Here is a 56415-nt window from a genome sequence, read left to right on the forward strand (position 1 = left end):
GAGGGCCTTTCGGACCCTGGGTCACAGTGAACTGGACCTGCTGACCTTCCGTCAGGGTGCGGAAACCGGAACCGTTGATTGCACTGTAGTGAACGAACACGTCACTGCCGCTGTCCTGGGCGATGAAGCCAAAGCCCTTGGATTCGTTGAACCACTTCACGTGGCCGGTTTTGGTGTCGGACATTGATCTTTCCTGTACTTTCCAAAAGTTTGCCCTCACGGGACCTTGTGTTCCTTTTGGGAACCTTTGCTGAGAAATCCAGAGAATACTGAGGAAGGGGCAACGAAACGCACGGAGGCAGGACGTTGTAACGCTTTCACAGAATACCGCTGTACTTTCACAGCATTTTCAGTATAGACCGACTTTTTAGGGCGTCAACGGTTTTTTTGGTGCCGTTGACGCCCATTTTATTCCTTATAAAACAAGTGGTTATTGACGGATTTGGGGCGGTTAGCCACGGAACTTTTCGCTGATCTCCTCCAGGATTGCCGGGTCGTCGATGGTGCTGGGAACCGAGTAATCCTCCCCGTCCGCAATCTGCCGGATGATCCGGCGCAGAATCTTGCCTGAGCGGGTCTTCGGTAGGCGGTCCACGACCATGGCCCGTCGGAAACAGGCGATGGCCCCGATCCTGTCCCGCACCATTTCCACCAGTTCCTCTTCCAGCTCATCGTGGTCGATGGTGGCGCCGTCCTTGATCAGTACCAGACCGATTGGCACCTGGCCCTTAAGGTCGTCGTGGGCGCCCACCACGCAGCACTCGGCGACGGCCGGGTGCGACGCCACCACCTCCTCCATTTCCCCGGTGGACAGTCGATGGCCGGCGACGTTGATAACGTCGTCGGTGCGGCCCATGATGAATACGTAGCCGTCGTCATCGATGTAACCGCCGTCACCGGAGCTGTAATAGCCGGGAATTGGATCCAGATAGGTCTTCCGGAACCGGTCGTCGTCGCCCCATACGGTGGTCATGCAGCCGGGGGGCAGAGGCAACTTGACCGCGATCTGGCCCTGTTCGCCCGCCGCGACCTGGGCGCCGTTGATGTCGATTACCTGAACGTTGAACCCGGGGGAGGGTACGGTGGCCGAACCAGGCTTGGTTTCCATCATCTCGATGCCGACCGGGTTGCAGCAGATGGCCCAGCCGGTTTCCGTCTGCCACCAGTGGTCGAGCACCGGCAGGCCCGTGTGCTCCTTCAGCCACTCATACGTGGGCGGGTCCAGCCGCTCCCCCGCAAGGAAAATCCGCTTCAGGGAGGAAATGTCGTACCGCTGCAGGTGGTCGGCTTCGGGATCTTCCTTGCGCACCGCACGAAACGCGGTGGGGGCGGTAAACAGCAGATTGACGCCGTGATCCTGAACCACGCGCCAGAAGGCGCCGGCGTCCGGTGTCTTCACCGGTTTGCCTTCATACAGAACGGTGGTGCAACCGGCGAACAGTGGGCCGTACACGATGTAGCTGTGACCGACCACCCAGCCGACATCGGACGCGGCCCAGAAGACATCCCCGGGGTTGGCGTCGTATACGAGTTTCATGCTGTAACGGAGGGCCACGGCGTGGCCGCCGTTGTCCCGAACCACGCCTTTAGGCTTGCCGGTGGTGCCGGAGGTGTACAGGATGTAGAGCGGGTCGGTGGCCTGGACCGGCTCCGGCTCGGCGGGCGTGGCGCCGGCCATCAGTGCTTCCCAGTCCAGGTCCCGCCCGGCCTCAAGGTCGGCATGCGCCTGCGGTCGCTGGAGTACCACACAGAACTCCGGTTTGTGTTGAGACTGGGCGATGGCCTTGTCCACCAAGGGCTTGTACTCGATCACCCGTGACACTTCGATGCCGCAGGACGCAGTGATCAGAGCCTTGGGTCGGGCGTCCTCTATACGGACCGCCAGCTCGTGTGGGGCAAAACCTCCGAACACTACGGAGTGAACCGCGCCGAGGCGGGCGCAGGCCAGCATGGCAACGGCGGCCTGGGGCACCATGGGCATGTAGATGACCACCCGGTCGCCCTTCCGGATGCCCTGGGATTTCAGAGCGCCGGCGAAACGGGCCACTGCGTCCCGGAGCTGGTTGTAGGTGTAGCTCTGCTGAGTTTGGCTGACGGGGGAGTCGTAGATCAGGGCGACCTGGTCGCCGCGGCCGGCCCGGATATTGGCGTCAAGGGCAACATCGCAGGTGTTGAGGACGCCGTCGGGGAACCATTCGCCATGGCCGTTGGCCTTGGCTCGCCAGATGGTGTCGGGCGGAGTGATCCAGTCAATTGCCGCGGCCTGCTCGCGCCAAAACTCGTCACGCTGGTCTATGGAACGCCGGAATTCGGAGTTATAGCCCATAAGCTTCACCTCATTGTGCCTGTTGTTGTTTTGTTATCCGTGTCAACAACTGTATGCGCTTTGGGCGTCCGGGCTAGTAGACCAATGGCGTAGTTGCCGGCTATTCCTCCCCGGTTTTGACCGAGGTCACCTCGGCCTGGATTTCACCTCGGCCGACGCGTGCCGAGATCGGGTCGCCGGGGGTGAGTACACCGGCGTTGCGGACAATGGTGCCGCTCGGGCCCCGGACGATGGCGTAGCCCCGGCCCAGGGTGGCGAGCGGGCTGACCAGATGCAGGGTCTGACCGAGATGATCGGCGCGGTCCCGTTGCCGGCGTAACCGGTGGCCGATGGCGGCCAGCAGGCGGTCCCGGGCCTGTTTCAGGCGCTCGCTGGCGGCGTCGATTCGTCGGGCCGGCGTTTGCATGTCCAGCCGCTGGTGCAGGTGGCGGGTCAGCAGCCACCGGTGTTCGATCGCCTGCGTCATGGCTTTGCCCAGTCTCAGGTCCAGGTCGTCCAGTCGCTGGGCTTTGTCCTGGAGCTCCCGGCGGGGGTCTCGCAACCGGCGGGCCAGCTGGACCAGTCGTTCCTCCTGCCGCTGGATCCGGCGCCGGGCGGCGTGGCCGAGGCGCTGCTCCAGCTCGGCGAGTCGTCGCAGCCACTGGCTTTGGTCCGGAGAGACCTTTTCGGCGGCGGCTGAAGGGGTGGGGGCCCGCAGGTCCGCCACGAAATCGGCAATGGTGACATCCACCTCGTGCCCGACCGCGCTCACTGTGGGGAGGGTGCAGGCGGCGATGGCCCGGGCCACCGCTTCCTCGTTGAAGCACCAGAGGTCTTCCAGCGAGCCACCGCCCCGGCCGATGATCAGCAGGTCGGCGACGCCATGGGCCTGGGCCCGTTCGATCGCCTGGACGATTTCCGCAGTAGCGGTCTTACCCTGCACGGACGTTGGATACAGCGTCACCGGAATGGCGGGGCAGCGCCGGGCCAGCACGGTCAGGATATCGTGAATGGCCGCGCCGGTGGGTGAGGTGACGACCCCGATGTGCCGGGGCAGGGTCGGCACCGGTTTTTTCCGGGCGGTGTCGAACAGCCCCTCCGCCTGCAGCTTCCGTTTCAATTCCTCGAAGGCCTGCTGCAGGGCGCCCAGTCCCGCCGGTTCCAGATGCTCCACGACAATCTGGAAGTCGCCCCGGTTCTCGTACAGCGTCACCTTGCCCCGGATCCGGACCTGGTCGCCCTCCCGGGGTGGTGAGGAGAGCCGCTGGTTGAACCCCCGGAACATCGCGCATCGGACTTGGCATTTCGAGTCCTTCAGCGAGAAGTACCAGTGCCCGGACGAGGGGCGGGAGAATCCGGACAGTTCCCCCTCGACCCAGACCTGCATGAAACTGGTTTCCAGCAGGTGCCGGGCCTGGTGGTTCAGTTCGCTGACGGTCAGCGCGCGCGACGGGCGCATCGGTTCGGGCGAGCCCGCAGGGGCTTGGAATGGCGAGGGCAAGGTGGTCTCCGTGGTCGGGTTATACGCATTAGCCGAAAAATATGGCGCAAAAAGGCTTTTGATTCAAACGGATGCGATCGGGGGGCTGGAAAGGCGCGGTTTACTGTCCAGAGGTGCCCCTTTATAATGGATCGATTAAGGATTTTGCTTTGCCGCGCCGCTCGTTGCGTGGTACCCAAACTTCCAAGTTAGCACGTTCAAAAGGCGGATCCCAATGCTGCGAATTGCTGAAGAAGCCCTCACGTTTGATGACGTTCTGCTGGTTCCCGGATACTCGGAGGTCCTGCCGCATCAGGTCGACCTGAAAACCCGGCTGACGCGCAACATTACGCTGAACATCCCCCTGGTGTCCGCGGCCATGGACACGGTGACCGAAGCCGAGCTGGCCATCGCCATGGCCCAGGAGGGTGGGATCGGGATCATCCACAAGAACATGACCGTCGAGCAACAGGCCGCGGCGGTGCGCAAGGTCAAGAAATTCGAGAGCGGCGTGGTGAAGGATCCGATCACTGTGACTCCGGACACCACCGTGCGGGAACTGGTCGACATCACCACCGCCAACAGCATCTCCGGCCTGCCGGTGGTGGACGGCAATGATCTGGTGGGTATCGTCACCGGCCGCGACATCCGTTTCGAAAGCCGCATGGACACCCCGGTCCGGGACATCATGACGCCAAAGGATAAACTGGTCACGGTCAAGGAAGGGGCAAGCCTGGACGAAGTCAAGGAGCTGCTGCACCGGCACCGGATCGAAAAAGTGCTGGTGGTCAACGACGACTTCGAGCTGCGCGGCCTGATCACCGTCAAGGACATCCAGAAGGCCAACGACTATCCGCTGGCCTGTAAGGATGAGCTGGGCCGCCTGCGGGTCGGGGCTGCCGTCAGCACGGGCGGCGATACCGAAACCCGTATCGCCGCCCTGGCCGAGGCCGGTGTCGACGTGATCGTGGTGGATACCGCCCATGGCCACTCCCGGGGCGTGATCGAGCGGGTCCGTTGGGTCAAGGCCAACTTCCCGGAAGTGCAGGTGATTGGCGGCAACATTGCCACCGCCGAGGCCGCCATTGCCCTGGCCGACGCGGGCGCAGATGCGGTCAAGGTCGGTATCGGGCCGGGCTCCATCTGTACCACCCGCATCGTGGCCGGTATCGGCGTTCCCCAGATCTCCGCAGTATCCAACGTTGCCGCCGCGTTGCGTGATCGTGATGTTCCGCTGATTGCCGACGGGGGCATTCGCTTCTCTGGTGACATCGCCAAGGCCATTGCCGCCGGCGCCCACAGCGTGATGATCGGCAGCCTGCTGGCCGGCACCGACGAGGCGCCGGGCGAAGTCGAGCTGTATCAGGGCCGAAGCTACAAAGCCTACCGTGGCATGGGGTCGCTCGGCGCCATGGGGCAGGGCTCCAGTGACCGCTACTTCCAGGATGCCAGCAAGGGCATCGAAAAGCTGGTTCCGGAAGGCATCGAGGGCCGCGTGGCCTGTAAGGGGCCGATGCGCAACATCGTGCACCAGTTGGTGGGTGGCTTGCGGGCCGCGATGGGCTATACCGGCAGCGTCAACATGGAAGAAATGCGTACCCGGCCGGAGTTCGTGCGCATCACCAACGCCGGCATGCGCGAGAGTCACGTGCACGACGTGACCATTACCAAGGAAGCGCCCAACTACCGAATCGGCTGAGCATTGCAAACAGAACGCGGCCCGGGACCGGGCCGCGTTGTTTATTTTCGATCCGAGGACCCCATGGCCCAGAACATTCACGACCACCGTATCCTGATTCTCGACTTTGGTTCCCAGTACACCCAGCTGATCGCCCGCCGGGTCCGGGAAATTGGCGTGTACTGTGAAATCAAGGCGTACGACATTTCCGATGAAGAGCTCGAGGCCTTCAGACCCAAGGGCATCATTCTCGCGGGGGGGCCGGAATCCGTCACCAAGCTGGATGGCCCGCGCGCGCCGGACGGGCTGTTCGATCGCGGCATCCCCATTCTCGGTATCTGCTATGGCATGCAGACCATGGCCGAGCAGCTGGGTGGTCGGGTGGCCAGTTCGGACAAGCGGGAGTTCGGCTATGCACAGGTGAAAGTCCGTGCTCGCAGCCCGCTGTTGCAGGACATCACCGATCACCTGACCGCCACCGGCGAATCGTTGCTGGATGTCTGGATGAGTCATGGCGACAAGGTGGTGGCGATGCCCGAGGGCTTCGAACTGCTGGCTTCCACCGAAAGCGCTCCGATCGCCGCCATGCAGGATCTCAAACGCCATCTGTACGGTGTCCAGTTCCACCCGGAGGTCACCCACACCCTGCAGGGCAAACGCATCCTCGAGCACTTCGTACTGGGCATCTGCCAGTGCGAGGCGCTGTGGACGCCGGCCAAGATCGTGGACGACGCGGTCCAGCAGATCCGTGATCTGGTGGGGGGCGAGAAAGTCCTGCTGGGCCTGTCCGGCGGTGTCGACTCCTCGGTCACCGCGGCGCTGCTGCACAAGGCCATCGGCGATCAGCTGACCTGCGTGTTCGTGGACAACGGCCTCCTGCGTCTGCATGAGGGCGACCAGGTCATGGACATGTTCTCCCGCAACATGGGGGTCAAGGTGATTCGGGTGGATGCCGAAGACCTATTCCTGGAACGGCTGAAAGGTGTTCAGGATCCGGAGCAGAAGCGCAAGATCATTGGCAATACCTTCATTGAGGTCTTCGACGCCGAAGCGGCGAAGATTCAGGATGTGAACTGGCTGGCCCAGGGCACCATCTACCCGGACGTCATCGAGTCCGCCGCGTCCAAGACTGGCAAGGCGCATGTGATCAAGTCGCACCACAATGTGGGTGGCCTGCCGGAAACCATGAAGCTGAAGCTGGTCGAACCGCTGCGCGAGCTGTTCAAGGACGAGGTTCGGCGCATTGGCTTGGAGCTTGGCCTGCCGTATGACATGGTGTACCGCCACCCATTCCCGGGGCCTGGCCTTGGCGTACGCATCCTGGGCGAGGTGAAGAAGGAATACGCCGATATTCTCCGGCGCGCGGATGCCATCTTCCTGGAGGAGCTGCACCGTGCCGACCTGTACCACAAGACCAGCCAAGCCTTCGCGGTGTTCTTGCCGGTCAAGTCCGTGGGCGTGGTGGGCGATGCCCGCCGCTACGAGTATGTGATCGCTCTGCGAGCCGTTGAAACCGTGGACTTCATGACGGCGCGCTGGGCTCACTTACCGTACGAGCTGCTGGAGAAGGTGTCCAACCGCATCATCAACGAGATCACCGGCGTTTCCCGGGTGACCTACGACATCTCCTCGAAACCGCCGGCAACCATCGAGTGGGAGTGATCCGGCCGTTGGCCTAGCCCATGACGGACATCCTTAGCGAAGACGAAAAGTGGATGGCGCGGGCTCTGGAGCTGGCCCGCCAGGCCGAACGCCAGGGCGAAGTGCCCGTGGGGGCGGTGGTGGTGCTCGACGGGCGCGAAGTCGGGGCCGGCTACAACACCCCGATCACCGCCTGCGACCCAACCGCCCACGCGGAAATCCGGGCGCTGCGCGACGCCGCTGCCCGGATCGGCAACTACCGGTTGGCCGGGGCGACACTTTACGTGACGCTGGAGCCCTGTACTATGTGTGTCGGCGCCATCGTCCACAGCCGTATCAGTCGCCTGGTCTATGGTGCCACCGAACCCAAGGCGGGCGCGGTGGAGTCTGCCCGCCGGACCCTGGAAGAGCCTTATCTGAACTGGTCGGTTGAGACCGTAGGTGGGGTGCTCCGGGACGCATGCAGCGAGATCATCAGCCACTTTTTCAGCCGCCGCCGGCAGGAGATTCGCCGGCGGCGGCAGTCATCTTCAGGGAAGGAGTAGCCTTTACCCATGAAAGTGCTCGTTACCGGCGGTGCCGGATACATTGGCAGTCACGTGGTGCGGCAGCTGAGTGCCGCCGGCCATGACGTGGTGGTGTTCGACAACCTCTCGACCGGCTATCGCTGGGCGGTCACCTCCGGCGAGTTGGTGGTGGGGGACTTGGCGGATGAGTCCGCCATCGAGGCGGTGTTCGCCGCCCACCGCTTCGAGGCGGTGCTGCATTTCGCCGCCAGCATCGTGGTGCCCGAGTCGGTGGCCAATCCTCTCAAGTACTACAGCAACAACACCCGCAACACGCTTAACCTGCTGCGTGCCATCGAGCGTCATCGGGTGCCTTACCTGGTGTTTTCCTCAACGGCGGCGGTCTATGGCATGCCGGATCGGGAGGTGCTGACCGAGGACCTGCCCCTAGCTCCGATCAACCCCTACGGCGCCTCCAAGATGATGAGCGAACGCATGATCATGGACTTGGCCGCCGCCAGCTCGCTGCGGTATGTCATTCTGCGCTACTTCAACGTCGCAGGCGCCAACCCCGACGGGGTCATTGGCCAAGCGACGCCGGAAGCCACCCACCTGATCAAGGTGGCGTGCGAGTGTGTGACCGGTCAGAGGGACGGCATGAAGGTCTTCGGTACCGACTATGAGACCCGGGACGGCACCTGCGTCCGTGACTATATCCACGTGGAAGACCTGGCCAAGGCTCACGTTATGGCGCTCGACTACATGACCCGGGACGGTGAGTCCCGGGTGCTCAACTGCGGGTATGGTCGGGGCTTTACCGTGCGGGAGGTCATTGATGTCGTCAAGGCGGTGTCCGGGGTGGATTTCCCGGTGACGGAGACCGGCCGGCGGCCCGGCGACCCGGCGGCCCTGATGGCGGACAATACGCGGATCCGGGAGACACTGGGGTGGCAGCCGGATTTCGATGATCTGGAAACCATCGTGCGCACGGCACTGAACTGGGAGGCCATCTGGCAGCGGCGTAAGGCCTCCTCCGGCGGATTTTCCGCTTAACATGATGGCTTTAATTCTATTGGGAATCTGCACATGAAGATTACGATATTTGGCACGGGGTATGTCGGCCTGGTCACGGGCGCCTGTCTGGCGGATGTGGGGCACCATGTCCTGTGCATGGACGTGGATCAGGCCAAGATCGACACACTCAAGAACGGCCAAATCCCGATCTATGAGCCGGGCCTCGAGGATATCGTCAAGCACACGGTAGCCGCCGGCCGGCTGGCGTTCACCACGGACACCGAGGAAGCCGTCAGGCACGGCCAGCTCCAGTTCATCGCGGTCGGTACGCCGCCGGACGAAGACGGTTCCGCAGACCTCCAGTACGTGCTGGCGGTGGCCAAGTCCATCGGCCAGTACATGGACGACTACAAGGTGGTGGTTGACAAGTCCACCGTGCCTGTCGGCACGGGGGATAAGGTCCGGGCGATGGTGCAGGCCCAGCTCGATCATCGCGGCGTGGACCTGGAGTTCGACGTGGTGTCCAACCCCGAGTTTCTGAAGGAAGGCGCGGCGATCAACGATTTTATGAAACCGGACCGGATCGTGGTGGGCACCGACAGCGAGCGTGCTGCCGAGCTGCTGCGGGAAGTGTACTATCCGTTCAACCGGAACCACGACCGGATGATCTTCATGGACATCCGCTCCGCGGAGCTGACCAAGTACGCCGCCAACTCCATGCTGGCCACGAAAATCAGCTTCATGAACGAGATGGCGAACCTGGCCGAGCGGCTGGGCGCCGATATCGAGGCGGTGCGTCGTGGCATCGGCTCCGATCCCCGCATCGGTTACCACTTCATCTACCCTGGTTGCGGTTATGGCGGCTCCTGCTTTCCTAAGGACGTGCAGGCCCTGGCCCGGACGGCCAGGGACTGTGGTTACGAGGCGCGCTTGTTGAACGCGGTGGAAGCGGTGAATTACGCGCAGAAGCATGTCCTGTTCGACAAGATCAGCCATTACTTCAAGGGGGAGCTCGAAGGTCGGGTGATTGCCCTGTGGGGGTTGGCCTTCAAGCCCAATACCGACGACATGCGCGAGGCCTCGTCCCGGACCCTGATGGAGGATCTCTGGAAAGCCGGCGCCTCGGTACAGGCGTTCGATCCGGAGGCCATGGAAGAGACCCAGCGCATCTATGGTGATCAGCCGGGGCTGACCCTGTGCGGTACCAAGGAGCAGGCGCTCAAGGGGGCGGATGTGCTGGTCATCTGCACCGAGTGGAAGGAATTCCGGTCGCCGGATTTCGATGTGATTGCTCAGGCGCTGCGTGAGCCGGTGATCTTCGACGGCCGCAACCTGTATGAGCCCGAAATGGTGGAGCGTCATGGGTTGGTCTACTACGCCATCGGGCGTGGTCGTAACCAGTTCCACTCGGCGGTATGAGCCATGGCCGGTTCCGCTTTCGTGTGTCATGAGCGCCTGGCGGCCGACACCGTGCTGCTGGGGCTCAGTCGGCTGTGCCAGGTGCGGTTGATGAACGACCGCACCTGGCCGTGGGTACTGCTGGTGCCGGCGGTGCCCGGCATTCGGGAGATCTACGAGCTGGCACCGGATCAGCGCCAGCGGCTGATGGAGGAGTCCTGTCTTCTCGGCGAGGCCATGATGACGGCTTTCGGCGGCGACAAACTGAATGTCGCCGCGCTCGGCAACATGGTACCCCAGCTGCATTTACACCACATTGTCCGCCACCAGGGGGACCCGGCCTGGCCGGGGCCGGTCTGGGGACGGCAGGCGCCTGTGCCTTACGACGAACCGGAGCTGGCCCGGGTGCGCCAGTTGCTGGCGCCCGCCATCGAACGGCTGGCCTGATCCGGGTCAGCCGGTTTTTTTGGCCAGGGTCTGGGACCCGACCAGGATCATCCTCAGCTCAGTCTTGAGCTTGTCCTTCAGTTCCTCCCGCTCCCTGGGCGTGGCGTCCAGGGCCTCCGCACCCTGGTTGAACACCAGGGTGACCATGGCCTCGGCCACCAGTCGGGCATCCGACAGGGGTTTGTCCTGCTCTTCGGCGAAGCGCCGGAGATCGTCGGCCAGCTCCGTGACGAAGTGGTCGATCTCTGCCTTGATGGCGGTGCGGAAGGGTTTGGAAACCCCCGTGCGCTCCCGCAGCATCAACCGGAACAGGTTGGCGTTGTTACCAAGGTATTCCATGAAGGTGTCCACCGATGTGGCGATCGCGCTGCCATCCCGGGCAATGCGCTTGCGGGCTTGGCGCATCAGCTGGCGCAGGGCGACGCCGCCTTCGTCGACCAGCGCCAAGCCAAGCTCGTCAAGATCGGAGAAATGACGGTAGAACGAGGTGGGGGCGATGCCGGCCTCGCGGGCAACCTCGCGGAGGCTGAGGCTGCCAAATCCCCGGTCCGCACTCAGTTGGGACAGCGCCGCATCCATCAGGGCCCGTCGCGTTCGCAGTTTCTGTTCCGCCCTGGTTGACAAGGTATGACTCCGTTCGCAGAGGAAATTCGGCATTCTAGCGGGCCGCCCGGTCAGCGTCACGCGGCACCGGATTCGCGCGCAATCACGCCTGATTTTCAGGGGCATTGTGTTTATAATGGGCGGCTTTTCGAGAACGCATTACATTGCACATTTCAGACACTACGGGAACCGGTATGCGCAGTCATTATTGCGGTGGGATCAACGAAGCCCACATCGATCAGGAAGTCACACTTTGCGGATGGGTACACCGCCGCCGTGATCATGGCGGGGTCATATTCCTGGATCTGCGGGATCGGGACGGCATGGCCCAAGTGGTGGTCGATCCTGACACGCCTGAGAGCTTTGCGCTGGCGGAAAAGGTACGCAGCGAGTATGTCGTCAAGGTCACGGGCCGTGTTCGCCGCCGTCCGGCCGGGACCGAGAACAGCAACATGCCGACGGGTCAGGTTGAGCTCCTGTGCAAGGAGCTGGCCATCCTGAACGCCTCCGCCACCCCGCCGTTCCCGCTGGACGAGTACGTTGACGTGGGTGAGGATGTCCGCCTGCGCTACCGTTTCGTGGACCTGCGCCGCCCGGAGATGATCAACCGGCTGCGGTTCCGCTCCCGGGTCACCAGCTATATCCGCAACTTCCTCGACAGCCGCGGTTTCATGGACGTGGAGACCCCGATCCTGACCCGTGCCACGCCCGAAGGGGCCCGGGACTACCTGGTGCCGAGCCGGACCCACGAGGGCGCCTTCTTTGCCTTGCCGCAGTCCCCGCAGCTGTTCAAGCAGCTGCTGATGGTGGCCGGCGTCGACCGCTACTACCAGATCGCCAAGTGCTTCCGGGACGAGGACCTGCGTGCCGATCGCCAGCCGGAATTTACCCAGGTGGACATCGAGGCGTCGTTCATCGACGAGCAGACGCTGATGCAGCTCAACGAGGACATGATCCGATCCCTGTTCCGTGATGTGCTGTCGGTGGAGTTGCCCGAGTTCCCGCGCATGCCTTACGCCGAGGCCATGCGGCGCTATGGCAGCGACAAACCGGACCTGCGTATTCCGCTGGAGCTGGTGGATGTCAATGATCTGGTCGAGGGTGTGGAGTTCAAAGTGTTCTCCGGTCCCGCCAAGGACCCGAAAGGCCGGGTGGCGGCCCTGCGCGTGCCCAAGGGCGGCGAGCTGACCCGCAAACAGATCGATGACTACACCCGGTTCGTGGGTATCTACGGCGCCAAAGGTCTGGCCTACATCAAGGTGAACGAGCTGGCCAAAGGCGCCGAGGGGCTGCAATCGCCCATCGTCAAGTTCCTTGGTGACGACGTGGCCCTGGCAATCATGGAACGGGTGGGCGCCGAGGATGGCGACATCGTGTTCTTCGGCGCCGATAAGGCGACCGTGGTAAACGAGGCGCTGGGCGCGTTGCGGGTGAAGCTTGGCCACGACCTGAAGCTGCTGACCTGCGAGTGGGCGCCACTGTGGGTGGTGGATTTCCCGATGTTCGAGGAAACCCCGGACGGTGGGCTGACCGCCATTCATCACCCGTTCACGGCACCTTCCTGCAGTCCGGAGGAGCTGGAAGCCAACCCCGCAGCGGCCCTGTCTCGCGCTTATGACATGGTGCTTAACGGCACCGAGCTGGGTGGAGGCTCCATTCGTATCCATGATGAAACCATGCAGGAAACGGTGTTCCGGATCCTGGGGATCGACCAAGCGGAGGCCCGGGCCAAGTTTGGCTTCCTACTGGATGCCCTCAAGTTTGGTTGCCCGCCCCACGGTGGCCTTGCCTTCGGGCTCGACCGCCTGGTCATGCTGATGACCGGCGCCTCGTCGATCCGTGACGTGATCGCATTCCCGAAAACCCAGAGCGCCACCTGCCTCATGACCCAGGCGCCGGGCGAAGTGGATGAAAAGCAGCTGCGCGAGCTGCATATTCGTCTGCGGCGTTCCGCCAAGGCTGCCGAGGGCAACAAGGCGGAAGGCGACAAACCGTAAGTGGCAATGGCGGGAGTGGGGCGTGGCCCCACTCCCGGACGATGGATGGAGTGTTGATATGGCGGGTCATAGCAAGTGGGCCAACATCAAGCACCGCAAGGCGGCCCAGGATGCCAAACGTGGCAAGATCTTCACCAAAATCATCCGGGAACTGACGGTGGCGGCGCGCCTTGGTGGCCCCAATCCCGAGGACAATCCGCGCCTGCGCGCCGTCGTCGACAAGGCCCTGACGGCCAATATGAAAAAAGACACCATCGAGCGGGCCATTGAGCGGGGGGCCGGTGGGGGTGACGATGGTAACTACGAGGAGCTGACCTACGAGGGCTACGGCCCTGGCGGGGTGGCCATCTATGTCGAGGCCATGACCGATAACCGCAACCGTACCGTGGCCGAGGTCCGGCATGCGTTTTCCAAACATGGGGGCAACCTCGGCACCGACGGCTCCGTGGCTTACCTGTTCACCAAGCAGGGGGTTATCAGTTACGGCCCCGGAGTGGACGAGGACAAACTGATGGAAGCGGCCCTGGAAGCCGGGACCGAGGACCTGGCCGCGCAGGATGACGGCTCCTTTGAAATCGTGACCGCGCCCGAGCAATTTCTGGATGTCAAGGAAGCGCTGGTCAATGCCGGCCTGACGCCGGACAATGCGGAAGTCACCATGGTGCCGTCCACCCGGGTCGAGCTGGACCGGGACGGTGCGGAAACGATCCTCAAGCTGATCGACATGCTGGAGGATCTGGACGATGTCCAGAATGTGTATCACAACGCGGAGATTTCCGCTGAAATCATGGACTCCCTCTGAATGGCTGGAGGCTGACCGTGCCGATCATTCTCGGGGTTGATCCCGGTTCCCGTATTACCGGGTACGGGGTCATACGCGCCGAGGGGCGGCTGATCGAATACCTCGACAGCGGCTGTATCCGAGTGGGTGAGAAGCCCATGGCGGAGCGGCTTCGGGTCATTTTCCAGAGCCTGGCGACCCTGATCGGCGAGTATCGTCCCGAGGAGTTCGCCATCGAGCAGGTGTTTATGGCGCGCAATCCGGATTCCGCCCTCAAGCTGGGGCAGGCCCGGGGCGCGGCCATTGTCAGTGCCGCCACCAGCGGCCTGGCCGTTCACGAGTACTCCGCCCGTCAGGTCAAGCAAGCCGTGGTTGGCACGGGCGGTGCCGACAAGACTCAGGTTCAGCACATGGTGCAGGCCCTGCTTTCCCTTTCCCGACCTCCCCAGGCGGACGCGGCGGATGCGCTCGCGGTCGCCCTGTGTCATGCCCACATGAGTCAGAGCGTCAGACGCCTGTCGGGTGCCGGCCGGGTGCGTGGTGGCCGGGTGCGCGGGTGATGCGGTCACCCTGGGGCAACAAGGAGAAATCGTTTGATTGGTCGAATCCGAGGTGTATTGGTCGAAAAGGCCCCCGGACGGGCGCTGGTGGAGTGCGCCGGGCTGGGTTACGAAGTTGATATCCCCTATACCACCTTTTTCCACCTCCCGGAGGTGGGGCAGGAGGTCACCCTGCACACCCACTTTGCGGTGCGGGAGGATGCGCAGAGCCTCTACGGATTTGCCTCGAAACTGGATCGGGATCTGTTCCGCCTTCTGATCAAGGTCAGTGGTGTCGGGCCAAAACTGGCGGTTGGCCTGCTGTCCGGCCTGGAGGCCCGGCAGTTCATTCGCTGTGTCGAGGCGCGGGACACCAATGCCCTGGTCAAGCTGCCGGGGGTTGGGAAAAAGACGGCGGAGCGCTTACTGATTGAAATGGCGGACCGGATCGGGCAACTTGAAGGCGGGTTCCAGCACCTGTCGCAGGCAGCGACTGGTCATTCCGAGCCTGGTCCGGCGGTCGTGGCCCTGGGGCCGGACCCCCGTGAGGAGGCGGAAGCGGCGCTGATCGCGCTGGGCTACAAGCCTCAGGAAGCCGCCAAGGCCATCAGTAAGGTGGCGGAGGAGGGCATGTCCAGTGAGGCTCTGATTCGCCTGGCCCTGAAGAACATGATTCCGGCCGGCTGAGGTTTGCGTTTGCGGTCGCGACCTGTCGCCGCAGTGGCACAACCTGTAGAGAGCGTAACGTGACACCCCTGGGGGCATTAGTACAATTGAGCGTGTCCCAAGGGGTGCCGCGACTGCGCCGGTACGAAGTTGAATCCCGAAAGGTGGGTACATGATTGAATCCGACCGACTGATCTCCGCCACGGCCGGCGATTACGAGGAAGTCCACGACCGTGCGATCCGTCCGACCCTGCTGGCGGAGTATGTGGGGCAGCCGGCGGTGCGCGAACAGATGGAAATCTTCATCTCGGCCGCGCGGGCGCGCAAGGAAGCCCTGGATCATGTCCTGATCTTCGGCCCTCCCGGCCTCGGCAAGACCACCCTGGCGAACATCATCGCCAATGAAATGGGGGTGTCCATAAAGACCACCTCCGGTCCGGTGCTGGAAAAGGCCGGAGACCTCGCCGCCATGCTCACCAACCTCGAGGAAGGGGACGTCCTGTTCATCGATGAAATTCATCGCCTGAGCGCCGCGGTCGAGGAAGTGCTCTATCCGGCCATGGAAGATTACCAGCTCGACATCATGATCGGTGAAGGCCCTGCCGCACGCTCCATCAAGCTGGATCTGCCGCCGTTTACCCTGGTGGGGGCAACCACCCGTGCCGGCCTGCTGACGTCACCGCTGAGGGACCGCTTCGGCATCGTTCAGCGGCTGGAGTTCTACAGTACCGAGGACCTGACCCGAATCATTCTCCGCTCCGCCCGCCTGTCCTGCGTCGACATCGACGAGGCGGGAGCCTATGAAATTGCACGCCGTTCCCGGGGCACGCCCCGGATCGCCAACCGCCTGCTGCGCCGGGTTCGCGATTTCGCGGAAGTGCGCTCCAATGGCCATATCAGCGCCGAGGTGGCCGATCAGGCGCTGAATATGCTGAAAGTGGACAACCAGGGTTTTGACCACATGGACCGGCGCCTGTTACTGGCGATGATCGAAAAGTTCGACGGCGGGCCGGTGGGGGTCGACAGCCTGGCCGCCGCGATCAGTGAAGAGCGCGGTACCATTGAGGATGTGCTCGAACCCTTCCTGATTCAACAGGGGTTCATCGTCCGTACGCCCAGAGGGCGGATGGTAACCTCAAACGCCTACCTGCATTTTGGCGTGACGCCGCCCCGGAGTGGAGCGGAGGGGGAACGGCCTTGACGGCAGCACCGGTCGCGCCGGATGGATTCGAGTTGCCGGTCCGCGTCTACATCGAGGACACGGACGCCGGTGGCATCGTGTTCCATGCCAAGTATCTGCATTATATGGAGCGGGCCCGGACCGAGTGGGTCCGCAGTTGCGGCGTGGGCCTGCGGGCCGGCCTTGCGGAAAACATCAGCTACGTGGTGCAGAAGATGAACATTCATTATGTCGCGCCCGCGAGGCTGGATGACCAGCTTCTGGTCACGGCCGAGCCCACCGGATACGGCCGTGTCTGGATGGCCTTCCGGCAGCGGGTCGTGCGCGCGTCGGACCGACGCCTGTTGTGCGAGGCCGATGTGCGGGTCGCCTGCGTGGCCCTCGATACCGGCCGGCCCCGGCGTCTGCCGGATAACATGCAAGCGTTGCTGACACGGCGTGTTTCGCAACCGGACACGATTCAGTAAACAGCCAGGAGTTCTAAGGTGGAGTCAGAAGTTTCAGTCTGGTATCTCATTTCCAACGCCGGTGTGCTGGTGAAGTTGGTGATGCTGTTACTGGTGTCGGCATCGGTGATTTCATGGGCCTTGATTTTCCAACGCCTTCAGGTGTTCCGGAAGGCCAAGCGGGCGCAGCTCGCCTTCGAGGAGCGGTTCTGGTCGGGCATGGATCTGGGGCAGCTGTACCGGGAGGTCAGCGCCGATCCGACGCCGTTTTCTGGTATGGAAGCGGTGTTTCGGGCCGGATTCAAGGAGTTCTCCCGGCTGCGGCAGCAAAGCCGGGACGCCGACGCGGTGATGGAGGGAACCCAGCGTGCCATGCGCGTGGCCTTCTCCCGCGAGCAGGAACGTCTGGAAACCCACTTGCCGTTTCTTGCCACCGTGGGTTCCACCAGTCCGTATGTGGGTCTGTTCGGGACCGTGTGGGGCATCATGAACTCCTTCCGGGGGCTGGCTCAGGTGCAGCAGGCAACCCTGGCTACGGTGGCGCCGGGCATTTCCGAGGCTCTGATCGCCACCGCGATGGGCCTGTTCGCGGCCATCCCCGCCGTCATTGCCTATAACCGTTTTTCCGCCATGTCGGATGCGCTGCTTAAGAACTACGAGACGTTCGCCGAGGAGTTCTCCAGCATCCTGCATCGTCGCGTGCACAGCAGCGAAGCGAGCGCGGCCTGATGACTGACCACGGCAGCCGGAGGCGGATGTGATGAAGGGCATGGGAATGATGCCGCAGCAGCGGCGTAAGCCAATGTCGGAGATCAACGTCGTTCCCTATATCGACGTGATGCTGGTGCTGCTGGTGATTTTTATGGTCACCGCACCGATGCTGACACAGGGTGTGAAGGTGGACCTGCCTCAGACCAGCTCCGACCCGATCCAGTCGGAGAAGGACGTAGAGTCGATTGTCGTGTCCGTGGACGCCAACGGCGCCTACTATCTGGATGTGGGGGACAAGGGCAGCCGGCCAATGTCCCTGTCCGAATTGAGGGAGCAGGTGAGCAAGATTCTGTCCCAGCGTAGCAACAGCGAAGTGCTGGTGCGCGGCGACGAGCACGTGGACTACGGCAAGGTGGTGCGCCTGATGGCGGAGTTGCAGAGTGCCGGGGCGTCCAGCATCGGGTTGATCACGGAAACGCCCCGGGATGACGAGTGATCGGGAAAAGCCGGGAGTCGTCGTGACGAATCGGGAACGCAAAGTCACCAGTACCGGTACGCCGCCCTGGAAATCACCGGTGGCCCTGTCGCTGTTGTTGCATCTGGTGATCGTGCTGGTGGCGGTGACCGGTTGGACTTGGTCCAGTCCGAGCCATGAACCGCCGCCCCGGAGTATTTCCGCGCGTCTGATCTCGCAGCAGCCGGAGCCGAGTCCGGTCGTGGATACCCGGGACCAGCCTGACCGGGACCAACAGCGGCGTGCCGAACAGGAACGTCAACGTATCGAGGAAGAACGTCGCAAGGCCGAGGAAGCGCGCCGGCAGGCTGAAGCTCAGGCCCGGGAAGTCGAGCGCCGCAAGGCAGAAGAGGAACGCAAACGTCAGGAAGCGCTGGCCCGGGAGCGGGAAGCGAAGGCCAAGGAGGCGGCCCGCCAGAAAGCGGAAGCCGAAGCCAAGGAACGGGCCCGACAGAAGGCCGAGGAAGAGCGCAAGCGCCAGGAAGACGCGAGGAAGAAAGCCGAGGAGGAGCGCCGTCGCAAGGAGGAGCAGGCACGGCGGGAGCGCGAGGAAGCCGAACGCCGCAAGGCGGAAGCGGAGCGCAAGCGCCTGGAGGCGGAGCGCCGACTCCGTGAGCAGCAGCTCGAAGCCCTGGCCGAGGAAGCCCGTCGCGCCGAGGAGGCGGAGGCCCTGCGCCAGCAACAGGCGGCGGCTGCAAAGGCTCGGGAAGCCCAGATGCTGTCTGAAAGCGAAAAGTATCAGGCGTTGATTCGCGAGCGCCTGAGCGCAGCCTGGTACCCGCCGTCCTCGGCCACGGAGGAAATGACTGCGCGGTTACAGATCACCCTGCTGCCCACAGGCGAGCTGGCAGACGTGAGACTGGTCAGCGGTAGCGGCAATGCGGCGTTCGACAACTCCGCCCTGAGCGCGGTGCGCTCGCTGAACCGCTACCCGGTGCCGGATGACCGGGAAACCTTTGAGCGCTATTTCCGTCAGTTCACTATAGAGTTCAACCCACGCCGGTTGAGATAAGGATTGGAACCGATCATGACCTATCGCACCTGGATGACCTTCCCCCGCGCCGCCGCAGCGATACTGGCCGCCTGCTTGGTGCTGGTGGCCCCCGCCAGGGCGGAATTGCTGATCCGGATTACCGAGGGGGCGGATGCCGCCATTCCCATTTCGGTGGTCCCATTTGCCGAGCAGGGCGCCCTGCCACCGGGAGACAAGGTGAGCCGGATTGTCCGGGATGACCTCACCATGAGCGGAGAGTTCCGCCCCCTGCCGCCGGAAAAGATGCTCAGCCTTCCGTCCCGCCGGGAGGATGTGTTTTTCCGTGACTGGCGTCTGCTGGGGCAGCGCTATGTACTGGTGGGCGAGCTGAGCCGGCAAGCGGACCGGGTCACCGCCCGCTATGAGCTGTTCGATGTCAATCAGGAAAAACGGATTCTGGGGGAGTCGGCCGCGGCCTCGGTGAATAATCTGCGCACCCTGGCACACCACATCAGTGACAAGGTGTACGAGGCCATTACCGGTGTGCCCGGAGCCTTCTCCACCAAGCTGGCGTATGTCACCGTCGACAATGCCAACGGCAAGCCGCGTTATCGCCTGCAGGTCAGCGACGTGGATGGCAAGCGTGCCCGGATCCGCCTGGAAAGCCGCGAGCCGATTCTGTCGCCGGCCTGGTCGCCCGATGGCAAGGCACTGGCCTACGTTTCCTTTGAAACCGGCAAGCCGGTGGTCTTCGTGCATGAGCTGGCCACCGGCAAGCGTACCAAGGTGGCGGACTTTCCGGGGCTGAATTCAGCGCCGGCCTGGTCGCCCGACGGCAAGGCACTGTTGCTGACCCTGTCCAAGGACGGCAACGCTGAAATCTATCGGATGGAGCTGGCCAGCGGTGCCCTGAAGAAGCTGACCAACCATTGGGCGATCGACACCGAGGCGACCTACGACGCTACCGGCGAGGGCATATTCTTCACCTCCGACCGTTCCGGCGGCCCCCAGATATACTATATGGAGCGCATCGGCGCGGAGCCCCGTCGCATCACCTTCGGCAGCCGCTACAATGCCCGGCCGCGCCCGGACGGAACCGGGGACTATGTCTACTATGTGCACCAGCGCGACAGTGCCTTTCATATCGCGCGGACCAACCTGAAAACAGGGGACGAAACCATTCTGACACGCACGCAGTCGGATGAATCCCCCAGTGTTTCTCCCAACGGACGCATGCTGATTTACGCCACCAAACAGGGTGAGAACAGCGTGCTGACGGTCATCTCGGCCGATGGCGGGGCGGCCTACAGCCTGCCTGCCTCGGAGGGAGACGTTCGAGAGCCGGCCTGGGGCCCGATTGTCCAGTGATGGCAATCGGATGGCCCGGGCCAACGTTCAACCATAATCCACCATGACAAAGGAAGACATCATGAATCTGTCTGTACAAACCAAAGCGTTTGCCCTGCTGGCCACCCTGGGCCTGATCGCGGGCTGTAGCTCCAACCAGACCATGGACGACGGTGCCTATGACAGCGCATCTGACGTGGCGGCCATCGATCAGTCAGGCGGCTCCACCGTGTATGGCGGCAGCGATGACGGCGGTGTTTCCGCCGAGACCCTGACCGAAGAGGAACGCATGGCCGCCGAGCAGGCCGCACTGCGGGAGATCACCACCTTCTACTTCGACTTCGACACGTCGGAGATCAAGCCCGAGGCCCGCGACGTACTGGTGGCTCACGCACGCTATCTGGCCGAACACCCCAATCAGCGCGTCCGTCTGGAAGGTCATGCCGATGAGCGCGGCACCAAGGAATACAACCTGGCCCTTGGTGAGCGCCGTGCGAAGGCCGTGCAGCGCTTCCTGATCGTCAATGGCGCTTCACGTGGCCAGATCGAAACCGTAAGCTATGGTGAAGAAAAGCCGGCGGTGATGGGGTCCACCGAAAGCGCCTGGGCGCAGAACCGTCGGGTTGAGCTGGTATTTGAATAATCACCCAGAGTAAGGAATCAGGTGTGTCCATGAGAAAAACGCTCATGGCGTCTGTCCTGGTGCCGCTTGTCCTTGGTCAGGCGGCCCCCCTGCAGGCGCAGTCTGCGACTCCGGCCTTCCAGAACAGCGCTTCCGAAGCGCAGCGCAAGGCGGTGAACAATCAGGCAACCGCGGAACTGTTCTACATGATTCAGCAGTTGCAGGAGGATGTTCGCCGCCTGCAGGGTAAGGTGGAGGAGCAGCAGCACCTGATTACCCAGTTGCAGGCACAGGGACGGGATCGCTACATCGACCTTGACCAGCGCATTCTCGACCTATCGGAAAAGCTCAATGCCCAGCCGACAGCGGCTGGCGAGGGAGCGTCAGCCACGCCGGCCGCGTCGGGGCAGGGCACGCCCGTGGCCACCCGGGATTACCGGGCACCGGGCGCCGAGGAACAGAAGGATTACAACGCCATTCTGGATTTGATCCGCAACCAGAAGGCTTACGACCAGGCCATTTCGCGCCTGTATGAATTTATCGACCGGTACCCCGAGGGGGATCTGACGGTCAACGCCTATTACTGGCTGGGCGAAGTGTACCTGGCCAAGCCCCAGCTGGAGCAGGCCAAACAGGCGTTCACCATCGTCGCTACCCGGTACCCCGATCATCGCAAGGCTCCCGACGCACTCTACAAGCTGGGTGTGACTCTGGATCGCCTGGGCAGTCGGGAGGACGCACGGCGGTACATGGAACGGGTGACCCGGGAGTATCCCGACAGCGGCGCAGCGGGATTGGCGAAAAAATTCCTCTCATCCGCAAGCGGTTAATCACGCTCGAAAAAAATTTTGGAAGGCGCAAAAAAAAAAGGGTTGATCACCGGAAAAAAATCAGTACCATATGCGCCTCGTTCGGGTCGTTAGCTCAGTTGGTAGAGCAGTTGGCTTTTAACCATTTTAACCAATTGGTCGTAGGTTCGAATCCTACACGACCCACCAAATAACAGGCTCCCAGGAGCTTGAAAAAAAGAGCCTTCGGGCTCTTTTTTTTGTCCGTGGATGCCGCATATACCCGGGTGGAACGGGGGTGTGCCCATGATGACGGCGCAGGTTTGCAGATTCATGAAAAGCCGGTCATGGGTGTTATAATCCGCTGAATCAGGCAAGGCAGAGATACAGGAATGACACGAGCACAAGACCGTATTCTCGTTCAGGAGCACCTGGCCCACGAAGCAGAGCCGAAACCGCTGAGTGACCGCGAGAAAGCGGAGCTGGAGGCCTGCATCAAGGCGGAGCTCAAGGCCCGCGACGCCGTGCTCGTGGCTCACTATTACACAGACCCGGACATCCAGCGCTTGGCCGAGGAAACCGGTGGCTGTGTCGCGGATTCCCTGGAGATGGCCCGTTTCGGCAATCAGCATCCGGCGTCCACCGTGGTGGTGGCCGGCGTCCGCTTCATGGGCGAGACGGCGAAGATCCTGAATCCCGAGAAGAAGGTTCTTATGCCGACGCTGGAGGCAACCTGCTCCCTGGACGTGGGGTGTCCCGCCGACGAATTTTCCGCATTCTGCGACCAGCATCCCGACCGCACCGTGGTGGTTTACGCGAACACTTCGGCGGCCGTCAAGGCGCGGGCCGACTGGGTGGTCACCTCGAGCTGTGCCCAGGCCATTGTCGAGCATCTCGACAGCCGCGGCGAAAAGATTCTGTGGGCGCCGGACAAGCATCTGGGCCGCTACGTCCAGAAAACCACCGGCGCCGACATGCTGTTGTGGGATGGCTCCTGCATCGTGCACGAGGAATTCAAGTACCGGGGGCTGGAAGACCTCAAGGCCCTGTATCCGGACGCCGCCGTTCTGGTGCATCCGGAGTCGCCCGACGCAGTCGTCGAAATGGCGGATGTGGTGGGCTCCACCTCGCAGCTCATCCATGCCGTGCAAACCCTGCCCAATGACACTTTCATTGTCGCCACCGACAACGGCATCTTCTACAAGATGCAGCAACTGGCGCCCAACAAGACACTGATCGAGGCGCCGACCGCCGGGAACGGTGCCACCTGTCGCAGCTGCGCCCACTGCCCGTGGATGGCGATGAACGGGCTGGAAAACCTGCTGGAAGTACTGCGTACCGGCAGTCAGGAGGTGCATGTGGACCCGGCGCTCCGGGCGCGGGCGCTGAAACCCCTGCAGAGGATGCTGGATTTCACCGCCGGCATGAACCTGAAGGCGGCCGGTAACGCCTGAGGCGCCGCCGCCACGGGGCTCAGCTCTTCCGCTGGGCCTCCATGCGCCGGGCAATGGTGGAGAGCCGCTCGGTGACGGCCTGTCGCTGGGGAGAGCCCGCCGGCAGTTTTTCCTGGGCCTGCCGAAGCTGGCGCTGGGCCGACTCCAGATCACCCATCAATACATCGTATTCGGCTCGGGCCTGGTGTACGCCCACGATGTTCCGGGCCAGCCCCTCCGCTTCCGCGAGCCGCAACCACAGATGTTCCTGCTGTGGCAGGTCCCGCGTCAGCTTCCTCAGATGGTCCGCCGCCGCCTGGCCGTCGCCGGCTTTGATTTCCGCCTCCGTCAGGGTGTAGGTGATCGGGTAGTTGCCGGGGTTGCGCGCCAGCGCATCGGACATCAGCTGTTGCGCTTCCCCGGTTTTATCCTGGGCAATCAGGGCTTCGGCCAGCGTTACGTTGAGGGTGATGCGTTCCGGGTTGTCGCTCAGCAGTTTTCTGAGAATCTCCTCCGCCTTGCTGGCTTGATCGTTGGCCAGGTAGGCGACGGCAAGCCCATACTCGATGGCCTGATGGCGTTGGGCTTCCGGGTCTTCCAGGTACGCCCGGAAGGTGTTGACCGCGGCCTGGGGCGAGGATGCGTAGTGCACCTGGAGGCGGGCGCGCATGAGGTGATATTCCTGCCCGTCCCGAATGTCCAGATGCGGGTACTGCTCGGCGCGGTTTCGGCTGTCCGCCACCCGGTTCTGGGTCAGGGGGTGGGTGGACAGATACTCCGGTACCTGATTTCCCTGGAGCCGGTTCTGCCGCATCATAATCTCGAACATCTCCGGCATGCCTCTGGGGTCCATGCCCGCATTGGCAAGAATTTCCATGCCGATGCGGTCCGCTTCCTTTTCGTTGGCCCGGCTGTAGGCCAGCATGTTCTGCGCGGACAGGGCCTGGGTGCCGGCGATGGTGGCGATGCCGATGTCGGACTGGGTGACCGCGGAGAGCACGATGCCAGCGATCACGCCGGCCAGGGTCAGCGGCGCGTTGTTGGCCTGTTGTTCGAGGCGTCGGGCGAAGTGGCGTTGGCTCAAGTGCGCCAGTTCGTGGGCGAGGACAGAGGCGAACTGTTGTTCGGTCATGGCATTGAGGAACAGGCCTCCGTTCACGCCCACCACGCCACCGGGTACGGCAAAGGCGTTGAGCTGAGGGCTGTCGATCAGGATCAGGGTCAGGTTGCGATCCTGCAGCGGCGCAGCCGGCACCAGTCGATAGAGGATGGCGTTCAGGTAGTCGTACACCAGAGGGTCGGTGATCCGGGGCGTGGAACGCCGTAGGGACACCATCACCTGCCGGCCGATTTCCGCTTCCTGCTGCTCCGAGATCAGCCCGCCGCCGTTGCCGCCGATGGTGGGGAGGTCGCTGTCCTGAGCCTGCGCTGTCGAAATGCCCGGGCTCAAGGCCAGGGTCAGGGCCAGACCGCCGGCGCGGAGCAGCGGGAGGGGACGTGGTCGGCCGTGTTGACGCTTCATGTACTTCCAATTGCCTCTGAATGGGGTTGCCGATTGGACAGCCGCGCGTACGGAAAAGTTCTGTACGGCAGCTTACCAGTTCCTATAGTGCAATACCGCTTTTCTCTCGGCATAATGCGGGCTTATCACTGGATACCGTCTGAGTGGGTGCGTTCACACTATGGCCGATCGACTGCTGGATGCCTCCGGGCTGAGATGCCCCATGCCGTTGCTGAAAACCAAACTTGAGCTCAATGCCATGGCGCCGGGCGAAACGCTGGAAGTCATCGCCACCGATGCGGGCTCGGCGCGCGACATACCGGCATTCCTGGCGCTGTCGAAACATCGCCTGATCCGCCAGACGGAGCTGAACGGCCAGTTCCGGTTTGTGATACAGTGCGGCGGCTAACCGAGCGGAGACATTGATGGTCAGGATTTTACGCGGTCTTGCGCACAAATACTTTTCAGATGAAGAAGCGGTCATTCTTTTCCTGCTGCTGGTGGCCGGCACCTTCTTCATCATCTGGTTCGGGGCCATGCTGGCGCCCGCCATTGCTTCCTTGATCATCGCCTTCATCCTGCAGGGGTTGGTGGTGAAGCTCAACCGTCTGGGGGTGCCGGAAACGGTGTCGATCCTCGGGGTTTTCCTGCTGTTTCTGGGCGCCCTGGTGGGGGTCATCTTTGGCTTGCTGCCGCTGATCTGGACCCAGGTGTCCCGGTTGGCGGGCGAGGCGCCCCGGATCATCCGGGAAACCCAGTCCTACCTGGAGCTGCTGCCGGACCAATACCCACAGCTGATCTCCGCCGAGGCGATCGATACCATGTACCAGCAGGTGTCCACCGAGGTGGGTCAGCTCACTCAGTGGCTGGTGTCGTTCTCGCTGTCCAGCATTCCGGACCTGGTGGCGCTGCTGATCTACATGGTGCTGGTGCCGATCCTGGTGTTTTTCTTTCTGAAGGACAAGGAAGAGTTGCTTGGTTCCATTGCCAGGCTGCTGCCGCCGCAACGCCCGCTGATGCTGAAAATCTGGCACGAGGTCAACCTGCAGTGTGCCAACTATGTCAGGGGCAAGGCGCTGGAAATCGTGATCGTCGGTGGCGCCACGTATATTGCCTTCAAGCTGCTGGGCATGCCGTACGCGGCCCTGCTGTCGTTGTTGGTGGGGTTGAGTGTTGTGATTCCCTACATTGGTGCCGCCGTGGTGACCATCCCGGTGGCGATGATAGCTCTGTTTGCCTTTGGCTGGGGCTCCCACTTCATCTGGGTGATGGTGGTCTACGGCATCATTCAGGCGCTGGATGGCAACGTGCTCGTGCCCATCCTGTTTTCTGAGGTTAACAACCTGCATCCGGTAGCGATCATCGTCGCGGTCCTGTTCTTTGGCGGGATCTGGGGGTTGTGGGGGGTGTTCTTTGCCATTCCTCTGGCGACTCTGCTGAAGGCGGTGTTCGCGGCCTGGCCGGTGAAGGAAGTGCCTCCGCCACCGGCCGGTGAGCTGGGCTGATCGGGGCCCGGCTCAGAGCGCCTTGACCGCCTCCAGCACCTCGTCGGCGTGGCCCTTGACCTTGACCCCGCGCCACTCCTTCCTGAGGACGCCGTCCCGGTCGATCAGGAAGGTGCTGCGGTCGATGCCCATGTACTCCTTGCCATAGAGCTTCTTCAGCTTGATGACATCGAACAGCCGGCACAGGGTTTCATCCTGGTCGGAAATCAGATGAAACGGGAATTCATATTTGGCCCGGAAGTTCTCGTGTGCTTTCAGTCCGTCCCTCGATACCCCGAATATGACGGTGTCCAGGGCTTCGAACGCCGCTATCCGGTCGCGGAAATCCTGCCCCTCGGTGGTGCAGCCGGGGGTGTTGTCCTTGGGGTAGAAGTAGATCACCACGTTCTTGCCGCGCAGGTCGGCGAGTCGAACGGTCTGATCGCCGGTGGCGGGGGCTTCGAAATCCGGAACGGGTTGGTTCAGTTCTACGGTCGGCATGACATCTCCTTAATTCCCTTGTGTCAGTTCCAGCCCAACATTACCATATCGGTTTTATTCGGACGGAGTTTTTATGATTACGGGTAGCCTTGTCGCACTAGTTACGCCCATGCATCCGAACGGTGAGGTGCACTGGGAGGAACTGGACCGTCTGGTGGATTTTCACATCGAAAACGGCACGCATGGTATCGTTGCCGTGGGCACCACCGGCGAGTCCGCCACCCTGGATCCCGAAGAGCACTGCCAAGTGATAGGGCACATCATAAAACGCGTCGATGGCCGCGTACCGGTGATTGCCGGCACCGGCGGTAACAGCACCCGCGAGGCGATCGATTTGACCTCCGAGGCCCGGAAACTCGGGGCCGATGCCTGCCTGCTGGTGGTGCCTTACTACAACAAGCCAACCCAGGAAGGGTTGTATCAGCACTTCAAGACCATCGCCGAGGCGGTGCCGGACATGCAGCAGATGCTGTACAACGTACCGGGCCGGACCGCCTGTGACATGCTCAACGAAACCGTTCTCCGCCTGGCTGACATTCCCAATATCGTGGGTATCAAAGATGCCACCGGCAACATCCCGCGCGGCATCGAGCTGATCGAAGCGTTGCAGGGGCGTCTGGTGGTGTATTCCGGTGACGACGCCACCGCCGCCGAGCTGATGCTCGCGGGCGCCAAGGGCAATGTCTCGGTCACTGCCAACGTCGCGCCCAAGGCTATGGCGCAGCTGTGCGAGGCGGCGATTGCCGGCAATCGCGAGGAGGTCGAGCGACTCAACGCGCTGCTGATGCCACTCAACCGCAAGCTGTTTCTTGAGGCCAACCCAATCCCGGTGAAGTGGGCGCTCCATCGTATGGGCCTGATCAGCGAGGGCATCCGCCTGCCGCTGACACCGCTGAGCGAGAAGTTCCACGGCGAGGTCGAGGATGCCCTGAAAGCCGCGGGCGTTCTCTGACGTTGACCCCCTATCCTTGAACCGGAGTAACGCGATGCAGGTTCCTGGGAGAATTCCCGTCGTCTGGCGTGGCATCGCCGGCCCCCTGGCGGCCGGGTTGCTGGTGCTGGCGCCCATGCTTTCCGGCTGCAGTCTGCTGGAAGACCGTTCCGAACGCTATGTCCAGGCCAGCGAAGGGCCGGAGCTCAAGGTGCCGGACGGTGTGGATGGCAGCCGTTTCGGGCAGGCCATGCCGATTCCGCCACTCGCCGACGGCGATTCCCGGAAGCTCTTTCCGGACGACATTCCCCGCCCCCCCGACATGACCTCGGAAATCCTCCAGGAAAACTACGTTGTGGAGGAACTGGACGGCCACGCCTGGCTGCTGGTGAACGAGGTGCCCGGCCGGCTCTGGCCCCAGGTTACCGCCTACCTGAACGAACGGGGTCTGGGGGTCGCCCATGACAGCCCGCAGCTGGGGGTCATGCAGACCGAGGTGGTGAATTTCAGCAAGCGGGCCCGAGACTTGGTCGAACTGGCGGATCAGCCGTCCGGGGCGGAACCCCGGGTGGTGCTCCAGGCCAAGGTGGCTCCCGGAATCCGCCGCAAGACCACCGAGATTCACCTGACGGTGCGCACGTTGCCGGATACCCCGGACGGGCTGTTGCCCTGGGAAGAGGGCCCCGAGGAAACGCTGGACCTGCAGAAGAAACTGCTTACTGACCTCGGCAGCTTTCTCAAGGCCAGGGAAGAAAGCAAATCGTTTTCCCGTGCGGCCCTTGGTCTGACCGGCGAGCCGTTGGTGAAACTGGTTTCCCAGGACGAACAGCCGGTGGCCATCCGGATGGAGCTGGACTTTGGCCGGGCCTGGGCTGAGGTGAACCGGGCACTGTCCGAAGCCAGGATCGCCATCGTCGACCTGAACCGGAGCGAAGGCTGGTTCTATGTGGATTTCCGGACGGAGGACGAGCGGTCGTCCGGCTGGTTTGGCTGGTTCAGCGACGCCGAGGAACCCCGTCATACCCATACCCTGACCGTGCGGGAGCAGGATGGGGCGATCCTGGTCGAGGCGTCGAAACTGGAGAGCTATGACGGCGAGCAGTCGGCTGGCGACCTGTTGTCCAGACTGTTCGAATATCTGTACTGATTGAGGCGGCGGCGATCCGCAGCCTCTCGGAGAAACCAATGGAAAAGCGCGAAGAACTTTACTCAGGCAAGGCCAAGTCCGTCTACCGCACGGACGACCCCGACCGGTTTGTCCTGGTATTCCGGGATGATACTTCGGCGTTCGACGGCCAAAAGAAAGAACAGCTCCAGCGCAAGGGCATGGTGAACAACAAGTTCAATGCCTTCATCATGGAGACGCTGGAAGCCGCGGGTATCCCTACCCATTTCGAGGGTTTGCTGTCGGACACCGAATCCTTGGTAAAGAAACTGGACATGATTCCGGTGGAGTGCGTGGTCCGCAACGTGGCCGCGGGCAGCCTGTGTCGTCGCCTGGGTGTCGAGGAGGGTCGGGAACTGAACCCGCCCACCTTCGAGCTGTTCCTCAAGAATGACGAACTGCACGATCCGATGGTCAATGAGTCCCTGGCCATCAGCTTCGGTTGGGCCACCGAGGCGGAGCTGGCGCGGATGAAAGAGCTGACCTTCCGTGTCAACGAGGTTCTGAAAAAACTGTTCGACGACGCGGGCATGCTGCTGGTGGACTACAAACTGGAGTTTGGCCGCAGTGGCGGGCAGGTGGTTCTGGGTGACGAGTTCAGCCCGGACGGTTGCCGCATATGGGATAAGGAAACCCGGAAGAAAATGGACAAGGACCGCTTCCGCCAGAGCCTCGGCGGCGTTATCGAAGCCTATGAGGAGGTCGGGCGGCGCCTGGGCATCCGCTTCGACTGATCACCGGGAGAACACGCAACCCGGTTACACACCAACAATAAGGGAAGGTGCGTTATGCGTAAGTTGATGATGGCTCTGGGCGGCTCCCTGGCACTGGCTGCCCCGCTGGCCCAGGCTGATGTCGTCGGCCTGGGTGCGAGTGTCAATTACTGGGATTCCGATCTGTCCGGAACGGCGGCCACCAACGGCGATGCCGTGGATATCGAGAACGAACTGGATCTGGAAGGGGACAGTTCCGCCAATGCCTCGCTGTATCTGGAGCACCCGATTCCGGTGCTGCCCAATCTCCGCCTGAGTTACACCTCCATCGACCAGAGTGGCCGGGGCGAGCTGGGGTTGTCCGGCTTTGACGACGTGCCCGCCGGTGCCGAGGTGCGTTCGGACCTGGAGCTGGAACAGCTGGACCTGACCTTCTACTACGAAGTGCTCGACAACTGGGTCAACCTGGATCTCGGTTTGACCGCGCGTGACTTCTCCGGTGAGCTGGTGGTACAGCAGCTGCCCGCCGTTCCGGGAGCGGCGGTGAGTAAGACCAGCGTTGATGCCGTGCTGCCCATGGTGTACCTGGCGGCCCGCTTCGACCTGCCGCTGACCGGCCTGTCCATTGGCGCGGAAGGCAATGCGGTGAGTTACAGCGGCGATTCCATGCACGATTACAACGTGTACGGCCAGTATCAGTGGTCGCTGCTCCAGTTCCGTGCCGGCTACCGTCAGCTGTCGATCGATTACGAGGATGACGACGACCGCCTGGATCTCGATCTCGGGGGTCCCTTTGTCAGCTTCGGCGTGACCTTCTGAGGAGGGGGGCGTGAGGGTTCTGGTAACGGGAAGCGCGGGGTTCATCGGCTTCCATGTGGCCCGGCGGCTGCTGGCAAGGGGTGACGAAGTCGTTGGTGTCGATAACCTCAACGACTATTACGACGTCAGCCTGAAGCAGGCCAGGCTGGAGCGATTGCTCGGGCAGCCCGGCTTTACCGACGAGCGCGTGGACGTGGCGGACCGCAGCGCGATGGCGTCGCTGTTTGCCCGTTACCGGCCTCAGCGGGTGGTGCATCTGGCGGCCCAGGCCGGGGTCCGTTACTCGCTCCAGAATCCGCACGCCTACGTGGATTCCAATCTGGTCGGCTTCATGAACATCCTTGAGGGGTGCCGGCATCACTCGGTGGAGCATCTGGTGTATGCCTCCAGCAGCTCGGTCTACGGTGCCAACGAAACCATGCCGTTCTCGGTGCACGACAACGTGGACCACCCGCTGAGTCTCTATGCCGCCTCCAAGAAGGCGAACGAGCTGATGGCCCATACCTACAGCCATCTGTACCAGCTGCCCACTACCGGACTGCGGTTCTTCACTGTGTATGGCCCCTGGGGGCGCCCGGACATGGCGCTGTTCATTTTCACCCGCAGGATTCTGGCGGGCGAGCCGATCGACGTGTTCAACCACGGCCGGCACCAGCGGGACTTCACCTACATCGACGACATCGTCGAAGGGGTGATCCGAACGCTCGACCACGTGGCTGAGGCGAACCCGGACTGGGACGGTACCTGCCCCGACCCCGGTACCAGCCGGGCACCCTATCGTTTGTACAACATCGGCAGCAACCAGCCGGTGGCGCTGTCGCGTTTCATTGAGATCATTGAAGCCTGCACCGGTCGCGAGGCGAACAAGCGCTACCTGCCGATGCAGCCGGGTGACGTTCCCGCCACCTACGCCAACGTCGATGACCTGATCGCGGACGTCGGCTACAGGCCCGAGACCTCGATTGAGGAGGGTATTGCCCGGTTTGTGGACTGGTACCGGGACTTCTACCGGGTGTGAGGGGTGTTGGGACCCGGCACCCGCCTAGCTACACCTGCTCGGCAAAGAACCTCAGGAATTGCCGCTCTTCCAACTGTGCTTCGTGTAGCGTGGTGGCCCGGAACCGGATTGCCGTCCCGGGTGGCCGCTGGGCCAGCGCATCCAAACTCCGGGGTGTGACCGCACCCAGTTTGGGATAACCGCCAATCGTCTGCCGATCGTTGAGAAGAACGATTGGCTGGCCATCCGCCGGCACCTGAATGGCGCCCAGGCTGGTGCCCTCGGAAATCAGTGTTTTGCCCAGAACGTCCAGTGCCGGGCCCTTCAGGCGAGCGCCCATCCGGTCGGTCTGAGGGGTCAGCGTGTACTCGGACGCAAAGAAACGGGCCAGAGTATCGGCCGGGAAACGCTCCACCTGGGCGCAGGGGATCACCGCCAGTTCGAGGGGGGCGCGATAGTCTGGCTGCCAGGGTTGCGGCACTTTCCGGACCGGCACTGGCTCCAGCGACGGAGGGCAGGGCAGGCGGTCCCCGGCCTGCAGGGGCCGGCCGTCCCGGTGCAGGCCACCGGTACCTTCCCGGGTGAAGGTGGCACAGCTTCCGCCCAGGCCTGGAGGCACCCGAAACCCGCCCCGTACCGCCAGGTAGGAGCGGATGCCGGTTCTGGGCGCGCTCAGGGTGACGGTGTCGCCGGCGTGAACGGCCAGCGTGGTCCACAGCGGGCGGGGCTGGCCATTGACGGTGCACTGTACCTCTGCGCCGGTTATCGCGATCTGGGTGTCCAGCTCGCTCTGGAACTCGATGCCACCAAAGGTGATTTCCAGGGCCGGCGTGCCCCAGGAATTGCCCAGCAACCGGTTGGCCCAGGCCCAGGCATGGCGGTCCATGGCGCCACCGGTGGCCAGGCCCATGTGCATGACGCCCCGGCGCCCGCCGTCCTGCAACAGGCTTAGAAATCCGGGTCGGGTGAACACGAAGCCGACCGTGGTGCTCATGGCTGCTCTCCCTTCCTTTCCCCCGATACCCATGGCATGTCGTCCAAACGTCCTCCCAATGCCAGGTATTCCTCCTGCCCGATGGCCCGAAACCGTACTCGCTGCCCCGCCGTCAACAACGAGGGCTGCGCTCGTTCCGGATCGAACAGGCGTAGAGGCGTACGACCGATCAGGTTCCAGCCGCCGGGTGAGTCGATTGGGTAGATGGCCGTCTGGGTATCGGCAATGCCCAGGGTGCCTGCGGGAACCTTGGCGCGGGGGGTGGCGAGTCTCGGTGTTGCCAGCGCCGCCGGCACTTCGCCCAGGTAGGCGAAACCGGGAGCGAAGCCAATGGCGAAGACGTTGTATTCCTGGGCCCGGTGGCGTTCGATGACTTGGTCCGGCGACAGTCCCGCTCGCTTAGCGACGGCGGCCAGATCCGGCCCGACGCTGGGATGATAGAAGACCGGAATCTCGATCACCTCGCTCCGATGGCTGCCGGGGCCGGATTGGGGCAGCTCCGCCAGGGTGTCGGCGATATCCCGGGTCAGCGACGCCAGGTCGTCCAGGCGCAGATCGTAGCGGATCAGCAGAGTGGTGTAGGAGGGGACTAGGTCCAGGATCCGGCCGTGCAGGCGCCGACGCAGGGCCTCTGCCGCTTGCTGGATGCGGGACACCAGGGCAATGTCGATGCGGTCGCCGAAATAAAGGGTCACGGTGTCGACCCCAGTCACCTGATATCGCCAGAGCATCAGCTACGAGCTCCCAGGGCCTGTCGGATGGCCTCGACCGCTGCCACCGATTCGGCATTGTCGCCGTGCACGCACAGGGTATCCGCTTCCAGTGTCAGCCAATTGCCGGTGATTGTACGGATCGGTCGACCGGCCGCCAGATCACTGGCCTGACGCACGATCAGGGCCGGGTCCTGGTGAACTGCGCCCGGCTGGGACCTGGGTACGATAAAGCCCTGGTCATCGTAGGCCCGGTCGGCAAACGCTTCTAGAAACAGTTCAATGCCATGGCGTTCACAGGCCTGCCTGAGCGGGGCATTGTCCGCGGTGGCCATGGCCATCAGCGCCAGGGGGCTGGGGGCGGTGGCCAGGGCCGTGAGCACCGCCTCCAGGATGGCGTCGTCGCGCATCATGTCGTTGTACAGTGCGCCGTGTGGTTTGACGTAGCGCACCCGCCCGCCCTCGGATTCGGCAATGTGACTCAGGGCGCCCACCTGGTAACGGATCAAGGCGGTGATTTCCTCGGGCTGGAAGGCCATCGAACGGCGCCCGAAACCCTGGAGATCCGGGTAGGCCGGGTGTGCACCCAGGATCACGCCGTGCTTCAGTGCCAAGCGAACGGTGCGGTGCATGGTGATCGGGTCGCCGGCATGAAAGCCGCAGGCGATGTTGGCCTGGTCGATGAGCGGCATGACGTGCTCGTCCATGCCCATCCGCCAGGCGCCGAAGCTCTCACCGATATCGCAGTTCAGTAACATGGCCGCCTCCGGATCGTAATTGCTGGCAGACTGTATGACTGCCTGAATTGTGTTCGATATGAGTAAATTATCGGTAAATTATCGTAGAGGCAAGCGGTAAATACGTATTTAATATCGATAAAAGGTTTGACATGCGCTTTTGGCGCCGCTAATTTGGCCAAATAAAGTACAGCCCGTGATGAGGGGGCGCAGTGGGGATGGCCGGTCCGGCGCCCTCTGGCCTCCCTGGCGCAACAGGCGCTCCCGGTTGCCGGTGACGGCTTCGGAGCGCGGAAATGACACTGGAGAGAAGGACAAGAACGTGAAGATCAACGCGAGATATCTGGCCGCATTCATGCTGTCCCTGATGCTGGGCCAGGCTCAGGCCGAGACCCACTGGGATATGCCTACACCCTACGGCGATACCAATTTTCATACCGTCAACATCCGTCAATTTGCCGAGGATGTCCGCGAGGCGACCGGTGGTGAACTCGACATCACCGTGCACAGCAGTGGTTCACTGATTAAACATCCTGAAATCAAGAATTCCGTGCGCCGTGGTTTGGTGCCTATCGGCGAACTGATCATGTCTCGGCTGGCCAACGAGGATCCGTTGTTCGAGGTGGACTCGGTACCCTATCTCGCGAGCAACTACGAGCAGGCCTGGAAGCTTTGGCAGGCTTCGAAAGCGGTGCTGTCCAAGCGTCTGGAGCGCCAGCGGCTGAAGCTGTTGTTTGCCGTGCCCTGGCCGCCCCAGGGTATTTACACCCGGTTCCCGGTGGTAACCGGCGATGAGCTTCGGGGGGTGAAGATGCGCGCCTACAACAAGTCCAGCGAACGCCTGGCGGAGCTGTTTGGCGCGGTGCCGACCCAGGTGGAAGTGCCGGACATCCCCACGGCATTCGGTACCGGTCGGGTCGACGCCATGATCACCTCGCCGTCCACCGGTGCCAACACCCGCGCCTGGGACTATCTGAGCCATTTCAACCACGCCCAGCTGTGGCTGCCCAAGAATATGGTGATCGTCAATATTCGCGCCTTTGAGGGGTTGCCCGAGTCAGTCCGGCAGGCCGTCGAGCAAGCGGCAGCGGAGGCCGAGCGGCGTGGTTGGGAGGCGAGTCAGGCCGAGACTGAGGCCAAGATCCGGATCATGGAGGAAAACGGCATCGTTGTGTCCGAACCAAGCGAGGCTCTGGTCAAACGGCTGCGGGCCGTGGGTGCCACCATGGAGCAGGAATGGCTGGAGCGCGCGGGCGAAGACGGCAAGGCGCTGATCGAAGCCTATCGTGCGCTCTGACGGGGACGGATTGACGCGGCGGCCACCTGGAGTGAACTGATGCGCGGGTTTCTGGATTCTTTGTACCGTCTTGGCGGCTACCTCTCGGCCCTGCAGCTGGTGCTCATCATGGCGATGGTGGTACTGCAGGTGCTGGGGCGCATTCTCGACAAGCTCTTGTTGGCGGTGGGCTTGAACGCCCTGGGGTTGCAGGTGCCCGGGCTGGCGGAGCTGGCGGGTTTCCTGTTGCTCGGGGCGACCTTCACCGGCCTTGCTTACACCTTCTCGGTCGGTGGCCACATCCGGGTGGATCTGTTGCATCGGGCACTGCCTGACGGGGTGCGCCGGGGGCTGGACCTCGGGGTGACGGCGGTGGCTCTGGCCATCACCGGCTACGCGCTCTGGTACTGTGGCCGGCTGGCCTATGACAGCTACGACTTCGGAGATGTCTCCATCGGTATGGTGCCGGTGCCGTTGTGGATTCCCCAGACCGTGATGGTGGTGGGGCTGGCGTGGCTGGCCGTTGCCCTGGCGGACGCCCTGGCCGGGCTGGTGTCCGGTCGTATCCGTCACCTCAAAGATGAATCCCCCCAGGAGTAGGACCATGGACATGATCTGGATGAGTCTGGTGCTTCTGGTGGGGCTGCTGCTGTTGCTGGGCGCCGGGCTGTGGGTGGCCTTCGCCCTGACCGGCACGGCCCTGGTTGCCCTGCATGCGTTCAGCGGCATTCCAGCCGGCGACAGTCTGGCGACGGCCTTTTACGGGGCCAGTGTGTCCTGGGAACTGGCAGCGCTGCCGATGTTCATCTGGATGGGCGAAGTGCTGTTTCGGTCGCGCCTGTCCGAGCAGATGTTTTCGGGTATCGCGCCCTGGGTGGGGCGGGTCCCCGGCCGCCTGTTACACACCAACATTCTCGGTTGCGGCATTTTTGCGGCGATTTCCGGTTCCTCCGCCGCCACCGCTGCCACCATCGGCAAGATGTCGGTACCGGAACTGACCCGTCGCGGCTACGACCGGCGCCAGATTCTTGGCACCCTGGCCGGCTCCGCCACCCTGGGGTTACTGATCCCGCCGTCCATCATTCTCATTGTCTATGGCGTGGCCACGGAACAGTCCATCGCCCGCCTGTTCGTTGCCGGTATTCTCCCGGGCCTGCTGCTGATGATGCTGTTTGCGGGCTATGTCGGTCTCTGGTCCCGATTCAACCCGGCGGGGGTGCCGGCCGAGCGCGAGGCGTCGCTGCCGCTGGTGGAGAAGATTCGCCGGAGCCGGCCCCTGATTCCGGTGGTGCTGCTGATTGTCGGTGTGATCGGCTCCATCTACGGTGGGCTGGCGTCTCCGACGGAGTCGGCGGCCATCGGAGTGGCCCTGGCGCACCTGCTGTCCTGGCGGGGCGGCTCGCTGAGCTGGCGAACGTTCGTGGAAGCGCTGATGGGGACGGTGAAGACCTCCACCATGATCGCGTTTATCCTGGTTGGCGCGCACTTCCTGACCGTGTCCATGGGGTTCACCGGTATTCCCCGGGAGCTGGCCGCCTGGATCAATACCCTGTCATTGTCACCGTACCTGTTGTTGCTGGCACTGACGGTGTTCTTCGTACTGCTGGGCTGCTTTCTGGACGGCATCTCGGTGGTGGTGCTGACCACCTCGGTCATCTTGCCCATGGTGCAGGCGGCGGGCATCGACCCGCTGTGGTTCGGTATCTACTTGGTGATCGTGGTGGAAATGAGTCAGATCACACCCCCGGTGGGCTTCAATCTGTTTGTGATCCAGGGGTTGACGGGGGAGAACATCGTACGGGTAGCGCGGGCGGCGTTGCCGTATTTCCTGCTGCTACTGGCCGGGGTGGTGCTGATCACGGTCTTCCCGCAGATCGTGACCTACCTACCCAGCCGGATGGGGAGTTGATAGACTCGCCGCGAGCCCGGGTGGCCCGGGCGGGTGAACCGTGAAGCGAACAGGACGGATAGGGTGGGCGTATGGGACATCTGAAAGAGACGGAATCGGCCGGGCAAGACGAGGCTCAGTCACCGCGGCGTACAGGCGTGGGGCCCATCGTATCCTCGGCCCACCTGTCCGGGCGAGCCGCCGAGCTGTCCGAGCTGGAGTTCGGGCTGATCGTGGCCGGTAATGCCTTCAACCGCTGGATGGTGCGCTGCATGACGGCTGCCGGACTGGCGGACATGAGCCCGCTTGATGTGTTGGTGCTGCATAGCGTTAACCACCGGGGGCGGGCCAAGAAGTGCGCGGACATCTGCCTGGTGCTGAATGTGGAGGATACCCACACGGTCACCTATTCCCTCAAGAAACTGCTCAAGCACGGCGTAGTGGTGTCCGAGCGCCGGGGCAAGGAAACCTTCTACTCGATCACCGAAAAGGGCGAGTCCGTCTGCCGTGCCTACGCCGAGATCCGCGAGAACTGTCTGGTGGATTCGCTGCGCACCCTTGGCTTTTCGAATACCGATCTGGGCTCGGTCGCCAGCTTCCTGCGAGGTATATCTGGCCTTTACGATCAGGCCGCCCGTTCTGCCGCGTCACTGTAGTCGCTGTTCATCCGGCAGCCCGTAGTCCACCGGGCGCCCCAGCAACGGGCAGGTGAAGGACAGCCGGACCGCCATCAGCTGCATCGGTACGGATGCCGCCGTGCCGTAGACGCGGTCGCCGACGATTGGGTGTCCGATGCCGGCCAGGTGTCGCCGGATCTGGTGTTTCCGGCCGGTCTCGATTCGAACCTCCAGCACGCTTGTGTCAGTGTCGGTTTCGGCCCGCAGTAGCCTGAGCCAGGTTCGCGCCGGCTTGCCGTCCAGGGGGGCGTCCAGCCGCTGCTCAGCAGGCTCTGGAATACCTTGAACCCGGGCCCGGTAGATTTTGCTCATGGTGCGCTCGGCAAAGCGACGTGACAGGGCGCCGGCGGCCTGCCGGTCGTGGGCGATCAGCACCAAGCCTGCGGCCTCGGCATCCAGGCGGTGCACCAGGAACACGGGGCGTTTCAGCGACTGTTCCACTCTTCTCAGCAGGCTGCAGTGATCGCCCCACTGGGAACCCTGAGTTAACAGGCCGTGGGGTTTGAACCAGACCGTGTAGCGGCGCTGGTCAGCCAACAGTGTTGGTTCGGGGGGCGTGCGTTCAAGCACCGCCGAGTCGTAGTAGAGCAGCAGCCGGGTGCCGGCGTCCAGTTCCTGCTTGGCCCGCCGCAGCCGGAGCTGCCGGCCCTTACGGAAGGTCCAGCAGGCGCCTTTGGTCATCGCATCCTTGATTCGGGATTTGGGCAAGCCGGAAGCCGCGCTCAGGGCGTCCACGGCGGTCTGGCGTTGATCAAGGGTGAGGTCCAGAGTGACTTTCATGGCGGAGCGCTCGGGCAAGAAAAAAGCCGCCTGGATGACTCCGGGCGGCTTTTGGAATTCTTTTGCAGGATTGGTAGGACCAGCCAGAGTCGAACTGGCGACCTCTACCATGTCAAGGTAGCGCTCTAACCAACTGAGCTATGGTCCTGTCCTGCAACGGGGACGCACTATACGGATTTCATTTGGGGTAGTCAACTGTTTTTATGCCAATTTTGTCGATTTCTTTTCCTGGATCCGCTGCTTCACCACTTTGCTGAGAGCGCCCCATCGGTTGACCACCAGAGCGGCGAAGATCAGGCTGCAGCCGGCCATCTGAAGCGGTGCCATGGACTCACCAAACCAGAGTGCCGCGAACAGGGCCACCCAGACCGGCTCCAGCACCAGAATAACGACGCCGTGGCTATGGGCGGAGAGCCCCTGGGCGTAGGTCTGCACCAGAAAGCGCCCGGCGGTGCCCACCAGGGCGCTGGCCAGGACCCAGCCGTACAGCGCCGGCGAGAGTGATGCCCCCAGCCCGGACCAGGGTTCGAGTACCGCCGACGCCAGCAGCGTGACCAGGCCCACGGTGGTGAGCGCCAGCGCTGTCAAGGGAAGAGCAGGAACTCTATGTTTTTCAATGTATTGTCCGTGTTTGTTAATCACAGTTCTTTGATTGGCGGCCCGCGTATTCAAGGTGAAATAGAAGGCGAAGATGGCAGCTGCGGAGACAAAGAACAGCTGACCGGCTTCCGGCCGAAAGCCGTTTTTCAGCGACAGCAGGGCCAGGCCGCAGACGGCGATGGGCAGGGCAAGCCAGGTGCTGACGGGTTGCGCCTCCCGGAACACCAGACGGGCGATGACCGGTACGAAGACCACGCCCAGGGAGGTCAAAAAGGCGCCTTCTCCCATGCTTTCTATATGCGCCAGCCCCATCACCCACAGGCTCATGGCGGTGCCGAAGACCAGACCCACACCCAGGCTGCGGCGCAGTTGATCGGCGCTCAGTTTGCGCAGTGCGCGACAGGCGATAACGGCCAGCAGCAGGCCGGCAATCAGGAAACGGACGGCCATGAACAGCAGCGGCGGCATCAGCAGAATGGATTCCTTGGAGAAAATCCAGCTGATGGCGGCCAGTAGGGTAACAAGGACCAGCAGCAGGTCCGATTTCCGGGCATCCGTCATGGTAGCTCACCGGCTGTGTCGGCAGAGGGACCGTCGAATATATAGTTTGCGAATTATGAAGGGAAGTGGACCAAGGGATGCATTTACCGCGCGGGGGGTTGTAGGATACGGAGGGTAGGATTCCGGAGTTGGCGGGATTCAGTCCGGCCCGCGGTAGAGGGTCACACGGTCCCGGCAGGGAAAAGAGGATGCCTCCATGCGCTATCTGCAATCGTTCAACCGCCGGCTCAGGCAGCTTCGGGAGGAGCGGCGGCTGTCCTGCTGGGATATCGCCCAGATCTGCAACGTGGATGAACCGGTGGTGCAGGGGTGGGAGGCCAGTGACCCGCGGCAACGCCGGTATCCAGGCGTGGTTGAGCTGCTGGATCTGTGCCTGAAGACGGAGACGGCGCTGGAGTCCCTGCTGGACCTGGACCCGCCCGGTGACAGCGGGCAGCTGGAATTGCCCGGGCTTGCCTTCAGCAACACGGACGATCTAACCAAGGCGCTTCGGGAACTGGAGCGGGAGATTGACCGTGTCCGGCTGTCGGAGGATGAGGCCGAGTTGTTGCGCCGGTTCCGGAAAAGCTCGTCCGAAAACCGGCGCATGGTGCTTCAGATTCTGGGGCGCTGACCCCGGGCCCCCGGGGCAGGCCCCGTTGTGGCCCGAGCGGATCAGTTTTCCTTCTTGTAGATGTTCTCGTAAACGTAGTTGGTGGCCTCGACGAAGCCGTCGATGCTGCCGCAGTCAAAACGACGCCCCTTGAAGCGATAGGCAAGCACGCAGCCGGTCTTGGCCTGCTCCAGCAGGGCGTCGGTGATCTGCACTTCGCCGTTTTTGCCGGCAGGCGTGCGCTCGATGATGTCGAAGATATCCGGTGTCAGGATGTAGCGGCCGATGATCGCCAGATTGCTGGGGGCGTCTTCCGGTGCCGGCTTTTCCACCATGTCGGTAATCCGGTAGAGCCCGTCCTTCATGGACTCGCCGGCGATCACGCCGTACTTGTGCGTCTCGTCTTCCGGTACCTCCTCGATGGCGACGATGGAGCAGCGGAACTGGTTGTACAGTTTGACCATTTGGCTCAGCACGCCGTCGCCCCCCTCGGGGCCAAGGCAGAAGTCGTCCGCCAGGACCACGGCGAAGGGGTTGTCGCCGATCAGGTTGCGACCGGTGAGAATGGCGTGCCCCAGCCCCTTCATCTCATTCTGGCGGGTAAAGGCAAAGGTGTTGTTGTCGATGAGTTCACGGATCGAGGTGAGCAGGTCTTCCTTGCCCGAGCCGGCGATCTGATGCTCCAGCTCATAGCTGATGTCGAAGTGGTCCTCGATGGCACGCTTGCCGCGCCCGGTGACGAAACCGAACTCGTGAATGCCCGCGGCGGCGGCCTCCTCAACCCCGTACTGCACCAGGGGCTTGTTGACCACCGGCAGGATTTCCTTCGGCATGGCCTTGGTGGCGGGCAGGAAGCGGGTGCCGTAACCGGCCACGGGGAACAGACATTTTTTGATCATTCCAATCGTCCTTAAGGTTTTGCTCGGATCGGTGACTGAATCCGTTTTCGGATGTCACGTTGTGACATTCACAAAGTGTACCGAGTCTAACCCAACTGGGCGCATAAAATGCAGGGGCCGGGATGGCGGTCCGGTTACGGAATTCTTGCGATTTGCTCAGGTTGGTGGATCACCTGTCCATTCCGGCGCCAGGTTTGTGTGCCTAGTACCTTGATTTAAAGATTAAATTTGTAAACTTTGGCAATTACGCCTGTCCTGGACCCCGCCCTTCCGATATAACGGAACCGTAATCATGATGATCCTGCGATGGGGGAGCGAAGTTTGCGAGCGGCGAGGGTGCTTGCACTGATTGGGTGCGTTTTTTTGCCCGACACGGTGTCGGCGGTTCAGGAACGTGGGGTGGCCCCAGACTGGGTCTACCATGCCGCGAACGTTCTGGACTCCGTCTCCGATTACCTCGCCAACCGGATCGAGGTGTCCGGCAGTTCCAGTCAGGACAGTGACCAATCCGGCGGGCACCTGGCGTTGGCCGGTAACGGGATCATCTGGGCTCAGCATGAGCTGGACCTGCGTTTTCGGGACGCCATGTCCCGCCAGGAAGGGAGTGTCGAGCAGTCGCTGGCGGTGGACTATTCCATGCCCTTTCTGGGTAATCAGGTGGAACTGGAGGTGGAGGACGGCCAGTACCGGAATGTCCTGCACGCCTCCGGTCAGCAGGTAGATACCCACGGCGGGTATCACTTCTTCCAGGTCACCGCGACCCGTCCCATCGGTTCGTTTGCCGGTATCGAGTGGCACGAGGTGCTGCGGCATTCCGGCCGGACCGAGAGCGTCTACGAAGACTCCCGCTGGGTCAGGGATTCCTCCTATCAGTTGTCCAGCTTCGGCCTGCAGTGCTCGAACAACCGTCGGCTGCCGGGGGGATTCCATGCTTCGACCCGCCTGGTGGCCGAAGGCGGGCTTGAATATCAGAGCACCGAGGAGGCGGTGGGGCTGAGTGCGGACCGGTCACGCTATCACCGTTTCGAGCTGGCCGCCTCGTTGCGGCGCCAGTGGGTGGGCTGGAACCTTGGCCTCCAGGGGCGTTACCAATTCGCGCCGGATACCCTGCCGGACGCCGAGCGGATCGAGGTGGCGGGAGCCAGCATTCTGTCCGGTTTCAATGGCCAGTCGGTGGCGGCGCCGGAGGGCGGATGGGCCCGGCTGAGCGCGGCCAGCCCGGTGTACCCCCTGCCGTTTGCGTCCCGTTTTCACTCGTCCTTGTCCTTGTCGGTCATGCGGGGCTGGGCCCCGGTGGATCTGGTGGGCGATGACGCGTTCGCCAGCGTCAGCGCCGGTGAGGTCTCGCTCAATATCCGCTCCCACGATTTCCACGCCAATATGACGGTTGGGCGTCTCATCGACTCGCAGCGGCCGGACGTGGCCATTCCGACGACGCCGGATGTGTCCCTGTCCGTGAGTCTGGGCATCTGAGTTTCCCTCCGCTGTTACGAAGTTGTCACTTGCGGCCTTCTCTGTCCCTGGTGTTACAGTTAAAAGCTGGAAAACAGGGAACTTTTTGTCATGCCATACCAACGGAATCTGAGGATTGTCCTGGTCATCGCCGCCGCTCTCTGCGCTGCGGCGCGGGCCCATGCGTTCGGTTTTGACGATGTCGTCGCCAAGGCGCAGACCATGGCGAGCCACGAGTACGAGCCTCCCAAGGTCATTCCGGAATTCCTGCGCAACCTCGGCTACGACGACTATCAATCCATTCGTTTCCGCCCCGAGGCCAGTCTCTGGCGTCAGGGGCGTTCCCGATTCCAGGTCATGATGGTGCCGGCCGGAAGCTACTATCAGCACGCCGTCGCCTTGAATGTGGTGGACAGCGAAGGGGTGCACCCCGTGCCCTTCGACCGCAACCTGTTTGACTATCCGTCTCCGGAACTGCTGAAGCGGGTGCCGGCGGACCTGGGGTACGCGGGCTTCAAGCTGACCTACCCGCTGGCCGGAAACAAGGACCAGAACCAAGTCCTGGTATTTGCTGGCGCCAGCTATTTCCGGGGCGTTGGGGCGGGGCAACAGTTCGGCATGTCGGCCCGGGGCATTGCGGTGGATACCGGTCTGGCATCCGGTGAGGAGTTTCCGGTGTTCCGGGAGTTCTGGCTGGAGCGGCCCGCGGGTGGTAGCGACGTCATGGTGGTATACGGCCTCCTCGACGGTCCCAGTCTGACCGGCGCCTACCGCTTTGAAGTACGCCCGGGCGAGGCGCTGAAGGTTCATGTCAGTGCCCGGTTGTTTTTCCGGAACCGCGTCCAACAGGTCGGGCTGGCGCCGCTGACCTCAATGTTCTTCTACGGCGAAAACACCCTGCGCCCCCGGGGCCAGTGGCGGCCTCAGGTTCACGACTCGGACGGTCTGTTGATTCACGACCAGCACACGGACGAGTGGCTCTGGCGCCCGCTGCTGAATCCGGCGGCGCTGCAGCTGAGCTATCACCAGGTCCAGCAGCTCGGGGGCTTCGGGCTGATCCAGCGGGACCGTGCCTTCGCCCAGTTCGAGGACAGCGAAGCGAGGTATGACCTGCGGCCCAGCACCTGGGTGCGGCCCGGTGAAAACTGGGGGGCCGGTGAAGTGGTGCTGGTGGAAATTCCCACCGCCTCGGAGGTGAATGACAATATCGTGGCGTTCTGGAAACCGGCACAGGAAGTGTCCGCCGGCGACTCTCGCTACCTGACCTATACGCTGACGTTCGGCAACCCCGAGATTACCGGCGAACCGCTGGCCCGGGCGGTGCGGACCTTTGTCGGCGACGGCAGCCAGGTCGGCGGTGGTTCGGTGGAGGGCGCCTACCGATTCGTCGTGGACTTCGAGGGCGGGACCATGGGCCGGCTGCGTCAGGACGCCGCCGTGGTCAGCCAAGTCAGTGCCAGTGAAGGTGCCAGGGTGATCGAACATTTCGCCGAATACATCGAGGCCCGTCACGGCTGGCGGCTGTCGGTGTTGGTGCAGCCGGAGGACGGCAAGGAAATCAATCTCCGCGGCCTGCTGGCGGTGGATGGCAAGCCGGTGAGCGAAACCTGGACCTACCGGCTGGGGCCGTCAACCGATCTGCGCAGGGCCACGCCTTAAACTGGAAACGCAAGGAGCGACAATGGCAGACGTGTCTTTCCAGGATGTGTTCAACCGCGTGTTCAGCTATCTCCGGGAGTCGGGGGTGGAGATGACGGTGGAGACCTACCGGAGCCTGCTGCGCCTGATTGAGGAGGCGGTCGCATCCGTGGACGAACCCAACCGGGGGGACCGTATCCTGGCCGCGGCCATGGATCGGGTGCCCCGGTATTTCCGGCTGCCGGAGGTGGAACCGCCCCAGGCTTGTCCTCCGATCACCCGGGGCAGCATCGGGTACGACCACCATGACTGACGCCGGCACCGCTTCCGCTCCCCGCTCCCGGGTGCGCTGGCGCGGTGTCGCGGCGGTGCGCCGGACCCTGCTCGCCTGTTTCGTGTTCGGCCAGACGCTGGTGGCTTGCTATTACCTGCTCTGGGTTCTGCCATACCATGGCGAAACCTGGCTGGAACTGGCGATCCTGGGGCTCTTCGCGGTGCTCTATGCCTGGATTGCCGTGGGCTTCTGGGTCGCGGTTTTCGGCTTTGTTCTCCGGCTGTTCGGGGGTGACCGCTATTCCTTGCTGCGGCGCCATAATGAAGACCGCATCGAGGCCACACCCCTGGCCCGCACGGCCATTGTCATGCCGGTCTACCACGAGCCGGTGCACTGGACCCTGAGTGGCCTGAAGGCGGTGTACCGGGATCTGGAGCGTACTGGGCGCCTTGAACACTTTGATTTCTTCATTCTCTCCGATAGCCGGCATCCGGATGTCTGGCTGGAGGAGCAGGGCGCCTGGCACCGTCTGGTCACCGAGCTGGGTGCCGAGGGGCGGTTGTTCTACCGGCGCCGGCCGGTCAATCTCAATTACAAAAGCGGCAACGTGGCCGATTTTCTCCGGCGCTGGGGCCGGCGATACGAGTACATGGTGGTTCTGGACGCGGACAGCCTGGTCAGCGGTGATACCCTGGTCCGCATGGTTCAGCTGATGGAACTGGAACCCCAGATCGGCATTCTGCAGACCAATCCCGGCATCATCAACGGCCGCTCCCTGTTTGCCCGCCTCCAGCAGTTCGCCAACCGCTTCTACTCCCGCCTGTTTGCCACCGGTCTGGCCGCCGTGCAGATGGGGGACGCGGCTTTTTGGGGGCACAACGCCATCATCCGTGTCGAACCGTTTATGCGTCACTGTGGCCTGCCCAAGCTGCGTGGCCCGGGCATTTTCGGTGGTCCGATCATGAGTCACGATTTTGTCGAGGCCGCCTTTATTGGCCGCGCCGGATACGAAGTCTGGCTGGAGCCGGGTCTGGACGGCAGTTTCGAGGAGTCCCCGCCGACCCTGACCGACGAACTGATGCGGGATAACCGCTGGGCCAAGGGTAACCTGCAGCACCTCTGGCTGCTGCTGACGGCGCCCCGGCTGCGCCTGGCCCATCGCATGGCCTTTCTGAACGGCATCATGGCGTACCTGGCATCCCCCCTGTGGCTGCTGTTTCTGATCTGCACCACGGCGGAGGCGGCGCGTATGACGCTGGCGCCCATCGACTACTTTCCCGAAGGGCACCAGGGGCTGTTCCCCCTCTGGCCGGAGTGGCGCCCCGAATGGGCCCTTGCACTGGCCCTCAGCACCGCGGTTCTGCTGTTCCTGCCCAAGGTCCTGGCGCTGGTGGACGCGGTGATTCACCGGTCCACCTCAGGGTTCGGAGGTGTCTGGCGACTGGTGCCGGGGCTGGTGCTGGAAATTGCGGTATCGATTCTGCTGGCGCCGCTGCGCATGCTCGCGCACAGCCGCTTCGTACTGGCGGCGTTTTTCAATTTGTCCCTGAAATGGGCCGGCCAGAACCGAACGGACGAGACCACCTGGTCGGAGGCCCTGCGCAGTCAGCTGCCGGGCATGATCATCGGTGCGGGCTGGTCGGCCTTCGCCTGGTTTCTGGACCGCCTGTTCTTTTACTGGTCACTGCCGGTGGCGCTGCCGCTGATTCTCGCGGTGCCGACCTCGGTGCTGCTGAGTCGTGTTGCCATCGGTGAGTGGCTGCGGTTCAGGGGGCTGTTGTTGGTGCCCGAGGAACGGGCGCCGCTGCCCATCCTGGTGGACGCGCAGGCGTTCCGGGCTGCGCCCATGCCGGTGTCGCGCCTGACGCCGGTGGAGCGGGCCATACTCAGCCCGGTGGCAAATCGGCTGCACGGGTCCCTGGCCCGGGATCACCGGACCGCGACCCGTGGCCGCTTTCTCGATGCCGCCGTAGCCACCTGCCTGCGGGAGGGGCCGGGAGCGCTGTCGGCGCTCGCGCTCAGTCAGATCCTGCAGGATCAGCGTTCGCTGGCGGAATTGCATCGCCAAGCTTGGCGGGCGCTGCCATCGAGCTACTGGGGACGCTGCATCCGCCGGCTGGGACAGGAAGACGATGCCTGACGCCGCCGGCATCAAAACCTTTACGGACACGGGAGGTGGATTGTGGACAGGAGAGACGTGCTCAAGGCCCTGGTCGCGGTTGCCGGAAGCTGTGGGCTACCGCCCCTGGCGCTGGCCGCCGGTGGAGAACCCACCCGACGGGTGGGGGAAACCCGGCCATTCAGCTACGCTTGGTTGAAAGGCCGGGCCCGCCATCTTGCCAGCCAGCCTTATCAGGATCACGAGGGGGAGATCCCCGATTCGCTGAAGCGGTTGTCCTGGGACGACTATCAGGCCATCCGGTTTCGCCAGGAGCATGCCCTGTGGCGGAACCAGCCCTCCGCGTTCCAGGTGCAGCTGTTTCATCTGGGGCTGTATTTCCTGACCCCCGTCCACATCTATGAAGTGGCCGAGGGTCAGGCCACCGAGGTGGCCTACGACCCCGATTATTTCGCCTACGAGGGCGAGCAGCCGTTGGGGGACCTGCCGGAAGATCTCGGCTTTGCGGGTTTCCGAATTCACTATCACAGCAATTTCGCTCTGGACTTGGCCTCCTTCCTGGGGGCCAGTTATTTCCGCGCAGTGGGCGCCGACATGCAATACGGCCTGTCGGCGCGGGGGCTGGCCATCGATACCGGTACCGGACGCGAGGAAGAGTTCCCCCGGTTCAGTGCGTTCTGGCTGGAACGGCCGTCCGCAGACCAGCAGGTGCTCCGGGTCTGGGCACTGCTGGACTCCCCAAGCACCACCGGGGCCTATGCCTTCACCATCGACCCCGGTCGTAATCTGGTCATGGATGTGGACGCGGCGCTCTATCCGCGTCGAGAGATCACCCGGGTGGGCATCGCGCCTCTGACCAGCATGTATCAGGTGGGCGAGAACAGCCGCCGGATGGACTACGATTGGCGTCCGGAGATTCACGATTCCGACGGCTTGGCCATGCTCACCGGGGCTGGGGAGTGGCTGTGGCGGCCGTTGCGAAACCCCCGCCAGCTTGCCTTTTCCAGTTTCCAGGATGACAGCCCTAGGGGCTTTGGCCTATTGCAGCGGGACCGGGCCTTCGATCATTACCAGGACGACGGCGTGTTTTACGACCGTCGCCCCAGCCTGTGGGTCGAGCCGGCCGGCGCCTGGGGCCGCGGCAGCGTTGATCTGGTGGAAATTCCGACGGTGGACGAGACCTTCGACAACATCGTTGCCTTCTGGCACCCGGAACAACCCCTGCAGGCTGGTCGGGAATACCTCTTTTCCTACCGGCTGCACTGGGGAGAACGGGCGCCGGTTCAGCCTTATGAGCTGGCCTCCGTGGTGGCGACCCGAACCGGTTTGGGCGGCGTCGTTGGCCGCAAGCGGGAATACTTCTCCTGGCGTTTTGCCGTCGATTTTGCCGGCGGTCCGTTGCGGATGCTGGCGAAGGACGCCGACGTGGTGCCCGAGATCCAGGTGAGCCGCGGTCGGGTGGAAATCACTTCGGCCAGGCCACTGGCCGCCATCGAGGGCTACCGGGCGATGTTTGACCTGGTCCCCGACGAGTCCGAGGACCCCATCGAGCTGCGTTTAGTTCTGACCCTCAACGGCGAAGCGCTGACGGAGACCTGGGTTTACCAGTATCAGCCGCCCCCCGGGGATCAGCGAACTCTGTACTGAGGGGGATCACGCCCTGTTGACAATTAGTCTTAGGGCAAGGGCTACTTTGTTGACAATACATGCGCTCGGGCGTAGATTCATGCCCTATATCGCTTTTATTGTTGACAAACGATGGCTGAAGCAACCCTCCAATCCCAAACCAGAGCTGACGAAGCGTTTGATTGTATACAAACGGCGATCGTCAAAGGCGAGCTTGCCCCGGGCGAGAAAATCGGGGAAGTGGAGCTGTGCTCCCGCTTTAATCTGACCCGGGGACCGTTGCGGGAAGCGCTCGGCCGGCTGGAGTCCCGGGGGCTGCTGGTGCGGCGTCCGCATGCCGGCGTCAAGGTGGTCTCGGTCAGCGCTTCGGAGCTGCTGGAACTCTACCGTATCCGTGAGGTGATGGAAGGGCTGGCCGCCCGCCAGGCCGCCGAGCGCATGACCGACGAGGAGATCGCCGAACTGCAGGCCACCCTGGACAGCCACGAGCGTATGATCGAGGAAGCCCAGGGGCAGGCCTACTACCAGGCCGAAGGCGACTACGATTTCCACCACCGCATTGCTACCGGCAGCCGGAACACCAAACTGGCGCAAATGCTTCTGGGCGATCTTTACTACATGGTGCGCATGTACCGGTATCGGCTCAGCACCTCGGCGGGGCGTCCGCACATGGCGCTGGGTGAGCACCGGCGGATCGTCGAGGCGATTGCACAACGTGACGGGGAACTCGCCGAGTTCCTGATGAAGCGGCATATCCACGCCGCCCGCAAGAACATCGAAAAGAAAATCGAGGAAGGTGTCCTCACCATTTGACGGGGCCGGGGCGAGCCACCGATCCCGGCATTCAAGAGCACCAATCAAGAGGCCAATGCCATGTCCAACACTCTGACTCCGGGCGCCCGCTTCCGCAAGGCGCTGAAAGAAAACCAACCTCTGCAGATCGTCGGAACCATCAATGCCTACGCCGCCATGATGGCCGAGCGGGTGGGACATCAGGCGATCTATTTGTCCGGGGGCGGCGTGGCCAATGCTTCCTATGGTCTGCCGGACCTGGGCATGACCACCATGAACGATGTGGTTGAGGACGTCCGCCGCATCACCGCCGCCTCCGAGCTGCCGCTGCTGGTAGACATCGACACGGGCTGGGGTGGGGCGTTTAACATTGCCCGAACCATCCGTGAGATGGAGCGTGCCGGCGCGGCCGCCGTGCATATTGAAGACCAGGTGGCACAGAAGCGGTGCGGTCACCGGCCCAACAAGGAAATCGTTTCCAAGGAGGAAATGGTGGACCGGATCAAGGCGGCGGTGGATGCGCGTCGGGACGAGGATTTCTTCATCATGGCCCGCACCGATGCGTTCCAGAAGGAAGGACTGGAAGCCGCCATCGAGCGCGCCCAGGCCTGTATCGAAGCCGGCGCCGATGGCATCTTCGCCGAGGCGGTCCACGAACTGTCCGACTACAAAGCGTTCGCCGAGGCTCTGGATGCGCCGATCCTGGCCAACATCACCGAGTTTGGCGCCACGCCGTTGTACAACCGGAAAGAGCTTGCGGAGGCCGGCGCTGCCATGGTGCTGTACCCGCTCAGTGCCTTCCGGGCCATGAACAAGGCGGCATTGACGGTATACCAGAGCATTCTGGAGAAGGGTGACCAGAAAGATGTGGTTGACCTTATGCAGACCCGGATGGAATTGTACGATTTTCTGAATTACCACGACTTCGAGCAGAAGCTGGATCAGCTGTTCGCCCAGAACAAAGCGTAAACAACGAGAGACCGAGGGAGAGAAACAATGGCTGAAGCAAAGACACTCGGCGGCGCCGGCCTGCGGGGCCAGGTGGCGGGCCAGACGGCCCTGTGTACCGTGGGCAAGAGCGGTACCGGGCTGACCTACCGCGGCTATGACATCACCGACCTGGCCGAACACGCCCAGTTCGAGGAGGTCGCTTACCTGCTGCTGCGGGGCAAGCTCCCCAACCGGCAGGAACTGGAGGCCTACAAGGCCAGGCTGAAGAGCCTGCGTGGCCTGCCCGAGGCCCTGAAAACCGTCCTTGAGCAGATCCCCAAGGATGCTCACCCGATGGATGTGATGCGCACCGGCTGCTCCATGCTGGGTAACCTGGAAACGGAAAAGGACTTCAGCGAGCAGGACGACAAAATCGACCGTATGCTGGCGGTGTTCCCGTCCATCATCACTTACTGGTACCGCTACGCCCACGACGGTGTTCGTATTGACACGGAAAGCGACGCCGACTCCATTGGCGGCCACTTCCTGACGCTCCTGCACGGCAAGAAGCCGAACGAACTGCATGAGCGGGTGATGAATGTGTCGCTGATCCTGTACGCGGAGCATGAGTTCAATGCTTCCACCTTTACCGCACGGGTCTGCGCCTCCACGCTGTCCGACATCCACAGCTGTGTCACCGGGGCCATCGGCTCCCTGCGCGGCCCGCTGCACGGCGGTGCCAACGAAGCAGCGATGGAGCTGATCCAGCGCTTCAAGACGCCGGACGAGGCGGAGCAGGGCTTGCTGGAGATGCTGGCGCGCAAGGAAAAGATTATGGGCTTCGGTCATGCCATCTACCGTGAGTCCGATCCCCGCAACGCGATCATCAAGCAGTGGTCCAAGAAGCTGGCGGAGGAGGTGGGCGACACCGTGCTCTACCCGGTATCCGTCCGTTGCGAGGAAGTCATGTGGCGCGAGAAAAAGCTGTTCTGCAACGCGGACTTTTTCCATGCCTCCGCCTATCACTTCATGGGCATTCCGACGGAGCTGTTCACGCCGATTTTCGTGATGTCCCGGGTATCCGGCTGGACCGCCCACGTGAAGGAGCAGCGGGCCAACAACCGGATCATCCGTCCGAGCGCGGAGTACACCGGGCCCGAGCCCCAGGCCTGGGTTCCCATCGAAGAACGCGCCTGAGAACTTCCGCGGGTACCCCGTCCGGGGTACCCGCGCGATCGCTGTCACCGAATTCCTGATTAGAGCTCCTGTTCATGAACACCAAATACCGCAAGCCGCTTCCCGGCACCGATCTGGACTACTACGATACCCGGCAAGCCGTCGAGGACATCCAGCCCGGCGCCTATGACACCCTGCCGTACACTTCCCGGATTCTGGCCGAACAGCTGGTCCGCCGCTGTGACCCGGAGATCCTGACCGAATCCCTGAAACAACTGATCGAACGGCGCCGCGACCGGGACTTCCCTTGGTATCCGGCCCGGGTGGTCTGCCATGACATTCTCGGCCAGACCGCGCTGGTCGATCTGGCCGGCCTGCGCGATGCCATCGCCGAGAAGGGCGGTGATCCGTCCAAGGTCAACCCGGTGGTGCCGACCCAGCTGATCGTCGACCACTCCCTGGCGGTGGAGCACGCCGGCTTCGAGAAGGACGCCTTCGAGAAGAACCGAGAGATCGAGGAGCGCCGTAACGAGGACCGCTTCCACTTCATCAACTGGACCAAGACCGCGTTCAAGAATGTGGACGTGATTCCGGCCGGTAACGGCATCATGCACCAGATCAATCTGGAGAAGATGTCGCCGGTGATTCAGGCCCGGGACGGCGTTGCCTTCCCGGACACCTGTGTCGGCACCGATTCGCACACCCCGCACGTGGACGCCCTGGGTGTGATCGCCATCGGTGTCGGCGGCCTGGAGGCGGAAACCGTGATGCTGGGGCATCCGTCGATGATGCGACTGCCGGACATCGTCGGCGTTGAGCTGGTGGGCAAGCGCCAGCCGGGCATCACCGCCACCGACATTGTGCTGGCTCTGACCGAGTTCCTGCGCCAGGAGCGGGTGGTTGGCGCCTATCTGGAGTTCTTCGGTGAAGGGGCATCCAGCCTGACCATCGGCGACCGTGCCACCATCTCCAACATGACGCCAGAGTATGGTGCCACCGCCGCGATGTTCTACATCGACGAACAGACCATCGACTATCTGAAGCTGACCGGCCGCGAGCCCGAGCAAGTCGCCCTGGTCGAGCACTACGCCCGTACCACCGGTCTCTGGGCCGACGCCCTGAACACCGCCCGGTACGAACGTGTGCTGCGCTTCGACCTGTCCTCGGTCGAGCGCAACCTGGCCGGTCCGTCCAACCCGCACCGCCGGCTTCCGACCAAGGCCCTGCACGAGCGCGGCATCGCCGACGAAGCCAAGCTGGCGGAGGCCCGCCAGGCGGAAGCCGAGGGGCGATTGCCGGACGGCGCGGTGATCATCGCCGCCATCACCTCGTGCACCAACACCTCCAACCCGCGCAACGTGGTGGCTGCAGGGCTGCTGGCGAAAAAGGCCAATGAGCTGGGGCTGGCACGCAAGTCGTGGGTGAAATCCTCCTTTGCACCCGGCTCCAAGGTGGCCCGCCTGTACCTGGAAGAAGCCGGCCTGCTGCCGGAGCTGGAAAAGCTGGGCTTTGGCATCGTCGCCTATGCCTGCACCACCTGTAACGGCATGTCTGGCGCGCTGGACCCGGACATTCAGCAGGAAATCATTGACCGTGATTTGTATTCGGTGGCCGTCCTGTCCGGTAACCGCAACTTCGACGGTCGCATCCACCCGTACGCCAAGCAGGCGTTCCTGGCCTCACCGCCGCTGGTGGTGGCCTATGCCATCGCCGGCACCATCCGTTTCGACATCGAGAAGGACGTGCTGGGCACCGATGCCAACGGCCACCCGGTAACCCTGAAGGATATCTGGCCGTCGGACGAGGAAATCGACGCCATCGTCAACCAGTACGTCAAGCCGGAGCAGTTCAAGCAGGTGTACATTCCGATGTTCAACCTGGACAAGGCGGAACAGGCGCCCAGCCCCTTGTACGACTGGCGGCCGATGTCCACCTACATCCGCCGGCCGCCCTACTGGGAAGGTGCCTTGGCAGCCGAGCGTACCCTGACCGGCATGCGTCCGCTGGCGGTCCTGGGGGACAACATCACCACCGACCACTTGTCGCCGTCCAACGCCATCCTGCCGGACAGCGCCGCAGGTGAATACCTGGCGAAAATGGGCTTGCCAGAGGAAGATTTCAACTCTTACGCGACCCACCGGGGTGATCACCTGACCGCCCAGCGCGCGACCCTGGCCAACCCGAAACTGCTGAACGAGATGGTACGGGACGACAGCGGCGAGGTGGTTCAGGGGTCCCTGGCCCGGCTGGAGCCGGAAGGCAAGGTGATGCGCATGTGGGAGGTGATCGAGACCTACATGGACCGCAAGCAGAACCTGATCATCGTGGCAGGGGCCGACTACGGCCAGGGCTCGTCCCGGGACTGGGCCGCCAAGGGCGTGCGCCTGGCCGGTGTCGAGGCCATCGTGGCCGAGGGCTTCGAACGCATTCACCGTACCAACCTGGTGGGCATGGGGGTACTGCCACTGCAGTTCCGCGAGGGTGAAACCCGCCACACCTATGCCATTGACGGCACGGAAACCTTCGATGTCAGGGGCGATATCGCACCGGGCGCCGAGCTGACGCTGGTGATCCACCGCCGCAACGGTGACACCGTGGAGGTGCCGGTGATCTGCCGCCTGGACACTGCCGCCGAGGTGGAAACCTACAACGCCGGCGGCGTGCTGCAACGGTTCGCCAAGGAGTTTCTGGAGGCGGAGGGCGCGGCATGAGCCAGGTACCGCAGATTCGGATTCCTGCCACCTACATGCGCGGTGGCACCAGCAAAGGCGTGTTCTTCCGGCTACAGGATTTGCCGGAAGCCGCCCAGGCCCCGGGCCCGGCCCGGGATGCGCTGCTGCAACGGGTGATTGGCAGTCCCGACCCATACCAGAAACAGATCGACGGCATGGGTGGTGCGACCTCGAGCACCAGCAAGACGGTGATTCTGTCCCCGTCCACCCGGCCGGATCACGATGTCGACTACCTGTTCGGCCAAGTCTCCATCGACAAGCCCTTCGTCGACTGGAGCGGCAACTGCGGCAACCTGACCGCGGCGGTGGGGGCTTTCGCCATCCACAGTGGTTTCGTGCCCCGGGAGCGGATTCCAGACAATGGCGTCTGCACCGTGCGTATCTGGCAAGCCAACATCGGCAAGACCATCATCGCCCACGTCCCCATCCACGACGGTGCGGTTCAGGAAACCGGAGACTTCGAGCTGGACGGCGTGACCTTCCCGGCCGCCGAAATCCAGATTGAGTTCATGGATCCGGCCGACGGTGAGGGAGCGATGTTCCCGACCGGGCAGGTGGTGGACGACCTTGAGGTGCCGGGCGTGGGTACGCTCAAAGCCACCCTGATCAATGCCGGTATCCCGACCATCTTCGTGAATGCGGCCGACCTCGGTTACACCGGCAAGGAACTGCAGGACGATATCAATGGCCATGCCGAGGCACTGGCCATGTTCGAGACCATCCGCGCCCATGGCGCGGTACGCATGGGCCTGATTCGGGACGTGTCCGAGGCAGCGGCCCGACAGCACACCCCGAAAGTGGCGTTCGTGGCCCCCCCAGCGGATTACGTCGCCTCCAGTGGTAAGACCATCCAGGCCGGTGATATCGACCTGCTGGTACGGGCGCTGTCCATGGGCAAGCTGCACCACGCCATGATGGGGACGGCTGCGGTGGCAATCGCCACGGCCGCGGCGGTGCCGGGCACCCTGGTCAACCTGGCTGCCGGTGGCGGCGAGCGTACCCAGGTGACCTTCGGGCATCCCTCCGGCACCCTCCGGGTGGGAGCGGAGGCCCGGGCGGTGGATGGTCAGTGGACGGCCACCAAGGCGATCATGAGCCGCAGTGCGCGTATTCTGATGGAGGGTTGGGTCCGGGTCCCCGGGGATGCGTTCTGATCCCCCTCCGAGCAGAAACCATGCCCCGGGTTCCACACCGTCTATCCTTGTGATGGGCGGTTGAGGCCCGGGGTTTTTTGTTGTTCCGGTGAAAAAAGGAGTCCATGCCATGTCTGCGACCTACGATGTCAATGAACGCCCCGACTATGACGACGTCCTGCAACAGATTGCGGACTATGTCCTGACCTATCGGGTGCAAAGCGACGAGGCGTGGCGCACGGCGCGGCATTGCCTGATGGATACTCTCGGCTGCGGCCTGCTGGCGCTTCGTTTCCCGGAGTGCACCAAGCACCTGGGCCCGCTGGTGGAGGGTACGGTGGTGCCGCACGGGGCGCGGGTACCGGGCACCCAGTTCCGGCTGGACCCGGTGAAGGCCGCCTGGGACATCGGCTGCATCGTGCGCTGGCTGGATTACAACGATACCTGGCTGGCGGCAGAGTGGGGCCATCCCTCCGACAACCTGGGCGCGATTCTGGCGGTTGCGGATCACCTGTCCCAGAAACGGGTGGCCGAAGGCAAGGCGGCGATCACCATGAAGGCCGTGCTGGAGGCGATGATCATGGCCCACGAAATCCAGGGCGTGCTGGCCCTGGAAAACTCCTTCAACCGGGTGGGGCTGGACCATGTGGTTCTGGTCAAGGTAGCCTCCACCGCGGTGGCCGCCAAGCTGATGGGGGCCAACCGCGAGCAGCTGCTGTCGGCCCTGTCGCATGCCTGGGTCGATGGCCAGGCGCTGCGGACTTACCGCCACGCGCCGAACGCCGGCTCGCGGAAATCCTGGGCGGCGGGGGATGCCAGCGCCCGGGGTGTGCGGCTGGCGGACATTGCCCTGCGGGGCGAAATGGGGATTCCCGGCGTCCTGACCGCGCCCCAGTGGGGGTTCTACGACGTGCTGTTCAGCAAGACCAACCGGGACCAGCGGCTAAAACCGGAGGCGGAGCGGCGATTCTCTCTGCCCCAGGCATTTGGCAGTTATGTGATGGAGAACATCCTGTTCAAAATCTCGTTCCCAGCGGAGTTTCACGCACAAACCGCCGCTGAGGCCGCAGTGCTGCTGCACCCCCGAGTCAAGGACCGCCTGCACGAGATCGACCGGATCGTCATCACCACCCACGAATCCGCCATACGGATCATTTCCAAGGTCGGCCCCCTGGCCAATCCGGCGGACCGGGACCACTGCCTCCAGTACATGACCGCCGTGCCCCTGATTTTCGGCACGCTGACGGCGGAACACTACGAAGACACCTTCCACGCCGCCCATCCCATTATCGACGAGCTGCGGGCCAAGATGGACGTGGTGGAAGACGAGCGCTACACCCGGGAGTATCTGGAGCCGGACAAGCGCTCTATTGCCAATGCGGTCCAGGTGTTTTTCAAGGACGGCAGCAGCACCGACAAGGTCGCGGTGGAATATCCCATTGGCCACCGTCGCCGGCGCCAAGAGGGGATTCCCCTGCTGGAGGATAAGTTCCGGCACAATCTCGCCACCCGTTTTCCTGCTCCGCAGTGCGAACGCATTTTCCAACTGTGCAGCCAGCAGGCCAGTCTCGAAGCGACGCCGGTTCAGGATTTCATGGCGATGTTTGTGATCTGACGGGCGGCGTCCTGATTCCGGCCTATTTGCGGCT

Annotated in this window: 55 protein-coding genes and 2 tRNA genes (2 of these 57 running past the window's edge); 43 read left to right on the forward strand and 14 right to left on the reverse strand. The window is 63.0% G+C overall.

Going from position 1 to position 56415, the window contains the following annotated elements:
* The 3 genes from BTO32_RS02650 to xseA all read right to left on the reverse strand — a co-directional run.
* Window positions 1-184, reverse strand: partial view of a cold-shock protein gene (locus BTO32_RS02650; RefSeq protein WP_076722868.1) — the 5' portion only. The gene continues 26 nt to the left of window position 1, outside the view; only the first 184 of its 210 coding nucleotides appear in the window; its start codon is at window positions 182-184; the stop codon falls past the left edge of the window.
* A gap of 267 nt (window positions 185-451) precedes the next feature.
* The gene (locus BTO32_RS02655) at window positions 452-2335 is read right to left on the reverse strand and encodes a propionyl-CoA synthetase (RefSeq protein WP_425435212.1); all 1884 of its coding nucleotides are present in this window, start codon (window positions 2333-2335) and stop codon (window positions 452-454) included.
* Between the two features lie 91 nt (window positions 2336-2426).
* The gene (gene xseA / locus BTO32_RS02660) at window positions 2427-3764 is read right to left on the reverse strand and encodes an exodeoxyribonuclease VII large subunit (RefSeq protein ID WP_076722870.1); all 1338 of its coding nucleotides are present in this window, start codon (window positions 3762-3764) and stop codon (window positions 2427-2429) included.
* A 256-nt stretch (window positions 3765-4020) separates the two neighbouring features.
* On the opposite strand from xseA, the gene guaB reads away from it, so the two are divergent.
* From guaB to BTO32_RS02690, 6 genes are all read left to right on the forward strand, one after another.
* A complete protein-coding gene (guaB, locus tag BTO32_RS02665; RefSeq protein WP_076722871.1) occupies window positions 4021-5484 on the forward strand; it encodes an IMP dehydrogenase in 1464 nt (487 codons plus the stop codon).
* A 63-nt stretch (window positions 5485-5547) separates the two neighbouring features.
* Complete coding sequence (guaA, locus tag BTO32_RS02670; RefSeq protein WP_076722872.1) at window positions 5548-7125, forward strand: glutamine-hydrolyzing GMP synthase; 1578 nt, start codon at window positions 5548-5550, stop codon at window positions 7123-7125.
* A gap of 20 nt (window positions 7126-7145) precedes the next feature.
* Window positions 7146-7649, forward strand: a complete 504-nt coding sequence (tadA, locus tag BTO32_RS02675; RefSeq protein ID WP_076722873.1) for a tRNA adenosine(34) deaminase TadA — start codon at window positions 7146-7148, stop codon at window positions 7647-7649.
* 9 nt (window positions 7650-7658) lie between these two features.
* Window positions 7659-8663, forward strand: coding sequence for a UDP-glucose 4-epimerase GalE (gene galE / locus BTO32_RS02680; protein ID WP_076722874.1), 1005 nt, complete (start codon window positions 7659-7661; stop codon window positions 8661-8663).
* Window positions 8664-8696: 33 nt separating this feature from the next.
* Entirely contained in the window at window positions 8697-10043 is a 1347-nt protein-coding gene (locus tag BTO32_RS02685) for a UDP-glucose dehydrogenase family protein (RefSeq protein ID WP_076722875.1), read from the forward strand.
* A 3-nt stretch (window positions 10044-10046) separates the two neighbouring features.
* The gene (locus BTO32_RS02690; RefSeq protein WP_076722876.1) at window positions 10047-10469 is read left to right on the forward strand and encodes an HIT domain-containing protein; all 423 of its coding nucleotides are present in this window, start codon (window positions 10047-10049) and stop codon (window positions 10467-10469) included.
* 6 nt (window positions 10470-10475) lie between these two features.
* Here the strand turns inward: BTO32_RS02690 and fabR are convergent, their stop codons facing one another.
* On the reverse strand, window positions 10476-11093 hold the full coding sequence (gene fabR / locus BTO32_RS02695) for an HTH-type transcriptional repressor FabR (RefSeq protein ID WP_076722877.1): 618 nt from the start codon (window positions 11091-11093) through the stop codon (window positions 10476-10478).
* 173 nt (window positions 11094-11266) lie between these two features.
* Between fabR and aspS the strand changes: the two genes are divergently transcribed.
* The 14 genes from aspS (at window position 11267) to nadA (ending at window position 23090) form a co-directional block, all read left to right on the forward strand.
* Window positions 11267-13069, forward strand: coding sequence for an aspartate--tRNA ligase (gene aspS, locus BTO32_RS02700; RefSeq protein WP_076722878.1), 1803 nt, complete (start codon window positions 11267-11269; stop codon window positions 13067-13069).
* Between the two features lie 58 nt (window positions 13070-13127).
* Entirely contained in the window at window positions 13128-13871 is a 744-nt protein-coding gene (locus BTO32_RS02705; RefSeq protein WP_076722879.1) for a YebC/PmpR family DNA-binding transcriptional regulator, read from the forward strand.
* Between the two features lie 17 nt (window positions 13872-13888).
* On the forward strand, window positions 13889-14410 hold the full coding sequence (gene ruvC, locus BTO32_RS02710; protein WP_076722880.1) for a crossover junction endodeoxyribonuclease RuvC: 522 nt from the start codon (window positions 13889-13891) through the stop codon (window positions 14408-14410).
* A 33-nt stretch (window positions 14411-14443) separates the two neighbouring features.
* Window positions 14444-15076, forward strand: a complete 633-nt coding sequence (gene ruvA / locus BTO32_RS02715; RefSeq protein WP_076722881.1) for a Holliday junction branch migration protein RuvA — start codon at window positions 14444-14446, stop codon at window positions 15074-15076.
* A 151-nt stretch (window positions 15077-15227) separates the two neighbouring features.
* On the forward strand, window positions 15228-16256 hold the full coding sequence (gene ruvB, locus BTO32_RS02720) for a Holliday junction branch migration DNA helicase RuvB (RefSeq protein WP_076722882.1): 1029 nt from the start codon (window positions 15228-15230) through the stop codon (window positions 16254-16256).
* Window positions 16253-16702, forward strand: a complete 450-nt coding sequence (gene ybgC, locus BTO32_RS02725) for a tol-pal system-associated acyl-CoA thioesterase (RefSeq protein ID WP_076722883.1) — start codon at window positions 16253-16255, stop codon at window positions 16700-16702. The genes ruvB and ybgC overlap by 4 nt, the downstream gene beginning before the upstream one ends.
* Window positions 16703-16720: 18 nt before the next feature.
* Complete coding sequence (tolQ, locus tag BTO32_RS02730; protein WP_076722884.1) at window positions 16721-17410, forward strand: protein TolQ; 690 nt, start codon at window positions 16721-16723, stop codon at window positions 17408-17410.
* A gap of 31 nt (window positions 17411-17441) precedes the next feature.
* Entirely contained in the window at window positions 17442-17888 is a 447-nt protein-coding gene (gene tolR, locus BTO32_RS02735) for a protein TolR (protein WP_076722885.1), read from the forward strand.
* A 79-nt stretch (window positions 17889-17967) separates the two neighbouring features.
* Window positions 17968-18918, forward strand: coding sequence for a cell envelope integrity protein TolA (tolA, locus tag BTO32_RS02740; RefSeq protein WP_076722995.1), 951 nt, complete (start codon window positions 17968-17970; stop codon window positions 18916-18918).
* Between the two features lie 15 nt (window positions 18919-18933).
* Entirely contained in the window at window positions 18934-20247 is a 1314-nt protein-coding gene (tolB, locus tag BTO32_RS02745) for a Tol-Pal system beta propeller repeat protein TolB (RefSeq protein ID WP_076722886.1), read from the forward strand.
* 61 nt (window positions 20248-20308) lie between these two features.
* A complete protein-coding gene (pal, locus tag BTO32_RS02750) occupies window positions 20309-20869 on the forward strand; it encodes a peptidoglycan-associated lipoprotein Pal (RefSeq protein WP_076722887.1) in 561 nt (186 codons plus the stop codon).
* Between the two features lie 29 nt (window positions 20870-20898).
* Window positions 20899-21678 (forward strand): tol-pal system protein YbgF, encoded by a 780-nt coding sequence (gene ybgF / locus BTO32_RS02755; protein WP_076722888.1) that lies wholly within the window; start codon window positions 20899-20901, stop codon window positions 21676-21678.
* An 83-nt stretch (window positions 21679-21761) separates the two neighbouring features.
* Window positions 21762-21846: transfer RNA gene (locus BTO32_RS02760), tRNA-OTHER, on the forward strand.
* 182 nt (window positions 21847-22028) lie between these two features.
* Window positions 22029-23090, forward strand: a complete 1062-nt coding sequence (gene nadA, locus BTO32_RS02765) for a quinolinate synthase NadA (protein ID WP_076722889.1) — start codon at window positions 22029-22031, stop codon at window positions 23088-23090.
* A 19-nt stretch (window positions 23091-23109) separates the two neighbouring features.
* On the opposite strand, the gene BTO32_RS02770 is transcribed toward nadA, so the two are convergent.
* Entirely contained in the window at window positions 23110-24591 is a 1482-nt protein-coding gene (locus tag BTO32_RS02770) for a M48 family metalloprotease (protein WP_076722890.1), read from the reverse strand.
* A 160-nt stretch (window positions 24592-24751) separates the two neighbouring features.
* On the opposite strand from BTO32_RS02770, the gene BTO32_RS02775 reads away from it, so the two are divergent.
* Both BTO32_RS02775 and BTO32_RS02780 read left to right on the forward strand, forming a co-directional pair.
* Window positions 24752-24979 (forward strand): sulfurtransferase TusA family protein, encoded by a 228-nt coding sequence (locus BTO32_RS02775; RefSeq protein ID WP_076722891.1) that lies wholly within the window; start codon window positions 24752-24754, stop codon window positions 24977-24979.
* A 16-nt stretch (window positions 24980-24995) separates the two neighbouring features.
* Window positions 24996-26075, forward strand: coding sequence for an AI-2E family transporter (locus BTO32_RS02780; protein WP_076722892.1), 1080 nt, complete (start codon window positions 24996-24998; stop codon window positions 26073-26075).
* 12 nt (window positions 26076-26087) lie between these two features.
* On the opposite strand, the gene BTO32_RS02785 is transcribed toward BTO32_RS02780, so the two are convergent.
* Window positions 26088-26555, reverse strand: a complete 468-nt coding sequence (locus BTO32_RS02785; RefSeq protein WP_076722893.1) for a peroxiredoxin — start codon at window positions 26553-26555, stop codon at window positions 26088-26090.
* A gap of 73 nt (window positions 26556-26628) precedes the next feature.
* Here BTO32_RS02785 and dapA point away from each other — a divergent pair, with 73 nt between their 5' ends.
* Genes dapA through BTO32_RS02810 form a run of 5 tightly spaced genes read left to right on the forward strand, consistent with a single transcriptional unit; the run spans window position 26629 to window position 31201 of the window.
* The gene (dapA, locus tag BTO32_RS02790) at window positions 26629-27507 is read left to right on the forward strand and encodes a 4-hydroxy-tetrahydrodipicolinate synthase (RefSeq protein WP_076722894.1); all 879 of its coding nucleotides are present in this window, start codon (window positions 26629-26631) and stop codon (window positions 27505-27507) included.
* Between the two features lie 34 nt (window positions 27508-27541).
* A complete protein-coding gene (gene bamC / locus BTO32_RS02795) occupies window positions 27542-28633 on the forward strand; it encodes an outer membrane protein assembly factor BamC (RefSeq protein ID WP_076722895.1) in 1092 nt (363 codons plus the stop codon).
* 38 nt (window positions 28634-28671) lie between these two features.
* Entirely contained in the window at window positions 28672-29385 is a 714-nt protein-coding gene (gene purC, locus BTO32_RS02800; RefSeq protein WP_076722896.1) for a phosphoribosylaminoimidazolesuccinocarboxamide synthase, read from the forward strand.
* Between the two features lie 54 nt (window positions 29386-29439).
* Window positions 29440-30183, forward strand: a complete 744-nt coding sequence (locus tag BTO32_RS02805; RefSeq protein WP_076722897.1) for a TIGR04219 family outer membrane beta-barrel protein — start codon at window positions 29440-29442, stop codon at window positions 30181-30183.
* Window positions 30184-30193: 10 nt separating this feature from the next.
* A complete protein-coding gene (locus tag BTO32_RS02810; protein WP_076722898.1) occupies window positions 30194-31201 on the forward strand; it encodes an NAD-dependent epimerase in 1008 nt (335 codons plus the stop codon).
* A gap of 28 nt (window positions 31202-31229) precedes the next feature.
* Here the strand turns inward: BTO32_RS02810 and BTO32_RS02815 are convergent, their stop codons facing one another.
* Genes BTO32_RS02815 through BTO32_RS02825 form a run of 3 tightly spaced genes read right to left on the reverse strand, consistent with a single transcriptional unit; the run spans window position 31230 to window position 33642 of the window.
* Complete coding sequence (locus BTO32_RS02815; RefSeq protein ID WP_076722899.1) at window positions 31230-32174, reverse strand: 5-oxoprolinase subunit C family protein; 945 nt, start codon at window positions 32172-32174, stop codon at window positions 31230-31232.
* Entirely contained in the window at window positions 32171-32905 is a 735-nt protein-coding gene (gene pxpB, locus BTO32_RS02820; protein ID WP_076722900.1) for a 5-oxoprolinase subunit PxpB, read from the reverse strand. The genes BTO32_RS02815 and pxpB overlap by 4 nt, the downstream gene beginning before the upstream one ends.
* Window positions 32905-33642 (reverse strand): 5-oxoprolinase subunit PxpA, encoded by a 738-nt coding sequence (locus tag BTO32_RS02825; protein WP_076722901.1) that lies wholly within the window; start codon window positions 33640-33642, stop codon window positions 32905-32907. Before BTO32_RS02825 ends, pxpB begins: the two co-directional genes overlap by 1 nt.
* Before the next feature lie 301 nt (window positions 33643-33943).
* Between BTO32_RS02825 and BTO32_RS02830 the strand changes: the two genes are divergently transcribed.
* The 4 genes from BTO32_RS02830 to BTO32_RS02845 all read left to right on the forward strand — a co-directional run bounded on the left by BTO32_RS02830 (window position 33944) and on the right by BTO32_RS02845 (window position 37441).
* On the forward strand, window positions 33944-34918 hold the full coding sequence (locus BTO32_RS02830; RefSeq protein ID WP_176282690.1) for a TRAP transporter substrate-binding protein: 975 nt from the start codon (window positions 33944-33946) through the stop codon (window positions 34916-34918).
* A gap of 39 nt (window positions 34919-34957) precedes the next feature.
* Window positions 34958-35497, forward strand: a complete 540-nt coding sequence (locus BTO32_RS02835; RefSeq protein WP_076722902.1) for a TRAP transporter small permease — start codon at window positions 34958-34960, stop codon at window positions 35495-35497.
* A gap of 4 nt (window positions 35498-35501) precedes the next feature.
* Window positions 35502-36806, forward strand: a complete 1305-nt coding sequence (locus BTO32_RS02840) for a TRAP transporter large permease (protein ID WP_076722903.1) — start codon at window positions 35502-35504, stop codon at window positions 36804-36806.
* Between the two features lie 71 nt (window positions 36807-36877).
* Window positions 36878-37441 (forward strand): winged helix DNA-binding protein, encoded by a 564-nt coding sequence (locus tag BTO32_RS02845; protein WP_084206749.1) that lies wholly within the window; start codon window positions 36878-36880, stop codon window positions 37439-37441.
* Here the strand turns inward: BTO32_RS02845 and BTO32_RS02850 are convergent.
* From BTO32_RS02850 to BTO32_RS02860, 3 genes are all read right to left on the reverse strand, one after another.
* A complete protein-coding gene (locus BTO32_RS02850; protein ID WP_342742300.1) occupies window positions 37433-38260 on the reverse strand; it encodes an RluA family pseudouridine synthase in 828 nt (275 codons plus the stop codon). The two genes, BTO32_RS02845 and BTO32_RS02850, sit on opposite strands and share 9 nt — an antisense overlap.
* 53 nt (window positions 38261-38313) lie before the next feature.
* A tRNA-Val gene (locus BTO32_RS02855) sits at window positions 38314-38390 on the reverse strand.
* Window positions 38391-38443: 53 nt separating this feature from the next.
* Window positions 38444-39403, reverse strand: a complete 960-nt coding sequence (locus BTO32_RS02860) for a DMT family transporter (RefSeq protein ID WP_076722905.1) — start codon at window positions 39401-39403, stop codon at window positions 38444-38446.
* 196 nt (window positions 39404-39599) lie between these two features.
* On the opposite strand from BTO32_RS02860, the gene BTO32_RS02865 reads away from it, so the two are divergent.
* Complete coding sequence (locus BTO32_RS02865) at window positions 39600-40016, forward strand: transcriptional regulator (protein WP_076722906.1); 417 nt, start codon at window positions 39600-39602, stop codon at window positions 40014-40016.
* A 41-nt stretch (window positions 40017-40057) separates the two neighbouring features.
* Here the strand turns inward: BTO32_RS02865 and galU are convergent, their stop codons facing one another.
* On the reverse strand, window positions 40058-40894 hold the full coding sequence (galU, locus tag BTO32_RS02870; protein ID WP_076722907.1) for a UTP--glucose-1-phosphate uridylyltransferase GalU: 837 nt from the start codon (window positions 40892-40894) through the stop codon (window positions 40058-40060).
* A 399-nt stretch (window positions 40895-41293) separates the two neighbouring features.
* Between galU and BTO32_RS02875 the strand changes: the two genes are divergently transcribed.
* The 11 genes from BTO32_RS02875 (at window position 41294) to prpD (ending at window position 56381) form a co-directional block, all read left to right on the forward strand.
* On the forward strand, window positions 41294-42367 hold the full coding sequence (locus BTO32_RS02875; RefSeq protein WP_076722908.1) for a ShlB/FhaC/HecB family hemolysin secretion/activation protein: 1074 nt from the start codon (window positions 41294-41296) through the stop codon (window positions 42365-42367).
* 90 nt (window positions 42368-42457) lie between these two features.
* Window positions 42458-44005 carry a glucan biosynthesis protein G gene (locus BTO32_RS02880; protein WP_076722909.1) on the forward strand — a complete coding sequence of 516 codons (1548 nt, stop codon included), beginning with the start codon at window positions 42458-42460 and terminating at the stop codon, window positions 44003-44005.
* A 22-nt stretch (window positions 44006-44027) separates the two neighbouring features.
* The gene (locus BTO32_RS02885) at window positions 44028-44297 is read left to right on the forward strand and encodes a hypothetical protein (protein ID WP_076722910.1); all 270 of its coding nucleotides are present in this window, start codon (window positions 44028-44030) and stop codon (window positions 44295-44297) included.
* Window positions 44290-46398 carry a glucans biosynthesis glucosyltransferase MdoH gene (gene mdoH, locus BTO32_RS02890; RefSeq protein WP_076722911.1) on the forward strand — a complete coding sequence of 703 codons (2109 nt, stop codon included), beginning with the start codon at window positions 44290-44292 and terminating at the stop codon, window positions 46396-46398. Before BTO32_RS02885 ends, mdoH begins: the two co-directional genes overlap by 8 nt.
* A 42-nt stretch (window positions 46399-46440) precedes the next feature.
* Window positions 46441-48024, forward strand: a complete 1584-nt coding sequence (locus BTO32_RS02895; RefSeq protein ID WP_084206750.1) for an OpgD/OpgG family glucan biosynthesis protein — start codon at window positions 46441-46443, stop codon at window positions 48022-48024.
* Between the two features lie 111 nt (window positions 48025-48135).
* Window positions 48136-48816 (forward strand): GntR family transcriptional regulator, encoded by a 681-nt coding sequence (locus BTO32_RS02900; RefSeq protein WP_076722912.1) that lies wholly within the window; start codon window positions 48136-48138, stop codon window positions 48814-48816.
* 60 nt (window positions 48817-48876) lie between these two features.
* Window positions 48877-49764, forward strand: a complete 888-nt coding sequence (prpB, locus tag BTO32_RS02905) for a methylisocitrate lyase (protein ID WP_076722913.1) — start codon at window positions 48877-48879, stop codon at window positions 49762-49764.
* Window positions 49765-49791: 27 nt separating this feature from the next.
* The gene (gene prpC / locus BTO32_RS02910) at window positions 49792-50922 is read left to right on the forward strand and encodes a bifunctional 2-methylcitrate synthase/citrate synthase (protein WP_076722914.1); all 1131 of its coding nucleotides are present in this window, start codon (window positions 49792-49794) and stop codon (window positions 50920-50922) included.
* Between the two features lie 74 nt (window positions 50923-50996).
* Entirely contained in the window at window positions 50997-53612 is a 2616-nt protein-coding gene (gene acnD, locus BTO32_RS02915; protein ID WP_076722915.1) for a Fe/S-dependent 2-methylisocitrate dehydratase AcnD, read from the forward strand.
* Window positions 53609-54787: a 2-methylaconitate cis-trans isomerase PrpF gene (gene prpF / locus BTO32_RS02920; RefSeq protein ID WP_076722916.1), complete on the forward strand. Its 1179-nt coding sequence runs from the start codon at window positions 53609-53611 to the stop codon at window positions 54785-54787. Before acnD ends, prpF begins: the two co-directional genes overlap by 4 nt.
* A 109-nt stretch (window positions 54788-54896) precedes the next feature.
* Complete coding sequence (prpD, locus tag BTO32_RS02925) at window positions 54897-56381, forward strand: 2-methylcitrate dehydratase (protein ID WP_076722917.1); 1485 nt, start codon at window positions 54897-54899, stop codon at window positions 56379-56381.
* Window positions 56382-56403: 22 nt separating this feature from the next.
* Here prpD and BTO32_RS02930 read toward each other — a convergent pair whose 3' ends face one another.
* Window positions 56404-56415 carry the 3' portion of an ExeA family protein gene (locus BTO32_RS02930; RefSeq protein WP_076722918.1) on the reverse strand. Its footprint extends 1032 nt past the window's final position, so 12 of the gene's 1044 nt are visible here — the last part of the coding sequence; its start codon lies off the right edge, out of view; the stop codon is at window positions 56404-56406.

This window comes from Marinobacter lutaoensis (assembly GCF_001981305.1).
GTDB classification, from domain to species: Bacteria; Pseudomonadota; Gammaproteobacteria; order Pseudomonadales; family Oleiphilaceae; genus Marinobacter; species Marinobacter lutaoensis.

What these genes read in the sequence shown, in the direction of transcription:
- xseA (WP_076722870.1), bottom strand. Translation starts at nt 3,764, where the DNA reads ATGCGCCCGTCGCGCGCGCTGACCGTCAGCGAACTGAACCACCAGGCC.
- guaB (WP_076722871.1), top strand. Translation starts at nt 4,021, where the DNA reads ATGCTGCGAATTGCTGAAGAAGCCCTCACGTTTGATGACGTTCTGCTG.
- guaA (WP_076722872.1), top strand. Translation starts at nt 5,548, where the DNA reads ATGGCCCAGAACATTCACGACCACCGTATCCTGATTCTCGACTTTGGT.
- tadA (WP_076722873.1), top strand. Translation starts at nt 7,146, where the DNA reads ATGACGGACATCCTTAGCGAAGACGAAAAGTGGATGGCGCGGGCTCTG.
- galE (WP_076722874.1), top strand. Translation starts at nt 7,659, where the DNA reads ATGAAAGTGCTCGTTACCGGCGGTGCCGGATACATTGGCAGTCACGTG.
- BTO32_RS02685 (WP_076722875.1), top strand. Translation starts at nt 8,697, where the DNA reads ATGAAGATTACGATATTTGGCACGGGGTATGTCGGCCTGGTCACGGGC.
- BTO32_RS02690 (WP_076722876.1), top strand. Translation starts at nt 10,047, where the DNA reads ATGGCCGGTTCCGCTTTCGTGTGTCATGAGCGCCTGGCGGCCGACACC.
- aspS (WP_076722878.1), top strand. Translation starts at nt 11,267, where the DNA reads ATGCGCAGTCATTATTGCGGTGGGATCAACGAAGCCCACATCGATCAG.
- BTO32_RS02705 (WP_076722879.1), top strand. Translation starts at nt 13,128, where the DNA reads ATGGCGGGTCATAGCAAGTGGGCCAACATCAAGCACCGCAAGGCGGCC.
- ruvB (WP_076722882.1), top strand. Translation starts at nt 15,228, where the DNA reads ATGATTGAATCCGACCGACTGATCTCCGCCACGGCCGGCGATTACGAG.
- tolR (WP_076722885.1), top strand. Translation starts at nt 17,442, where the DNA reads ATGAAGGGCATGGGAATGATGCCGCAGCAGCGGCGTAAGCCAATGTCG.
- tolB (WP_076722886.1), top strand. Translation starts at nt 18,934, where the DNA reads ATGACCTATCGCACCTGGATGACCTTCCCCCGCGCCGCCGCAGCGATA.
- pal (WP_076722887.1), top strand. Translation starts at nt 20,309, where the DNA reads ATGAATCTGTCTGTACAAACCAAAGCGTTTGCCCTGCTGGCCACCCTG.
- ybgF (WP_076722888.1), top strand. Translation starts at nt 20,899, where the DNA reads ATGAGAAAAACGCTCATGGCGTCTGTCCTGGTGCCGCTTGTCCTTGGT.
- nadA (WP_076722889.1), top strand. Translation starts at nt 22,029, where the DNA reads ATGACACGAGCACAAGACCGTATTCTCGTTCAGGAGCACCTGGCCCAC.
- BTO32_RS02770 (WP_076722890.1), bottom strand. Translation starts at nt 24,591, where the DNA reads ATGAAGCGTCAACACGGCCGACCACGTCCCCTCCCGCTGCTCCGCGCC.
- BTO32_RS02775 (WP_076722891.1), top strand. Translation starts at nt 24,752, where the DNA reads ATGGCCGATCGACTGCTGGATGCCTCCGGGCTGAGATGCCCCATGCCG.
- BTO32_RS02780 (WP_076722892.1), top strand. Translation starts at nt 24,996, where the DNA reads ATGGTCAGGATTTTACGCGGTCTTGCGCACAAATACTTTTCAGATGAA.
- BTO32_RS02785 (WP_076722893.1), bottom strand. Translation starts at nt 26,555, where the DNA reads ATGCCGACCGTAGAACTGAACCAACCCGTTCCGGATTTCGAAGCCCCC.
- dapA (WP_076722894.1), top strand. Translation starts at nt 26,629, where the DNA reads ATGATTACGGGTAGCCTTGTCGCACTAGTTACGCCCATGCATCCGAAC.
- bamC (WP_076722895.1), top strand. Translation starts at nt 27,542, where the DNA reads ATGCAGGTTCCTGGGAGAATTCCCGTCGTCTGGCGTGGCATCGCCGGC.
- purC (WP_076722896.1), top strand. Translation starts at nt 28,672, where the DNA reads ATGGAAAAGCGCGAAGAACTTTACTCAGGCAAGGCCAAGTCCGTCTAC.
- BTO32_RS02805 (WP_076722897.1), top strand. Translation starts at nt 29,440, where the DNA reads ATGCGTAAGTTGATGATGGCTCTGGGCGGCTCCCTGGCACTGGCTGCC.
- BTO32_RS02815 (WP_076722899.1), bottom strand. Translation starts at nt 32,174, where the DNA reads ATGAGCACCACGGTCGGCTTCGTGTTCACCCGACCCGGATTTCTAAGC.
- pxpB (WP_076722900.1), bottom strand. Translation starts at nt 32,905, where the DNA reads ATGCTCTGGCGATATCAGGTGACTGGGGTCGACACCGTGACCCTTTAT.
- BTO32_RS02825 (WP_076722901.1), bottom strand. Translation starts at nt 33,642, where the DNA reads ATGTTACTGAACTGCGATATCGGTGAGAGCTTCGGCGCCTGGCGGATG.
- BTO32_RS02835 (WP_076722902.1), top strand. Translation starts at nt 34,958, where the DNA reads ATGCGCGGGTTTCTGGATTCTTTGTACCGTCTTGGCGGCTACCTCTCG.
- BTO32_RS02840 (WP_076722903.1), top strand. Translation starts at nt 35,502, where the DNA reads ATGGACATGATCTGGATGAGTCTGGTGCTTCTGGTGGGGCTGCTGCTG.
- BTO32_RS02845 (WP_084206749.1), top strand. Translation starts at nt 36,878, where the DNA reads ATGGGACATCTGAAAGAGACGGAATCGGCCGGGCAAGACGAGGCTCAG.
- BTO32_RS02860 (WP_076722905.1), bottom strand. Translation starts at nt 39,403, where the DNA reads ATGACGGATGCCCGGAAATCGGACCTGCTGCTGGTCCTTGTTACCCTA.
- BTO32_RS02865 (WP_076722906.1), top strand. Translation starts at nt 39,600, where the DNA reads ATGCGCTATCTGCAATCGTTCAACCGCCGGCTCAGGCAGCTTCGGGAG.
- galU (WP_076722907.1), bottom strand. Translation starts at nt 40,894, where the DNA reads ATGATCAAAAAATGTCTGTTCCCCGTGGCCGGTTACGGCACCCGCTTC.
- BTO32_RS02880 (WP_076722909.1), top strand. Translation starts at nt 42,458, where the DNA reads ATGCCATACCAACGGAATCTGAGGATTGTCCTGGTCATCGCCGCCGCT.
- BTO32_RS02885 (WP_076722910.1), top strand. Translation starts at nt 44,028, where the DNA reads ATGGCAGACGTGTCTTTCCAGGATGTGTTCAACCGCGTGTTCAGCTAT.
- mdoH (WP_076722911.1), top strand. Translation starts at nt 44,290, where the DNA reads ATGACTGACGCCGGCACCGCTTCCGCTCCCCGCTCCCGGGTGCGCTGG.
- BTO32_RS02900 (WP_076722912.1), top strand. Translation starts at nt 48,136, where the DNA reads ATGGCTGAAGCAACCCTCCAATCCCAAACCAGAGCTGACGAAGCGTTT.
- prpB (WP_076722913.1), top strand. Translation starts at nt 48,877, where the DNA reads ATGTCCAACACTCTGACTCCGGGCGCCCGCTTCCGCAAGGCGCTGAAA.
- prpC (WP_076722914.1), top strand. Translation starts at nt 49,792, where the DNA reads ATGGCTGAAGCAAAGACACTCGGCGGCGCCGGCCTGCGGGGCCAGGTG.
- acnD (WP_076722915.1), top strand. Translation starts at nt 50,997, where the DNA reads ATGAACACCAAATACCGCAAGCCGCTTCCCGGCACCGATCTGGACTAC.
- prpF (WP_076722916.1), top strand. Translation starts at nt 53,609, where the DNA reads ATGAGCCAGGTACCGCAGATTCGGATTCCTGCCACCTACATGCGCGGT.
- prpD (WP_076722917.1), top strand. Translation starts at nt 54,897, where the DNA reads ATGTCTGCGACCTACGATGTCAATGAACGCCCCGACTATGACGACGTC.